53 protein-coding genes and 2 pseudogenes (2 of these 55 running past the window's edge) are annotated in these 56190 nt (G+C 63.2%); 26 read left to right on the top strand and 29 right to left on the bottom strand.

The window, feature by feature from the left end; genetic code table 11:
• Together AB5Y59_RS20560 and metB are read right to left on the bottom strand one after the other, a co-directional pair.
• On the bottom strand, positions 1-1747 hold the 5' portion of the coding sequence (locus tag AB5Y59_RS20560) for a bifunctional aspartate kinase/homoserine dehydrogenase II (protein ID WP_279987593.1). The gene continues 707 nt to the left of window position 1, outside the view; 1747 of the gene's 2454 nt are visible here — the first part of the coding sequence; it begins with the start codon at positions 1745-1747; its stop codon lies off the left edge, out of view.
• Positions 1747-2925 (bottom strand): cystathionine gamma-synthase, encoded by a 1179-nt coding sequence (metB, locus tag AB5Y59_RS20555; protein ID WP_010675705.1) that lies wholly within the window; start codon positions 2923-2925, stop codon positions 1747-1749. Before metB ends, AB5Y59_RS20560 begins: the two co-directional genes overlap by 1 nt.
• A gap of 223 nt (positions 2926-3148) precedes the next feature.
• On the opposite strand from metB, the gene metJ reads away from it, so the two are divergent.
• The 3 genes from metJ to AB5Y59_RS20540 all read left to right on the top strand — a co-directional run bounded on the left by metJ (position 3149) and on the right by AB5Y59_RS20540 (position 4689).
• Positions 3149-3472, top strand: coding sequence for a met regulon transcriptional regulator MetJ (gene metJ, locus AB5Y59_RS20550; RefSeq protein WP_005327165.1), 324 nt, complete (start codon positions 3149-3151; stop codon positions 3470-3472).
• Positions 3473-3507: 35 nt separating this feature from the next.
• The gene (locus AB5Y59_RS20545) at positions 3508-4266 is read left to right on the top strand and encodes a helix-turn-helix domain-containing protein (protein WP_368212572.1); all 759 of its coding nucleotides are present in this window, start codon (positions 3508-3510) and stop codon (positions 4264-4266) included.
• Between the two features lie 84 nt (positions 4267-4350).
• A complete protein-coding gene (locus AB5Y59_RS20540; RefSeq protein ID WP_010675707.1) occupies positions 4351-4689 on the top strand; it encodes a tRNA-binding protein in 339 nt (112 codons plus the stop codon).
• 83 nt (positions 4690-4772) lie between these two features.
• On the opposite strand, the gene AB5Y59_RS20535 is transcribed toward AB5Y59_RS20540, so the two are convergent.
• The 3 genes from AB5Y59_RS20535 to nudE all read right to left on the bottom strand — a co-directional run bounded on the left by AB5Y59_RS20535 (position 4773) and on the right by nudE (position 7918).
• Complete coding sequence (locus tag AB5Y59_RS20535; protein ID WP_368212571.1) at positions 4773-6041, bottom strand: aromatic amino acid transport family protein; 1269 nt, start codon at positions 6039-6041, stop codon at positions 4773-4775.
• Between the two features lie 411 nt (positions 6042-6452).
• Positions 6453-7265, bottom strand: a complete 813-nt coding sequence (gene cysQ, locus AB5Y59_RS20530; protein ID WP_010675709.1) for a 3'(2'),5'-bisphosphate nucleotidase CysQ — start codon at positions 7263-7265, stop codon at positions 6453-6455.
• Between the two features lie 44 nt (positions 7266-7309).
• Positions 7310-7918, bottom strand: coding sequence for an ADP compounds hydrolase NudE (gene nudE, locus AB5Y59_RS20525; protein WP_368212570.1), 609 nt, complete (start codon positions 7916-7918; stop codon positions 7310-7312).
• Between the two features lie 147 nt (positions 7919-8065).
• On the opposite strand from nudE, the gene yrfG reads away from it, so the two are divergent.
• The gene (gene yrfG / locus AB5Y59_RS20520; RefSeq protein ID WP_043152800.1) at positions 8066-8734 is read left to right on the top strand and encodes a GMP/IMP nucleotidase; all 669 of its coding nucleotides are present in this window, start codon (positions 8066-8068) and stop codon (positions 8732-8734) included.
• 79 nt (positions 8735-8813) lie between these two features.
• Here the strand turns inward: yrfG and AB5Y59_RS20515 are convergent, their stop codons facing one another.
• Complete coding sequence (locus AB5Y59_RS20515; protein ID WP_368212569.1) at positions 8814-9920, bottom strand: NADH:flavin oxidoreductase; 1107 nt, start codon at positions 9918-9920, stop codon at positions 8814-8816.
• 116 nt (positions 9921-10036) lie between these two features.
• Here AB5Y59_RS20515 and AB5Y59_RS20510 point away from each other — a divergent pair, with 116 nt between their 5' ends.
• On the top strand, positions 10037-10942 hold the full coding sequence (locus tag AB5Y59_RS20510; protein WP_042864913.1) for a LysR family transcriptional regulator: 906 nt from the start codon (positions 10037-10039) through the stop codon (positions 10940-10942).
• Here the strand turns inward: AB5Y59_RS20510 and tyrS are convergent.
• Complete coding sequence (tyrS, locus tag AB5Y59_RS20505; RefSeq protein ID WP_045522249.1) at positions 10937-12202, bottom strand: tyrosine--tRNA ligase; 1266 nt, start codon at positions 12200-12202, stop codon at positions 10937-10939. The genes AB5Y59_RS20510 and tyrS overlap by 6 nt on opposite strands.
• Before the next feature lie 145 nt (positions 12203-12347).
• On the opposite strand from tyrS, the gene AB5Y59_RS20500 reads away from it, so the two are divergent.
• On the top strand, positions 12348-13157 hold the full coding sequence (locus AB5Y59_RS20500; protein ID WP_183148951.1) for a helix-turn-helix transcriptional regulator: 810 nt from the start codon (positions 12348-12350) through the stop codon (positions 13155-13157).
• A 48-nt stretch (positions 13158-13205) separates the two neighbouring features.
• Here the strand turns inward: AB5Y59_RS20500 and exeN are convergent, their stop codons facing one another.
• The 13 genes and pseudogenes from exeN to exeC form a co-directional block, all read right to left on the bottom strand.
• Complete coding sequence (gene exeN, locus AB5Y59_RS20495) at positions 13206-13964, bottom strand: GspN family type II secretion system protein ExeN (protein WP_039040581.1); 759 nt, start codon at positions 13962-13964, stop codon at positions 13206-13208.
• Positions 13961-14452 carry a GspM family type II secretion system protein ExeM gene (exeM, locus tag AB5Y59_RS20490; RefSeq protein WP_010675717.1) on the bottom strand — a complete coding sequence of 164 codons (492 nt, stop codon included), beginning with the start codon at positions 14450-14452 and terminating at the stop codon, positions 13961-13963. Before exeM ends, exeN begins: the two co-directional genes overlap by 4 nt.
• Complete coding sequence (exeL, locus tag AB5Y59_RS20485; protein ID WP_183148953.1) at positions 14449-15633, bottom strand: GspL family type II secretion system protein ExeL; 1185 nt, start codon at positions 15631-15633, stop codon at positions 14449-14451. Before exeL ends, exeM begins: the two co-directional genes overlap by 4 nt.
• A gap of 113 nt (positions 15634-15746) precedes the next feature.
• The gene (gene exeK / locus AB5Y59_RS20480) at positions 15747-16772 is read right to left on the bottom strand and encodes a GspK family T2SS minor pseudopilin variant ExeK (protein ID WP_041213947.1); all 1026 of its coding nucleotides are present in this window, start codon (positions 16770-16772) and stop codon (positions 15747-15749) included.
• Positions 16762-16836 (bottom strand): annotated as a pseudogene (locus tag AB5Y59_RS20475) (type II secretion system protein GspJ); the annotation flags it as partial. The pseudogene AB5Y59_RS20475 and the gene exeK, both read right to left, overlap by 11 nt.
• Before the next feature lie 125 nt (positions 16837-16961).
• Entirely contained in the window at positions 16962-17603 is a 642-nt protein-coding gene (gene exeJ / locus AB5Y59_RS20470) for a GspJ family T2SS minor pseudopilin variant ExeJ (RefSeq protein WP_041211717.1), read from the bottom strand.
• Positions 17604-17647: 44 nt separating this feature from the next.
• Positions 17648-18001 (bottom strand): GspI family T2SS minor pseudopilin variant ExeI, encoded by a 354-nt coding sequence (exeI, locus tag AB5Y59_RS20465; RefSeq protein ID WP_342041121.1) that lies wholly within the window; start codon positions 17999-18001, stop codon positions 17648-17650.
• A gap of 65 nt (positions 18002-18066) precedes the next feature.
• Positions 18067-18630 (bottom strand): GspH family T2SS minor pseudopilin variant ExeH, encoded by a 564-nt coding sequence (gene exeH, locus AB5Y59_RS20460; protein WP_368212568.1) that lies wholly within the window; start codon positions 18628-18630, stop codon positions 18067-18069.
• Between the two features lie 47 nt (positions 18631-18677).
• Complete coding sequence (gene exeG, locus AB5Y59_RS20455; protein WP_010675723.1) at positions 18678-19109, bottom strand: GspG family T2SS major pseudopilin variant ExeG; 432 nt, start codon at positions 19107-19109, stop codon at positions 18678-18680.
• A 189-nt stretch (positions 19110-19298) separates the two neighbouring features.
• Entirely contained in the window at positions 19299-20519 is a 1221-nt protein-coding gene (exeF, locus tag AB5Y59_RS20450) for a GspF family T2SS innner membrane protein variant ExeF (RefSeq protein ID WP_045522076.1), read from the bottom strand.
• A 1-nt stretch (position 20520) separates the two neighbouring features.
• On the bottom strand, positions 20521-22026 hold the full coding sequence (exeE, locus tag AB5Y59_RS20445) for a GspE family T2SS ATPase variant ExeE (protein ID WP_041211720.1): 1506 nt from the start codon (positions 22024-22026) through the stop codon (positions 20521-20523).
• Complete coding sequence (exeD, locus tag AB5Y59_RS20440) at positions 22026-24080, bottom strand: GspD family T2SS secretin variant ExeD (RefSeq protein ID WP_010675726.1); 2055 nt, start codon at positions 24078-24080, stop codon at positions 22026-22028. Before exeD ends, exeE begins: the two co-directional genes overlap by 1 nt.
• Positions 24081-24101: 21 nt before the next feature.
• Complete coding sequence (exeC, locus tag AB5Y59_RS20435) at positions 24102-24953, bottom strand: GspC family type II secretion system variant ExeC (RefSeq protein ID WP_272865916.1); 852 nt, start codon at positions 24951-24953, stop codon at positions 24102-24104.
• A gap of 213 nt (positions 24954-25166) precedes the next feature.
• Between exeC and hslR the strand changes: the two genes are divergently transcribed.
• From hslR to AB5Y59_RS20400, 7 genes are all read left to right on the top strand, one after another.
• Positions 25167-25565: a ribosome-associated heat shock protein Hsp15 gene (gene hslR, locus AB5Y59_RS20430; protein WP_010675728.1), complete on the top strand. Its 399-nt coding sequence runs from the start codon at positions 25167-25169 to the stop codon at positions 25563-25565.
• Positions 25566-25669: 104 nt separating this feature from the next.
• Positions 25670-26554: an Hsp33 family molecular chaperone HslO gene (gene hslO / locus AB5Y59_RS20425; protein ID WP_010675729.1), complete on the top strand. Its 885-nt coding sequence runs from the start codon at positions 25670-25672 to the stop codon at positions 26552-26554.
• A 149-nt stretch (positions 26555-26703) separates the two neighbouring features.
• On the top strand, positions 26704-28329 hold the full coding sequence (pckA, locus tag AB5Y59_RS20420; protein WP_069784268.1) for a phosphoenolpyruvate carboxykinase (ATP): 1626 nt from the start codon (positions 26704-26706) through the stop codon (positions 28327-28329).
• A 173-nt stretch (positions 28330-28502) separates the two neighbouring features.
• On the top strand, positions 28503-29168 hold the full coding sequence (locus tag AB5Y59_RS20415; RefSeq protein WP_029314822.1) for a GntR family transcriptional regulator: 666 nt from the start codon (positions 28503-28505) through the stop codon (positions 29166-29168).
• A 33-nt stretch (positions 29169-29201) separates the two neighbouring features.
• Complete coding sequence (locus tag AB5Y59_RS20410; protein WP_322131131.1) at positions 29202-31004, top strand: aminopeptidase P family protein; 1803 nt, start codon at positions 29202-29204, stop codon at positions 31002-31004.
• A 137-nt stretch (positions 31005-31141) separates the two neighbouring features.
• Positions 31142-31594, top strand: a complete 453-nt coding sequence (locus AB5Y59_RS20405; protein ID WP_010675733.1) for an N-acetyltransferase — start codon at positions 31142-31144, stop codon at positions 31592-31594.
• A gap of 131 nt (positions 31595-31725) precedes the next feature.
• Entirely contained in the window at positions 31726-32196 is a 471-nt protein-coding gene (locus tag AB5Y59_RS20400) for a glycine zipper 2TM domain-containing protein (protein WP_010675734.1), read from the top strand.
• Positions 32197-32273: 77 nt separating this feature from the next.
• Here AB5Y59_RS20400 and AB5Y59_RS20395 read toward each other — a convergent pair whose 3' ends face one another.
• Positions 32274-33227 (bottom strand): inorganic triphosphatase, encoded by a 954-nt coding sequence (locus tag AB5Y59_RS20395; protein ID WP_368212567.1) that lies wholly within the window; start codon positions 33225-33227, stop codon positions 32274-32276.
• A gap of 169 nt (positions 33228-33396) precedes the next feature.
• On the opposite strand from AB5Y59_RS20395, the gene AB5Y59_RS20390 reads away from it, so the two are divergent.
• The gene (locus AB5Y59_RS20390) at positions 33397-34077 is read left to right on the top strand and encodes a TIGR00153 family protein (protein WP_010675736.1); all 681 of its coding nucleotides are present in this window, start codon (positions 33397-33399) and stop codon (positions 34075-34077) included.
• Positions 34078-34102: 25 nt separating this feature from the next.
• Complete coding sequence (locus tag AB5Y59_RS20385) at positions 34103-35368, top strand: inorganic phosphate transporter (protein WP_039040595.1); 1266 nt, start codon at positions 34103-34105, stop codon at positions 35366-35368.
• 101 nt (positions 35369-35469) lie between these two features.
• Here the strand turns inward: AB5Y59_RS20385 and AB5Y59_RS20380 are convergent, their stop codons facing one another.
• Positions 35470-36708, bottom strand: coding sequence for a multifunctional CCA addition/repair protein (locus AB5Y59_RS20380; protein ID WP_042014847.1), 1239 nt, complete (start codon positions 36706-36708; stop codon positions 35470-35472).
• Between the two features lie 229 nt (positions 36709-36937).
• Here AB5Y59_RS20380 and AB5Y59_RS20375 point away from each other — a divergent pair, with 229 nt between their 5' ends.
• The 5 genes from AB5Y59_RS20375 to mltC all read left to right on the top strand — a co-directional run bounded on the left by AB5Y59_RS20375 (position 36938) and on the right by mltC (position 42009).
• The gene (locus tag AB5Y59_RS20375) at positions 36938-38581 is read left to right on the top strand and encodes an ExeA family protein (protein WP_010675739.1); all 1644 of its coding nucleotides are present in this window, start codon (positions 36938-36940) and stop codon (positions 38579-38581) included.
• Complete coding sequence (gene exeB, locus AB5Y59_RS20370) at positions 38581-39264, top strand: GspB family T2SS assembly factor variant ExeB (RefSeq protein ID WP_201890339.1); 684 nt, start codon at positions 38581-38583, stop codon at positions 39262-39264. Before AB5Y59_RS20375 ends, exeB begins: the two co-directional genes overlap by 1 nt.
• A gap of 167 nt (positions 39265-39431) precedes the next feature.
• Positions 39432-40517, top strand: a complete 1086-nt coding sequence (mutY, locus tag AB5Y59_RS20365) for an A/G-specific adenine glycosylase (RefSeq protein ID WP_202007043.1) — start codon at positions 39432-39434, stop codon at positions 40515-40517.
• Positions 40514-40786 (top strand): oxidative damage protection protein, encoded by a 273-nt coding sequence (locus AB5Y59_RS20360; RefSeq protein WP_010675742.1) that lies wholly within the window; start codon positions 40514-40516, stop codon positions 40784-40786. Before mutY ends, AB5Y59_RS20360 begins: the two co-directional genes overlap by 4 nt.
• Before the next feature lie 119 nt (positions 40787-40905).
• Positions 40906-42009 (top strand): membrane-bound lytic murein transglycosylase MltC, encoded by a 1104-nt coding sequence (gene mltC / locus AB5Y59_RS20355; protein WP_010675743.1) that lies wholly within the window; start codon positions 40906-40908, stop codon positions 42007-42009.
• Positions 42010-42066: 57 nt separating this feature from the next.
• On the opposite strand, the gene AB5Y59_RS20350 is transcribed toward mltC, so the two are convergent.
• The gene (locus tag AB5Y59_RS20350) at positions 42067-42447 is read right to left on the bottom strand and encodes a YgiW/YdeI family stress tolerance OB fold protein (RefSeq protein ID WP_103243754.1); all 381 of its coding nucleotides are present in this window, start codon (positions 42445-42447) and stop codon (positions 42067-42069) included.
• Between the two features lie 234 nt (positions 42448-42681).
• Between AB5Y59_RS20350 and AB5Y59_RS20345 the strand changes: the two genes are divergently transcribed.
• A complete protein-coding gene (locus AB5Y59_RS20345) occupies positions 42682-43689 on the top strand; it encodes an SGNH/GDSL hydrolase family protein (RefSeq protein ID WP_368212566.1) in 1008 nt (335 codons plus the stop codon).
• A 279-nt stretch (positions 43690-43968) separates the two neighbouring features.
• Positions 43969-45000, top strand: a complete 1032-nt coding sequence (ompA, locus tag AB5Y59_RS20340) for a porin OmpA (protein WP_109111770.1) — start codon at positions 43969-43971, stop codon at positions 44998-45000.
• 54 nt (positions 45001-45054) lie between these two features.
• On the opposite strand, the gene AB5Y59_RS20335 is transcribed toward ompA, so the two are convergent.
• Genes AB5Y59_RS20335 through AB5Y59_RS20325 form a run of 3 tightly spaced genes read right to left on the bottom strand, consistent with a single transcriptional unit; the run spans position 45055 to position 48534 of the window.
• Positions 45055-45624, bottom strand: a complete 570-nt coding sequence (locus AB5Y59_RS20335) for a membrane integrity-associated transporter subunit PqiC (protein WP_102948910.1) — start codon at positions 45622-45624, stop codon at positions 45055-45057.
• A complete protein-coding gene (gene pqiB, locus AB5Y59_RS20330; RefSeq protein ID WP_069651939.1) occupies positions 45624-47270 on the bottom strand; it encodes an intermembrane transport protein PqiB in 1647 nt (548 codons plus the stop codon). The genes AB5Y59_RS20335 and pqiB overlap by 1 nt, the downstream gene beginning before the upstream one ends.
• Positions 47263-48534 (bottom strand): paraquat-inducible protein A, encoded by a 1272-nt coding sequence (locus AB5Y59_RS20325; protein ID WP_043152840.1) that lies wholly within the window; start codon positions 48532-48534, stop codon positions 47263-47265. The genes pqiB and AB5Y59_RS20325 overlap by 8 nt, the downstream gene beginning before the upstream one ends.
• 176 nt (positions 48535-48710) lie before the next feature.
• Here AB5Y59_RS20325 and hfq point away from each other — a divergent pair, with 176 nt between their 5' ends.
• The gene (gene hfq, locus AB5Y59_RS20320; RefSeq protein ID WP_039040603.1) at positions 48711-49070 is read left to right on the top strand and encodes an RNA chaperone Hfq; all 360 of its coding nucleotides are present in this window, start codon (positions 48711-48713) and stop codon (positions 49068-49070) included.
• A 136-nt stretch (positions 49071-49206) separates the two neighbouring features.
• Here the strand turns inward: hfq and AB5Y59_RS20315 are convergent, their stop codons facing one another.
• The 3 genes from AB5Y59_RS20315 to dapA form a co-directional block, all read right to left on the bottom strand.
• A complete protein-coding gene (locus AB5Y59_RS20315; RefSeq protein ID WP_043152842.1) occupies positions 49207-49797 on the bottom strand; it encodes an HAD family phosphatase in 591 nt (196 codons plus the stop codon).
• Between the two features lie 182 nt (positions 49798-49979).
• Complete coding sequence (locus AB5Y59_RS20310; protein ID WP_041211732.1) at positions 49980-51626, bottom strand: diguanylate cyclase; 1647 nt, start codon at positions 51624-51626, stop codon at positions 49980-49982.
• A 95-nt stretch (positions 51627-51721) separates the two neighbouring features.
• Entirely contained in the window at positions 51722-52594 is an 873-nt protein-coding gene (dapA, locus tag AB5Y59_RS20305; RefSeq protein WP_039040606.1) for a 4-hydroxy-tetrahydrodipicolinate synthase, read from the bottom strand.
• Between the two features lie 278 nt (positions 52595-52872).
• Here dapA and rsmC point away from each other — a divergent pair, with 278 nt between their 5' ends.
• The 3 genes and pseudogenes from rsmC to glgA all read left to right on the top strand — a co-directional run.
• The gene (gene rsmC, locus AB5Y59_RS20300; RefSeq protein WP_042014854.1) at positions 52873-53901 is read left to right on the top strand and encodes a 16S rRNA (guanine(1207)-N(2))-methyltransferase RsmC; all 1029 of its coding nucleotides are present in this window, start codon (positions 52873-52875) and stop codon (positions 53899-53901) included.
• Between the two features lie 147 nt (positions 53902-54048).
• Positions 54049-55269 (top strand): annotated as a pseudogene (glgC, locus tag AB5Y59_RS20295) (glucose-1-phosphate adenylyltransferase); the annotation flags it as partial.
• A protein-coding gene (gene glgA, locus AB5Y59_RS20290; protein WP_119197279.1) for a glycogen synthase GlgA crosses the window boundary here: on the top strand, positions 55259-56190 show its 5' portion. It continues 529 nt past the right edge of the window; the window shows 932 of its 1461 coding nt (coding positions 1-932); its start codon is at positions 55259-55261; the stop codon falls past the right edge of the window. The pseudogene glgC and the gene glgA, both read left to right, overlap by 11 nt.

Here is a 56190-nt window from a genome sequence, read left to right as displayed (position 1 = left end):
CGGCAAACTTGTTGGCGGCGATGATGTGGATGCCGAGCTGGGCAAAGTCCGGGTAGTAGCGGCTCACCGTCTCGCTGGCGGTCATGTCGAGCGCGATCAGAGAATCAAAACTGTGCTGCTCCAGCTGGGAGAGCAGCTCCGGCCAGATGAGCGGCTTGGGATGGAAGTTGTCCTGTACCTTGAGGGGATCCAGCCCCTCTTCGTCCAGCAGCCCGCCCTTGGAGTCGAAGACCCCGTAGAGGGTGAGCGCCAGATTGAGCTCATGCTCGAGGCGCGCCTTCTCGCGGGCGTAGAGCCCCAGCCAGTGACCACCGATATTGCCTTTGCCGAACACCACCAGCCCGACCCGGGTCGGGCGGCTGAACAGGGCACTGTGCAGAGCGATGAGCAGCGGCTCCAGCACGATCTGGCGCAGCACGGCCACCAGGCTCAGGCCGTCTTTGGCCACCTGCACGAACTCCAGAGGCTGATCCGCCAACAGCTGGTAGAAACGGTGGCACTGCTCGGCATTGTCGGTGACGCCGGCTCCCACCAGGGCGACCAAACTGAACCCCTCCTTCTGGATGAGGCCGGTAAAGTTGCCCTGCAACTGGAAGTCACGGAGCACCTCGAAGGCCCCTTGTGCCACCTCCAGGGTGTAGGCCAGACGCAGGACCCGCCGATCCGGCTGGCGCTGCAGGGTGAGCGGATGGAGGCGATGGCGGGCCAGATGGGCCTCGATGGCCGCCACTGTCTGCTCAAAGTCAGTCTGCGGCAGCACCTTGAGCTCGATGAGGGCTATCTGATCCACCGAGGAGACGATGCGGGCACCGCCGGAGCGGGGTGCACGGCGCAGGATGTGGGTGCAGCCTTCGTCCGGATTGTAGCTGCAGCGCAGGGTGAGGCGCTGACGGCTGTCGGCCACCGGCTGCAGGGTACGCGAATGCAGCACCGAGGAGCCCAGGCGCGCCAGCTCGTTGGCCTCGGCCAGGCTCAGGCGCTCCAGCAGACGCGCCTCTTTCACCCGGCGCGGGTCGGCACTGTAGACCCCGGCCACGTCGCTCCAGATGGTGGTCGACTCCCCGTCCGCCAGCGCCGCCAGGAGGCTGGCACTGTAGTCGGAGCCGTTGCGCCCCAGCAGCAGGGAACGCCCCTCCATGTCGGCGGCGATGAAGCCGGTCACCACGATGCGACCGGCGTGCTCGGCCAGGCGGGCCTTGAGCAGCTCGCTGGAGAGGGCGGTATCCACCTTGATGAGGGCGCCGTCTTCTGCGCGCAGGAAACTGCGAGCATCGAGCCAGGCGGCCACCTCACCCCGGCTGGTGAGCAGGGCAGCCAGCAGGCGGGCGGACCACACCTCGCCAAAGGCGAGCAGGCCGTTGCGCTCGAAGCGGTCAAACTGCCCCTCCAGGGTCTTGGCGATCAGCTGCATGTCGTCCGTCAGTTGCTGGCTCAGATCGAGGTGAAGCTCCCCTTCCAGCAGGCCGTCGATCAGGCTCTGCTGATAGGCGTGCAGGGCGGTGATGGCTTCGCCTGCGGCCTCATCCCCCGCTTCCGCCAATTCCACCAGCTGGATCAGCCGGTTGGTGGTCTTGCCCGCGGCGGAGACCACCACCAGCTCGTTGCCCCCCACCTGTTGCTCGACGATGCTGGCGACCCGGCGATAACAGACCGGATCCGCCAGGCTGCTGCCGCCGAACTTGTGTACATGGCGCCGCTTGAAGACTGCCTCTGTTGCCACCACACACTCTCCTTGTTGTTGTTCCATTACTTCACCTGCTCTGCCTGTTGTGCCAACTGCGCCTGTTCAAACCCCTGGGCCAGATCGGCCACCAGATCCTCACCGTGTTCGATCCCCACCGACAGGCGCAGCAACTGGGCACTGATACCCGCCGCCTGCTGGGCCGCCGGGGTCATGGCCCTGTGGGTCATGCTGGCCGGATGGGCCACCAGACTCTCCACACCGCCGAGGGACTCCGCCACCGAGAAGAGGCGCAGCCCCGCGAGGAAGGCGCGCAGCCCCGTCTCGTTGCAATCGAGCTCAAAACTTAGCATGGCGCCAAAGCCGGACTGTTGACGGCGCGCAATGTCGTGGCCCGGATGGCTCGGCAGGCTGGGGTGATAGATCCGCTTGACCAGCGGCTGCTGCTGCAAGAAGGCGAGGATACGATCCGTGTTCTCCTGATGGGTGCGCAGGCGCGGGGCCAGGGTGCGCAGACCCCGCAGGGTGAGGTAGGAGTCAAAGGCACCGGAAGTGAGCCCCAGGCAGTTGGCCCACCACACCAGGGAGTCGGCCAGAGCCTGATCCTTGGCGATCGCCACACCCCCTACCACGTCGGAGTGGCCGTTGATGTACTTGGTGGTGGAGTGGACCACCACGTCGGCACCAAGGGCCAGGGGCTGTTGCAGCAAGGGGGAGAGGAAAGTGTTGTCCACCACCACCTGGGCCCCCACCCCGTGGGAGGCCTCGGCGATGGCGGCGATGTCCACCACCCGCAGCAGCGGGTTGGAGGGGGTCTCCACCCACACCAGTGCGGGTTTCTGGGCCAGCGCGGCGGCCAGCGCCACCTCGTCTCCCTGATCCACGAACTGCACCTGGTAGTGGCCCTTGGCCGCCAGATACTCGAACAGGCGCCAGGTACCGCCGTAGCAGTCGTGGGGGGCGATCAGCAGATCCCCCGCCTTGAGCAGAGCCGTGGTCACCAGGTGAACGGCCCCCATGCCGGTGCCGGTCACCACGGCGCCGGCCCCCCCTTCCAGAGCCGCCAGGGCATCCGCCAGATTGGTGCGGGTCGGGTTGCCGGAGCGGGCATAGTCGTATTGACGGGGCTCGCCAAAGTCGGCAAAGGTGTAGTTGCTGGAGAGGTAGATGGGGGGCACCACGGCACCGTGCTGCGTGTCTGTCTCAATCCCGGTGCGTACCGCCAGGGTGGCCTTGTGGGTCATGTCACTCTCCTTGATGGGTTGCCGGAGCCGGTCCGCCTCGTGGGTCGTCCAGCCCCGCTCTCATTTTCGCTGGCCGGACTGCCGGCCCATGGTGCACCACACTACGCCACCTTAAAAAAGCCGTCAACACTTCTAGACGTCTAAATGGCTTTGCTGTTGGATTGCCATTGAATTCCTTAAGGGTTAAAATCCGCGCTCACGGCCAAACGACTACAGGTGGAACATGGGTACAGAGTGGAACGGCGACTACGTCAGCCCCTATGCAGAGCACGGCAAGAAGAGCGAACAGGTCAAGAAGATAACCGTCTCGATCCCGCTCAAGGTGCTGAAGGTGTTGACCGATGAGCGCACCCGTCGCCAGGTGAACAACCTGCGTCATGCGACCAACAGCGAGCTGCTCTGCGAAGCCTTCCTGCACGCCTTCACCGGCCAGCCGCTGCCCTGTGACGACGACCTGCGCAAGGATCACCCGGACAGCGTCCCCGCCGAGGCCCGCGCCATCATGGAAGCCCTTGGCAAAGAGATCGAAGACTTCGACGCCGAGTAATGCGGCTGCCCATGGCAAACGATGCATCCCTTTCAATGACGCGGCCCGGTGCCGCGTCATGCTTATCTGCCGCCTCCCCCTTCAGCCTGCGTCACTACCAGAGCGACATGCAGAGCCACAGTCATGACCACGCCCAGCTGGTGATCCCCCTCGTCGGTCCCCTCGAGATCGAGGTGCAGGGTCGGGGATGTCGTCTCGCCCCCGGTTTTGCCTGCATCATCGCCCCTGGCCTTCGCCACGACTACGCCGCCGACCCGGCGCACGTGTTTCTGGTGCAGGAGAGCCACTGGCTGCCGGCAGCCCTGGGGGACCGCCCCTTCGTCGAGCTGGATGAGGCCCAGCGCCACTACCTCGCCTTCCTGCACCGCATGGTGGCCGAGGGGCGCCACGTGGCCGGCATGGATCAGGTGTGGCTCGGGCTGCTGACCGAGGGACGCGGCATGGGCCCCGCCGTCGCTCCCCGCATAGCCCCTCGTATCGCCAAGGTGCAGCGTCATATGGAAGCCCACCTCGCAGACCCCCTCACCAACGAGGAACTCGCCGCCATCGCCTGCCTCGGCCTGAGCCAGTTCAAACACGCCTTTCGCCAGCAGGTGGGCACGAGCGTCTCCCACTACCTCAGGATGCGGCGCATGGCGCTGGCCCGCAGCCTGCTCGCCCGCACCCGGCTGCCCGTCGGCGAAGTGGCCAGCCGCTGCGGCTACCAGAACCAGGGGGCCTTTGCCGAGCGTTTCCTGGCCGAGACCGGACTGACCCCTTCCCTCTGGCGCCGGCAAAACGGCTGCCTGCCGTAATCGGTCGGCTCTTTGCCGAAGACAATCCCCGGGCATTCGAGGCATGCTGAGGCTCATGCACGGTATGGGCAACGAGGAGCCAAGATGCAGACCATAAGCTGGCAGGATTTCGAGATGGTGGAGCTCAGGGTGGGCACCCTGGTGCGGGTCGAGCCCTTCCCCGAGGCGCGCCGCCCCGCCTACAAGGTGTGGGCGGATTTCGGCCCCGAGCTCGGGGTGCGCAAGAGCAGCGCCCAGATCACCGACCTCTATCGACCGGAGGATCTGGTGGGCCGCCAGATCGTCGCCGTGGTGAACTTTCCCCCCAAGCAGATAGGCCCCATCCAGTCGGAGTTTCTGCTGACCGGCTTCTATCGCCCGGATGGCGCCGTGGTGATCGCCATCCCCGAGCAGGCGGTGGAGAACGGCGCCAAGCTGGGGTGAGACGACGGCAAGGCAACCAGAGAGCAGAAACAAGAGAGGCGACCCCCGGGGTCGCCTCTCTTGTTTGATGCTGACGGCCTGGCTTATTTCAGCAGGCTGAACAGCAGGGCCGAGACCGCCAGGGCACCGGTCAGCAGGATGAAGCCGTTGACCCAACGGTGACGGAAGCGGGCCAGCGCCTCCACCTTGTAGATGGCCACCACCGGCATGATGAAGAGGATCATGGCGATGACGGGGCCGGAGAGGGTCTCCATCAACCCCAGAATGCCCGGGTTGATGATGGCGGCGCCCCAGATGGCGAAGAACATCAGGGCGATGCCGAGCTTGTCCGCCTTCGCCAGCGGCAGGCCGGTGGGCTTGGCGATCAGGCTTTTCAGGCTCTCGCGGGCACCGAGGAAGTGGCCGAGGAAGGAGGAGCTGATGGCGATGAAGGCGATGAGCGGCCCCAGGGTCACGATCACCGGGTTGTCGGTGATGTTGGCGAGATAGGAGAGCACGGAGACGTTCTGGGCCTTGGCCTCGGCCAACTGGGCCGGGGAGAGGCTCAGCACGCAGGAGAAGACGAAGAAGAGCACGAAGCCCACCAGCATGACGGTGGTGTTGCGCAGGATCAGGCCGCTCTTGGTTTCGGCCTGCTCCCCGTATTCCCGGCGCTGCACGTTGGCAAAGCCCGAGATGGCGGCGGCGTGGCTGAAGGCGAACACGGTGACCGGCAGCGCCAGCCAGACGGTGTTGAGGAAGCTGGCGCCTTCAAAGGCGGTCACTTCCGGCCACTGCCACTGGGGAATGAGGTAGCAGGAGAGGGCCAGCAGGATCGCCGCCAGCGGGTAGACCATGACGGCGAAGGCCCGCAGCATCGCCTTCTCGCCGGCCAACATCACGGCGATCATGGCGAACACCAGCACGCCGGAGAGCATCACCCGATCCGGGGAGGCCTGGCCGAGCTGATTGACCATGAAGCTCTCCACCGTGTTGGTCAGCCCGACGCCGTAGATGAGCAGGATCGGGAAGATGGAGAGGAAATAGAGCGCCGAGATGAGGCGCCCGGCCATCTTGCCGAAGTGCTCCTCGGCCACCTCGGTGAAGTCGGCCTGGGGGCGCGACGACGAGAGCACGAAACGCGCCAGCCCGCGGTGGGCCAGGAAGGTCATGGGACCGGCCAGCACGGCGACGATGATGAGGGGCCAGATCCCCCCCAGACCCAGGTTGATGGGCAGGAACAGAATGCCGGCGCCGACGGCGGTGCCGAACAGGCTGATGACCCAGTGGGTGTCGTGACGGCGCCAGCCGGTGCTGGCCATGGTGGAGGGGGAACCGGACAGCTCCCGTGAGACGTCTGCAGATAAACTCATCGATAAATCACTTTTACGTAGTATTAAAATCTAAAAAGATTGTGCTCCTTTAGCATTTAATTCTCAAAAAGGGAGACTGGCAGATCTCACTGGCAAAGCCCTGTTCCACCAGTGAGATTGGGAGGAAATTCCACCTCGGATTATTCAATTAATCCTGACATCAACCAAAAATTAGGAATATAAAACCAAAATTAAAACAGACGTCGATTTTTTGTTTCGATGAAATGCATGTTTTCAGAATTAACTGAAATTTATGCCAGTGCAGCCAGATTGGATGTGATGATCCACTGCCGTTATCGCCATCACTAGCAAATCTCCCTAAAATCCCCGCAACCAGCCAGTGGATCACACCAATGCAATCAGGCGACCCTGTGGTCGCCTGATTGCATTCTCTGCGAGCTGGTCGACCCGTCAGTGGGCCAGAATGCGACCCCAGGCGAGATCCGGGTCCCCCATCACGATGAAGTCCGGGTTCTCCAGCGACTCCGTCTCGTTGTAGCTCAGCGGTTGCAGCGCCAGGCTGAGGATGCGGCCCCCTGCCGCCTCCACGATGCACTGGGCGGCAGCGGTATCCCACTCCCCGGTGGGGCCCAGGCGCACGTAGCAATCTGCCACACCTTCCGCCACCAGGCAGGACTTGAGGGAGCTGGAGCCGAGCGGGATCAGCTCGTAGTGGATGGCCGGGTTTAGGCGGCGGGTCAGGTTCTCCAGTTTCTGGCGGCGGCTGATGGCCACCACCAGGGAGTCAGGCTGATCGTGTTCATGATGGATGGCGCTGATGGGACGGCTCTCGCCGTTCGCCTCCTTGAAGGCGCCGTGACCGCGCACCGCCCAGTAGAGCAGATCGGATTCGGGGGCATAGATGACCCCGAGCACCGGGACATTGTCCCGCACCAGGGCGATCAGGGTGGCGAAATCGCCGCTGCCTGCGATGAACTCGCCAGTGCCGTCCAGCGGGTCCACCAGCCAGTACTGGCGCCAGTTCGCACGCTGGCTGAAGGGGATGTCGGCCGCCTCTTCGGTCAGCACGGGGACATGGGGAGTGAGCGCTGCCAGCGCCTGTTTGAGGTAGGCATCGGCTGCAAGATCGGCACTGGTGACCGGGGTCGCATCCTCCTTCAACTGGCGTTCGAACTGACCGCCGCGATAGATCTCGTGAAGGATCCTGCCCGCCTCACGGGCGATCTCCTTGACCTCGGGTATCCAGGCCAACAACTCCTGCATGGTGCTTACCTCTGCCTCTGATTGCCAAACAGACCCTCTGCGGGCTAATTTCCCTGCTCCGCCAGCCATTTGCTGGCCAGCAGCAGGGCACTGATGCTGCGCGACTCGGTGAAGTCCGGTCGTGCCAGCAACTCGTCGATCCGGTTGAGGGGCCAGGGGATCACCTCGAGAGGCTCGGGCTCGTCACCGACCCGCTGCTCGGGGTAGAGATCCCGCGCCAGCAAGATGTCCATCCGGCTGGAGAAATACCCCGGCGCCAGCGACACCTGCTTGAGCAGGGTCAGGCTGCTCGCCCCGAAGCCCGCCTCCTCCATCAGCTCCCGGTTGCCCGCCTCGAAGGCATTTTCACCGGGGTCTATCAATCCCTTGGGGAAACCCAGCTCGTAGGAGTGGGTGCCCGCCGCGTACTCGCGCACCAGCAGCAGGGTGTAGGCATCGAACAGGGGCACCACCATGACGGCACCCCGGTTGCCGCCGCGCATCCGCTCGTAGACCCGCTCCTCGCCGTTGGAGAATTTCAGGTGAAGGGACTCCACCTTGAACAGCCGGCTCTCGGCCACGATCTCGGCCTTGAGGATCTCCGGCTTGCTCTTGTCATGGGCCATGGTCTCGACACTGAGGTGGACGGGATTGCGCTTGTGGGGATCGCTCATCGGGGGCTGACTGCTCGTTAAAAAATCGTGTTTCAAGAGTAAACGACTCCCCTGCCGAACACCACGGGGCAAAGAGGGGAAAGATGTCTGAAAAATCCGTTATAATGCGCCCCGTTTTTCCCATCACCACAGACATCGCGAGGCCCCATGTCGACTCCCCTGCCCTGGCACCAGATTGATACCGTGTTGCTCGACATGGATGGCACCCTGATCGATCTCCATTTTGACAGCCATCTGTGGCAAACCCTGGTGCCGGTGCGCTACGCCGAGCGACTCGGCCTGCCGCTGGCCGAGGCGAAGGCGCAGATAGACACCCACTATCATGCGGTCAACGGCACGCTCGACTGGTACTGCGTGGATTACTGGACCCGGACGCTCGGGCTCGACATCCGCGCCCTCAAACAGGAGATCCTGGAAAAGATCCAGTGGCGCCCCAACGTCATTCCCTTCCTGGCCGCACTCAAGGCCGCCGGCAAGCAGGTGGTGCTCTTCACCAATGCCCATCCCGCCAGTCTGTCGGTGAAGGATGCACGCCTCGGCCTCGCCCAGCACCTCGATCTGATGGTGAGCACCCATGAGCTCGGGTGGTCGAAGGAGAGCCAGCACTGCTGGCAGGCGCTGGCCGAGCGGCTGGCCTTCGACCCGGCCCGCACCCTCTTCGTGGATGACAGCGAGCGGATCCTGGCCGCCTCGGCCGAGTTCGGCATCGCCCACCAGCTCGGCATCCGTCACCCCGACAGCCAGATGCCGCCGCTCACCTTCCAGCACTTCCCGGCGCTCGACGACTACGCCGACCTGCTCCCTCTCGGCGCCTGACACGCACAAGGCCCTCTTCACGAGGGCCTTGTCACATCAGCTCAGCAGCCTGCCGAGCGCATACCGTTCATGAAAGCCCTCAGGCCGCATCGCGCGGGGCCAGCACCCCCATGCTGGCCAGGTAGTCGAGGGCGCTTGGGGTGAAGCCGACCTCCGTGAGGTGCGCCGCCGTGAAAGGGGCTGCATGCAGAGGCAGGCCGCGGCTCACCCGTTCCATCCAGTCCGGATTGCCAAGGGCCGCCGTGCCCACCGCCACCAGCTCGGCGCCGCCGGCCAGAGCCCGAACCGCCGAATCTGCGTCGCTAATCTTGCCCGCCACCATGAGCGGCACCCGCCCGGCCAACCCGACCCTTACCGCCTCCAGCAGGGCGCCGCCGTCGGGATCCCCTGCCACCGCCTTGAAGCTGTCCCCCATGGAGAAGTGCAGGTAGTCGATCCCCTCGTCCGCCAGCAGGCGCGCCACCGCCAGCTGATGGGCCAGTTCGATGCCCTGGATATGGGCATAGCTCTCGGGGGAGAGACGCACCCCGACCAGGAAGCCCCGGGGTAGACGGGCGCGAATGCCGCGCACTATCTCCACCAGGATCCGCGCCCGGTTCGCGAGGCTGCCCCCCCAGCGGTCGGTGCGCCGGTTGTGCAGGGGGTTGAGGAAGTTGCAGAGCAGGAAGTGGTGGGCTGCGTGCAGCTCGACCCCGTGCAGGCCGGCACCATGGGCCCGCTCCGCAGCGCTCACAAAGGCGTCAATCAGCGTCAGAATCTCCTCCTCGCTCAGCCCCTTGACCCCGAGGGGGTAACGCCCGCCCGGCGCCAGCGCGCACGGGCCGACCGGCGCCCCGTCGTTCAGCTCGGGCAGAGCCCGCATCCCGCCGTGATGCAGTTGCACCACCGCCAGCGCCCCGGCCTGCCGCGCACTGTCGGCCAGGGCCGTGAAGGCCTGCTGCTGGGCGTCCGTCATCAGGGCAGGCTGCCCCGCCCAGCAGCGTCCGCCGGGCCGCACCTGGGTGGCGGCGGCGATGAGCAGGCCGAAGCCGCCACGGGCGCAGCGCGCCAGCCAGTCGAGCTCGGCCTGGCCGGGATCACCGCCTGCGCCGCTCATGTTGTGGGTCAAAGGGGCCAGCACGGCCCGGTTCTTGAGCCGCAATCCGGCTCGCTCGAAGTGGAAGCTGTCGCCCAGTGTCTTGTTCATCGTCCTCTCCCGGGATCGCAATGGTATGGCGGCCACTATAAACCCGGGCTATGAGGATATAATCAGGCACTCAAGCAAAACATTCATTCCCAGCAAGACACAATAGGCCACCCCTCATGAGTCACCACAAGCTCGACACCCTCTACCTGATGCGCCTGCTGGTCGCCATCGTCCGCTGCGGATCCTTCGCGGCGGCGGCGGCCCAGCTCGGCATCACCCCGAGCAAGGCGTCAAAAGATCTGCGCCACCTGGAGCAGAGCCTCGGCAGCGTGCTCCTGAGCCGCACCACCCGCCGGGTGCAACTGACCGACGCAGGAGAGCTCGCTTACCGCCAGGCCGACCAGATGATCGCCCTGCACGAGCAGTTGCTGGACGGCCTGCAGCGCCGCCGCTCGGCACTGTGCGGGGAGCTGCGCATCACGGCGCCGGATCTCTGGGGAGAAGTGGTGCTGACTCCGGTGCTGCTGCGCTTTCGCGCCGACCACCCGGAGGTGCGGATCATCGCCGACTTCAGCAATACCCCGGCCGACCTGCTGCGCGACAACCTGCACGTGGCGTTTCGCAGCACCGAGCTGGGCACCCAGCCCTACCTGGCGCGCCCCATCGCGGTGGACGATCTGGTGCTCTGCGCCAGCGCCGACTACCTGGACCGCCACCCGCCCCTCAGCACACCCCAAGATCTGCACCAGCACAGCCTCATCACCCGCAGCCAGGAGTACGGCCGCCACGAGCGCTGGCCCCTGCTTGCCCAGGGGCGCGAGATCCCTCTCGAGGTAGCGGGCGAGCTGGCCTTCAGCAGCAAGAAGGCGATTCACCAGGGGATGCGCCAGGGACTGGGGATAGCCCGCCTGCCGCGCTACCTGGTGGCGGCCGAGCTGGCCGAGGGGGTGGTGCGCGAAGTGCTGCCGGACTATCGCCCCAAGGGGGCCCATTTCTACGCCCTCTATACCCAGCGCCGGGCCGAGTCGGCCCTGGTCGGCCACTTCCTCGACTACGTCATCGAGGCGCTCACCCCTTCATGAGCAGATCACCAGGTGGTACTGCTTCTTGCCCCGGCGCAGCAGCAGGTAGCGGCCGAACAGCCGATCGTCGGCGGTGAGCGGCTCATCCCGGCGGATCGCACCGTTGACGCTGACGGCCCCCGCCGCCAGCAGCTCGCGGGCGATCCGCTTCGAGTTGGCCAGGCCGCACTCCACCAGCAGGGTCACCAGATCCGTTTCCCCCTCGATGCAGCTGCTTGGCATGCCATCTTGCGCCAGCTGGGCCAGATCGCTCTCCCCAAGGCGCGCTACCTCGCCACTGAACAACGATTCGCTGATGCGCTGCGCCGCCGCCAGCGCCCCCTTGCCGTGTACCAGTTCGGTCAGCTCGTCCGCTAGCACCTGCTGGGCCAGCTTGCGCCCCTGCCGCTTCGCATCCTCCGCCTCCAGCGTCTCAATCTCGGCCAGCGGCATAAAGCTGTAGTAGCGCAGGAAGCGGTAGACATCCTCGTCCGCGGTGCCGAGCCAGAACTGGTAGAAGGCGTAAGGGGAGGTGAGCGCCGGGTCGAGCCAGATAGCGCCCCCCTCGGTCTTGCCGAACTTGGTGCCATCGGCCTTGGTGATGAGCGGCAGCGTCATGCCATAGACCTGGGCCTGATGGAGGCGGCGGGTGAGGTCCATGCCGCTGGTGATGTTGCCCCACTGGTCGTTGCCACCGATCTGCAGGGTGCAGCCGAGGCGCTGGTTGAGCACGGCGAAGTCCTGGGATTGCAGCAGGGCGTAGGAGAACTCGGTGAACGAGATCCCCTGATCCGGACGGGCCAGGCGCTGGCGCACCGATTCGCGGGCCAGCATGGCGTTGACCGAGAAGTGCTTGCCGATGTCCCGCAGAAAATCGAGGGCGGACATCTGCCCCATCCAGTCGGCGTTGTTGACCAGCAGCGGCGCCGCCAGCCCATCGCTCGCCGTCAGCAGGGCGCTTATCTGGGCCGACAGGCTGGCGACCCAGCCCTGCACCGTCTCGGCGCTGTTGAGGGTGCGCTCGCTTGCCTTGAAGCTGGGATCGCCGATAAGGCCGGTGGCCCCGCCCACCAGGGCCACCGGGGTGTGGCCCGCCAGCTGGAAGCGGCGCAGCATCAGCAGTGGCACCAGGTGGCCGATGTGCAGGCTGCCAGCGGTGGGATCGAACCCGCAATAGACGGTGCGCGGGGTGGCAAGATGGTCGGCCAGCGCCACCGGGTCGGAATTCTGGGCCACCAGGCCGCGCTGGGTCAGCTCATCGAGCAGGTGAGGATTTGTCATGGGGGGCTCCAACAGCAAGAGAAAGAGGGCCATCCTCGCCGTTTGCGGTGCTGGCAGATATGTCCCCCAGGGGACAGTTTTGCCACTCCCGTGCTAGCATCCTGCCATCGTGGGGAAGCCATTCCCTGACCCGGAGCCCATCGCCATGCCCCCGTCCCCTGCCACGGATACCCTGAGCCTGACCGCCACCGTCGATGCCCTGCACGGCAGCGGCTTCCCGGCAGCCCTGGTGCGCCTCATCCAGCAACAGGTGGCATTCGACTGTGCCCTGCTGCTCGGGGTGGGGCTGCGCCCCGTCTACCTCTACGACAACCTGCATCATCAGCGGGCCCTATTGTTCGACCGCTACCTCACCCGCCACTTTAGCCAGGATCCCTTCATGCAGGCGCTGGAGCAGGGGCTGGGTGCCGGGGTCTGGACCCTGGCGCAGGTGTCGCGGGGGCGACTCGACCCCGAGTATCGCCACCACTTCTATCAGGCCACCGGCTGGCAGGAGGAGGTGGGGCTGATCCTGCCGGTGCGCGGCGGCCTCACCCTGATGCTGTTTCTGGGCCGCCTCGACAAGCGCCGCTCCCTCAGCCGTGACGAGCTGGCCAGGCTGGAGGCACTGTTTCCGCTGGTCCACTCCCTGTGTCGCCAGCACTGGCGGGAAGATACACCCCGCCTGGCCCGCAGCCCGGCCAGGTCAGATGGCACTGACCTCAAGGGGGCGGTGGAGCAGGCTATCGCCAGTGTGGGGGGAGATCAGCTAACCCGGCGGGAGCGCCAGGTGGCGGGTTTGCTGTTGCAGGGGCTGGATACCGAGGCCATTGCCGGTGCGCTCGGCATCGGCAGCGGCACGGTGAAGAATCACCGCAAGCACCTCTACGCCAAGTTGAACCTGCACTCCCGGGCCGAGCTGTTCAGCTTTTTCCTCAATCACCTCATCACGGCGCCAGCCGGCGCGCCCCCATAACGACACCACCCCGCCGGGGCGGGGTGGTTCAAACCATGGGCAACGCCGTCAGATGCGGCCCTGATAACGCAGCGGGAAGCGCCCCTGCCCATCGGGCTGGCCGAGGAAGGGGAGCCCCTGTTTCATCTGGTCCGGCAGCTCGGGACCCGGTTTCAGGGTGCCCTGGAACAGGTACTGGCGATTGGCCTGCAACTCCAGCTTGCCCAGCACCTGCACCGCCTCCGAGCCCTGCTTGATCTCGGCCACCAGCCGGGAGTCGAGACAGGTGAGCGTGATCTCGGGATCCCCCAGGGCCAGCTTGCCCGCCGGGGTGTCCGCCTGTGCGTCATACCAGTGAAGATCCCCGTAAAGGTTGTCGCACCAGGGAGTGCCCTGGGCAAACTGATCGATCTTGAGCTGCAACTGACCCGTCGCCGTCAACGGGAAGGGGGGTCTCATCGGCACCCGCTCCAGCACCCAGGGGGCCGGCGCATTCAGGGTGATGTCGCGCCCGAAAGCGGCACCGTTCCAACCCAGGATCCCCTGCCCGTTGAGTCCGCTGCGCTCGCCAAAGCGCACCGACACCTCGGGCGCCAGCCGCAGCAGAGACCAGCCATCGAGATCCCAGCGCAACTGGGTGAGGGACTCGCTGGCATATTGCACCCGGGCGGCCTGACCGCTCCAGAGGGTGCCGCTCACCCCCTCCAACCGTACCAGATTGGGGGGCAGCGGCAGATGGCGCACCACCAGGGATGCAGGCAACTGGGCCAGCAGGAAACCGAGATAGGCCAGCAGGAAGAGACTGGCGATCACTATTTTTCGCTTCATTGGGAACGACTCAACTGCAAACGTCTGACCTTGACCAGCCCGGGGGCCAGCCCCTCGCGGGCCAGCTCGATGATCTGCACCTGGACGCCGTATTGATCCGAGAGGGTCGCAAGCCAGATCAGCAGATCATCGAACGGCACTGTGTCTATCCATACCTGCAGCTCCTGACCCTGGGGCTGCAAGCGGGCGATCTTGATCTTCTGGTTGAAGGCGGTACGGTTCACCACGCCATCCAGGGTACCACCGGTATCGATCTGGCGCCCCTGTCCCCCCTGCATCGCCAGCACCTCCTGCCCCTTCTCCTTGAGCCAGGCCAGGGTCTGCTGCTGGTTCACCACCTGCCGCTCGCGCTCGGCAATGCGATTTGCCACCGGCTGCCAGATCGCCCAGTAGAAGAGCCCGATGAGCAGCACGCTGCCCCCCACCGCCACCAGCCGCTGCTCGCGGGCACTGATGCCGCGCCACCAGCTCTGCAGTTTGTCCATCATGACGACCTCCCCTTGAGCACCAGCGCCCCTTCGACCTTGCCTTCGGTGCTTCGCACCTCACCCTGCTGCACCTCGAAACGCTTGCCCGCCAGCTCGCGGAAACGTTCGATCTCGGTGAAGCCGGGGGCCGTCACCTGCAACCTCAGCTCGCCCCGGGCTGCATCGAAGCGCAGCACCTCGGGCTTGAGGCCGGGCACCTCGGCAAACACCGGGGCCAGCTCGGTCAGGAGCAACAGAACGCCATCCTGGGGAGCCTGCCCCAACTGCTGGAGGTGCTGGGTCATCTGGCTGCGCACGTTGACGATACGCGTCTCCCCCGGGAAGATCCGGGTGTAGACCTGCCGGATCTCCGCCTTGAGGGCCTTGTCCTGTTCCGTCAGCTGGTGCAGATGCACACCGCGCTGCACCAGGGCCACCAGCAACAATACGCCTGCCAGCACCGCCACCTTGCGCCACTGCAACCAGTAGCGGGCGTATTCGGTCTGGGGACGATAGGGCCCCTGCAGCAGGTTGGCCTGGCAGGTCAGCGCCCCTTTCGCCAGCAACAGCATGGGCAGTTCCGGGTCAGCCCCCTGCCAGTTGCCCGCCGCCATGGCAGGGATGGGAGTATGGCAGTGAAGGGTGACGGGTTCGGTCTGCGCTGCCAGCAGCATGGCCAGCAGGGACTCCTCCGCCACTATGCCCTGACGGGGGCCCTGGCGGACCAGCCACTCCTCCCCCAGCTGCAGGGCTGACCAGCCATCGGCGGCGAGCGGCAGTGCCAGCACGTCGGGCAGCAGGTGCAGGGTCTTGAGCCCTGCCTGCTCCAGCCAGCCGAGCCAGGACTGCATCTTCCCCTTGTCCACCGCCATCAGATCCACCTCGCGGCCCTGATGGCCGAGCACCACCAGGTGCAGATCGTCCACGTCTGAGGCGATCTGCTCCTCCAGCAGATAGGGCAGGGCCGCCGCACTCTGGCGGCTGTATTTGCCCGGCAGATTGACCCGCCGGAAGATAAGATCGCTGCCGGGCACCAGGGTCACCACGGGGCGACCACCGGCACGCTCCTGCAGCTCGCCGAGGGCGTGCGCCGAGGCCAGGATGCCGGAGGCGATGATCTCCTGCTCCTGCGCCGACCAGACCAGCCAGTGCACTGGCTGCTGCGCATTGGTCCCTAGACGGATGACCAGACTCTCGCTCACTAATGTCTCTCCTGCCATGCCCGCTCCTCCCTCAGGGGGGCGGGCGCACAGCCATGGGTTGCAGTCCAATCGGGGGATGCGCAGGTCGGCTGAACCGCCCCACGCCCCCCTTGTTATTCGGCGCCGCCGCTCAGGCGACGCAGCATCACCAGCTTGTTGTCCTTGCCACGCTGGAAGACGGTCTCAAGCCTGGCGCGGGTCTCCCCCACCTCCGCCAGCAGGCGGGCCTCGAAGAAGCTGCTCTTGATGTCCAGGGCGCCATCCAGCCCGGTGATGGCACCCGGCTGAACCTGCAACTGCTCCGTCATCTCCTGCTTGTTCTTCCACCCCTTCTTGGGGCGGCTGGTCAGCACCCGCTTGGCATCGTCCAGCCCGATCTTCCCCTGGTAGAGCCCCACCAGCAGGGCCGCCTGCTCCGGCCGGATGGTATTGATGTTCACCACCAGCTTGTCATTGGGCAGGGAGCACACATAGGGGGCCAACCGGGCGTACAGGCTGGCGCTCACCCCGCGCACTGCCCGCAATTCGTCGGTGCCCAGCATCCGCTGGTTAGCCACCAGGTAGGGGGGATTGAGTCCCTCGTAGTAGGCATCCTCGGCCCCGTTGCTCGAGACCAGCTGGGTATCCTTGTCGGTCCAGTCGCGGATGGCGTCCGTCAGCTGTACCGCTTCGTAATCATCCACCTCGAGCTGGGCGAGCAGGGCCCGGAACACCTTGAACTGGTAAGGCTGGGCATCGAGATCGTCGCCGTTCTCCCCCTCCTTGAGGGGCACGCTCAGGCTGTTGAGGTTGAAGCAGGATTGCAGATCCCGCACCCGGCCCGAGAGAGTGCCATCCTCCACCGGGAAGACCCCGTCCTCCCGCGCCCAGTTCTGTCCCAGACTCACCCGATCCGGGTCATCCTTGAAGTCCTGGTTCAGCACCTTGATCACCAGGGCCTCCGCCGACATGGCATACCACCAGGCCTGCTTGCCCAGGGTGAGGTTGGCGGTGCGGCGCAGCTCCAGTTGCAGGCGGCCGCTCATGTTGCTGGCGACGATCACCATCACCGCGAGGATAAGCAGCACCACCAGCAGGGCCATGCCCCCCTGGCGGCCCAGTGTAGTGCGGGATCGGCCCCGGCCGCGCTTAATTGCCATTGTCCGCTCGCTGGCCACCAGCACCGATCAGGAACTGGCGACGTCGAATAGTGCCGTCATCCTCCGTGACGGACAGGGGAAAACGACGATCAGTTACCATTCTCTGCCCTCTGGCCACCAGCACCGATCAGGAACTGGCGGCGTCGAATAGTGCCGTCATCCTCCGTGATAGACAGGGGAAAACGACGATCAGTTACCATTCTCTGCCCTCTGACCACCGGCTCCGATCAGGAACTGGCGGCGGATGGTGCCGTAGTCTTCAAGCTCCAGCTCCACCGCCAGCCCGTAGGGCAATAGGTCACGCTGGGTCCACTCCTCCTTCCACTGTCCCTTGTCGTAGAAATAGAGGCGCAGTGCCGTCACGCCGGTCAGCACGGGCTGAATGCGCGGCTCGGTGCCAATGGCCGGATCCGGATAGAGGTAGCTCAACCGCTCCAGGGTCTGCCCCTTGAGACGCCAACCCACCCGTTGCAGGCCGGAGCGCGGCAGTATGCCGTCCGGATTGAGCCAGCCGCCGCGAATGAAGGCCATGCCCCAATCGTCGCTCTGCTGGCCGAAGCGGGACGCCGCCAGCAGCACCTTGTTGTTCTCGCCGTCGATGCGACCGCTGCGCGGCACCATCTGGGTGACGTCCCGCTCCAGCAGGCTGAAGGCGAGCTGCAGTTCCGAGAGGCGGGCCTCCTTGCGCTTGGCCACCTCGTCGCTGGTCAGCACCCCTTGCAGCACCTGATAGGCCCCCAGGCTCAGGGTGGCGAAGATGGCGATGGCCACCAGCATCTCAAGCAGGGTAAAGCCGCGGTGGTGCGATGGGTGGGTGTTGCTCTGGATCATCGGCTGACACCGGCTCCGGATCATGGACGCACGTTGATGAATGTTCATCGGCTGAGATAGGTCCGGATCATGGCCACCGGGCTGTCGGCCTTGGGCGCGGTGCGCACTTCCACGTCCAGCGCCCTGAAGTTGCTGTCCGCCGTGGCGACGCCGCGATAGCGCCAGTACCAGGTCTGCCCGGCCATCTCCTCGTCCCCTTCCACCCAGCTGTCTCCCGGCCACTTGCCTTCGAGCTTCTGCTGCACCAGCTGATTCTCCACCACCCAGGTCGCCAGGGTCTTCTGCTCCAGATAATTGAGGCCGGCCAGGTGTTCGCTCGCGGTCTTCATCACCGCCAGCCCGGCGATGGCAAACACAGCCAGGGCCACCATCACCTCCAGCAGCGTCATGCCGCGCACCCGGGCGGGTCCGCCCGACAGAGCGGTGCGACGCGCTAGAACGCCCCCTGCGGGCCTGGCGCTCCTCACTCTTCTTCCTCTTCATCCTGCAACAGGGAGAGACGACCGAACTCGTCCCCCCTGACGGTGCGCAGGTAATGCAGATCCTCGTCCTGCTGGCTCAGGGTCAGCACGAAGGGAGAGAGCTCTCCCCCCGGAAAGACCAGGATCTGGGGTGTCCGCTCACGCTCGTCCCGACCCTGCTCCTGGCGTTCGTCCGACGCAGTGCGCCATTTGAAACCTTCCAGCTCCACCGCCAGGGTCATCCCCTCCGGCAACGTCACCGGCCCCAGCAGCTTGTCACCGGTCAGGGCGCGCCACTTGCGATCCTTGGGATCCCGGGACATAAACTGCCAGCCGTTCTCCTCGACCCGCAGCCCCAGCAGCCTGCCATCCATGACCGAATACTCCTGGGCCTGCTGCAGGGTCGCCATGAAGCGGCGCGCCTGCTTGTCGAGCTCCCGATCCCCCCTGGCGCCCCCCATGCTGAGGGTGACGGCGGTCGCCACCAGTCCCATCAACATGGCCACCAGCAACACTTCCAGCAGGGTAAAACCGGCCTGGTGACGGGCCGAAGAGGCCACCTTCATTCAGGCAGCCCCGGGGTAACGCAGTGAGCACGACGCGGCGGAATCACTTATTGGAAGTCCTTCAGGTTCCAGTTGCCGATGTCGTCATCGGTCCCGGCTTCGCCGTCCATCCCCATGGAGAAGATGTCGATCTTGCCGAACTGGCCCGGGCTCAGCAGCTGATACTGGTTGCCCCAGGGATCCTGCGGCAGGCGCTTGATGTAGCCCCCTTCACGGTAGCTGCGCGGCTCAGGGGATGCGGTCGGCTTGTTGACCAGGGCATCCAGCCCCTGCTCGGTGGTGGGGTAGCGGTTGTTGTCCAGCTTGTACATGTCGAGGGCGTTTTCCAGCGCCACTATGTCGGAGACCGCTTTTTGCTGATCCGCCTTCTCCTTGTTGCCCATCAGGTTGGGCACCACCAGACTGGCCAGGATCCCCAGGATCACGATGACCACCATCACTTCCAGCAGGGTAAAACCCGATTGACGACGCTTTTGCATGACTGACTCCCTAACGAAATGAGATGGCATGAGCCATCAACGATTAACTGTTAAACCACGATCGTTCGATTGAATGTGCAGGTTCGAATGGCGAAGCCTATTCGGGCACCCGACCCTTACAGATTCACCATGTTGTTGAGCTCGAGCGAGTTGACCGCGGGATCGACCGATGTCACACGCACGCCAGCCTCACAAATTCACCATGTTGTTGAGCTCCAGGATCGGCTGCAGGATCGACATCACGATAAACAGCACCACCCCGGCCATGGAGACCACCAGCATGGGCTCGAACACCCCGAGGGCGATGTTCACCTGGGTTTCGAACTCCCTGTCCTGGTTGTCCGCCGCCCGCTCCAGCATGCTGTCGAGCTCGCCGCTCTGCTCGCCCGAGGCGATCATGTGCAGCATCATGGGCGGAAAAATTCTGGTTTCATCCAGCGACTTGCGCAGGCTGGTCCCCTCCCGCACCCGCTCGGTGGCCTCACCGATGCGCATTCGGGCATAGTCGTTGGAGAGCACTTCGCCGGCGATCTTCATTCCCTCCAGCAGGGGCACGGCGCTGGCGTTGAGGATGCTCAGGGTGCGGGCAAAGCGGGCGGTGTTGAGACCGCGGCTGACCCGACCGATCACCGGCAGGCGCAGTATCACCTGGTGCCAGCGACGGCGGCGCTTGTCGTCGGTCAGCCACCAGCGCCAGATCAGGCCGCCAATGCCAAGGAGCAGCAGGAACCAGAGGCCGTAGTGCTGCAACAGCTCGCTGGTGCCGATGAGGAAACGGGTGGTGCCCGGCAGTTGCTGGCCCATGTGTTCGAACTGGGCCACCACCTTGGGCACCACGGCGGTGAGCAGTATGGAGATGACCCCCACCGCCACCAGGGTGAGGACGATGGGATAGATCATCGCCTGCAGCAGCTTGGTGCGCATGTGCTGGCGCTGCTCGGTGTAATCGGCGAGACGGTTGAGCACCTTCTCCAGGTGACCGGACTTCTCGCCGGCCGCCACCATGGAGCGGAACAGCTGGTCGAACACATGGGGGAAGGCCCCCAGCGAATCGGCCAGGGAATACCCCTCCACCACCTTGCTGCGCACCGTCGCCACCAGGCTGCGCAGGTGGGCCTTCTCGCACTGCTCGGCGACCGCCTTGAGGGCCTCTTCGATGGTGAGACCGGCCCCCACCAGGGTCGCCAGCTGGCGGGTGATGAGGGCAAGCTCCGAGGTGGAGGCGCCACGGCGAAACAGCACGAAGCGGTTCGCCTCCCGTTTGGCCTTCTCGGTGGTCTCGTTCACCTCGAGGGGGGTCAGCCCCTGCTCGCGCAGCAGCTGGCGCACCTGGCGGGCGGAATCCCCTTCCAGCACGCCGCTCTTGTTGCGCCCCTTGCCGTCGAGGGCCTTGTATTCAAATGCCGCCATCTCAGTCTTCCCGGGTCACGCGCAGCACCTCTTCGAGGCTGGTCTGCCCCTTGAGCACCTTGTCGATGCCGTCGCGGCGGATGCTGGGGGTGTGACCCCGGATCAGCCGCTCGATGGCGAGCTCGCCGCTGGCGCTGTGGATTGCCTCGCGCACCGCTTCGTCCACCACCACCAGCTCGTGGATGCCGGTCCGGCCGCGATAGCCGGTGTGGTTGCACTGCTCGCAGCCCACCGGACGCCAGATCTGCTGATCCGGCGCAAGCTCGATGCCCATGGCCAGACGCTCCTGCTCGGTGACAGGGTGCGGTGCGCGGCAATCCGGGCAGAGGGTGCGCACCAGCCGCTGGGCCAGTACCGCCAGGAGCGACGAGGAGAGCAGGAAGGGCTCGATCCCCATGTCCCGCATCCGGGTGATGGCGCCGATGGCGGTGTTGGTGTGCAGGGTCGACATCACCAGGTGACCGGTGAGGGATGCCTGCACCGCGATCTGGGCGGTCTCGAGGTCACGGATTTCCCCCACCATCACCACGTCCGGGTCTTGGCGCAGAATGGCGCGCAGGCCCCGGGCGAAGGTCATGTCCACCTTGCTGTTGACCTGGGTCTGGCCCACCCCTTCGAGGTCATATTCGATGGGGTCTTCGACGGTCAGGATGTTGCGATCCCGGGAGTTGATCTCCGAGAGGGCCGCATAAAGGGTGGTGGACTTGCCCGAACCGGTCGGGCCCGTCACCAGGATGATGCCGTGGGGCTTGCGAATGAGTTCGCTGATGATGTTGCGGTTGGCCAGCGTCATGCCGAGCTGCTTGAGCTCGAGGCGCACGTTGTTCTTGTCGAGCAGTCGCAATACCACCCGCTCGCCGTAGCTGGAGGGCATGGTGGAGACCCGCACGTCCACCGCCCGGCCGCCGATGCGCAGTGAGATGCGGCCATCCTGCGGTACCCGCTTCTCGGCGATGTCCATGCGCGACATGACCTTGATACGCGACACCAGCAAGGAGGCGAGTTTGCGATGGGGGCGCAGGATCTCCCGCAGCACCCCATCGATGCGAAAACGGATCACCAGGGCCCGCTCGAAGGTCTCGATGTGGATGTCGGACGCCTCTTCTTTTATCGCCTCGCTCAACATGGCATTGATGAGGCGAATGATGGGGGCGTCGTCGTCGGCATCCAGCAGATCCTCGCTCTGGGGCAGCTCTTCGGCCAGGGCAAAGAAGTCCATCTCGTTGCCGAGATCCTCCATCAGCTGACGCGCCTCGGAGGAGTCACGCTGATAGTGGGCCATCAGGAGCGTCTCGAACTCGTCGTTGCCAAGCTGCTCCACCGCGAAGGCACAGCCCGCCACCCGGCGCACCTCCAGCAGGGTCTGGGGGGAGATCCCCTGACGACAGAGCAGCACCGGGGCACCCTGGCGCTCGGTCAGGATGGCCCCGAAGTTGCGGGCAAACGCGAACGGCAGTTCCGGCAGGGGAGCCGGCAGCTCGCTGCCATCGAGCTGATAGGCGGCCATCAGGGCTTGCTCTGCACGAAGGGCTGCTCCTGCACCTGGGCGCGCACGCCGGTGGCGGTCGCCTGCTGCTGGGCCTGCATTCTCTGGATCTGCTGCTGCACCTCGGGGGACATCATCACGTCCTGGCCATAGGCGGGCAGCACCTGGCGAGCCGGCGAGGTGGCATAGCCCTCTTCCGCAGCCCGGCTCAGCTGTTCGGCCCTGAACAGGGTGTACTTGTTGCTGGAGACCCCGGAGTAGACATTGGCGTCACGCAATATGGTCGGGCGGATGAAGACCATCAGGTTGCGCTTGGCGGTGGAGGTCTTGGAGGAACGGAACAGGTAGCCCAGCACCGGAATGTCCCCGAGCAGGGGCACCTTGGAGATCTGCTCCTGGGTCTGTTCGTCCATCAGGCCGCCCAGCACCACTGTCTCGCCGCTCTTGACCAGCACGGCGTTCTTCACGGTGCGGGTATCGAAGGTGGGGCCCAGGTTGGCGGTCCCGGTCGCCTGCTTCTGTGCCACGCTGGAGACCTCCTGCTCGATGTTGAGCAGCACGGAATCTCCTTCGTTGATCTGGGGCGTCACCACCAGCTTGGTCCCCACCGTCTTGCGCTCTATGGTGTTGAACACCTGATCGCTGGTGGTGGAGCTCTGGGAGCCGCTCTGCACCGGCACTTCCTGACCGACGTTGAAGGAGGCCTCCTTGTTGTCCATGGTGACGATGCTCGGGGTGGAGAGGATGTCGTTCTTGCTGTTGGTGGAGAGCGCCGTCACCAGCGCCGCCCAGTCTCCGTGATAGAAGCCTGCCGCCATGCCGCTGAAGCTGCCCGCCAGGGATGACAGGCCGTCGGTGTTACCGTTGTCTTTGTAATCCTTGGCGGCGATGGCCAGGGAGCCGATGGGCAGACCGGTGTCGGTGAACTGGGTGCCGCCGCCATTGGTGTTGGCCCACTGCACCCCGAGGTTCATGCCGTCACCATCCGATATCTCGACGATGATGGCCTCCACCAGCACCTGGGCACGACGAATGTCGAGCTTGGCGATGACCTGCTCCAGCTCGGCCATCACGTCCGGCTGGGCGGTGATCACCAGGGCATTGGTGGTCTCGTCGGCGGAGATGGCGAGCTGGCCGCCGCCGATGCTGGCGCCGCCCGTGGCCGTGGCAGCCGCCCCGCCCTTCTTGTCGGCGGCGATGCTGGAGCTGACCCCCTTGAGGACGTCCACCAGATCCTTGGCCTTGCCATATTTCAGGTAGAAGACCCGGGTGTTGCCCTGGCTCTGCAGATCCCGGTCGAGCTGGCGCACCATCTGGATGATGCGGGCACGGGCCTTGGGCTCGCCGCTGATGACCACGGAGTTGGTGCGCTCGTCGGCCACCACCTTGGGGGAGAGCAGCAGCGAGGCGTTGGCCCCCTGATTGCTGCCATCCTTGTTGAGGTTGGTCACCAGCCGCACCATCTCGCCGGCGGAGGCGAATTTGAGCTTGATGACGTCCATGTCCTGATCCCCCGCCTTGTCCACCCGGCGAACCACCTCCACCAGGCGGTTGACCACGGCGGCGCGGCCGGTGATGAGCAGCACGTTGGAGGGCTCGTAGTGGACCACGTTGCCGCCGCCGGCGTTGTCGTTGAGCTGACGCAGCAGGGGGGCCAGTTCACGGACCGAGACATTGCGCACCGGCACGACCCGGGTCACCATCTCGTCACCCACGCCGGGGTTGGTGTCATCCACCACGGGGATGGCCGAGGTCTTGGCATCCTTGGAGCGCACTACCTTGAGCACGCCGTTGTTCATGGGCACCACGGCAAAGCCGTAAACGTCGAGCACGCTCAGGAAGAACTGGTAGTACTGATCCTCGTTGAGCAGGTCATAGCTGCGCACGTTGATCTTGCCGCGTACCGATGGCTCTATGATGATGGTTTTGTTCAGGTTCTTGCCGACCGTGTTGATGAACTCCTCGATGTCGGCGTTCTTGAAACTGGCGGAATACTCGGTGGCCCAGGCAGAACCGGCCATCATCAAGGCTGCCGCCATGGTGGCCAGACGCCAGCCCTTCCCTTTATTTGTCATTCTTGGTGCTACTCCAATTCATTATTCTGACAAGCCGACATAGACGTCGTAGAGCTGTCCTTGCCGCTCGACGGTGACGGTCATTTCCGTGGCGCCCGCCACCTGCTGCATCGCCTGCATGGCCTGGGCGTTGTCACGCAGATCCAGGCCGTTGATGCTGACCGCCAGATCGTTGGCGACCAGTCCGAGTTGATTGAACAGTTCCGGATTGCGACCCGGGTTGAGGCGATAGCCGGTCATGCGACCGTCCACCCGGACCGGAGAAATATTGAGGTAATCGGTGATCTTGCCCGGGTTGCCCAGCAGTTCGCTGCGCACGGAGGAGAGCCCCTCCTGGCGGGCCGGTTTGGGCAGGGGCTTGCCATACTCTTCCCCGTCCAGCATCAGGGTCTCGTCACGGCCGTCCCGGGCGATGATGACCCGATCGGCAAACACCTGGCGTATCCTGGCCTGGGTACCGTCGATGTAGTCCCCGATGCCGTAAGAGTTCTGTGTCCCGTTGTGGGCGATGATGGCGATGGACTTGGCGGGATCCGAGCTTGCCAGCACCCCGTTGAGCTGGGCATTGAGCTGGGTTTTCGGGGCATCCGCCGCCACCGTCTCTGCCGCCTTGTCCGCCTGGGGTTGCAGCGCCTTGCCAAAGAGAGAGAGGCGGCTGAGGTTGCCAAGATCGAGGCGATCGCCGCCACTCCCCTGCACCGAGGTGACCGAGGGTTGCCAGGGGGTCAGGGGAGCGGGCTGGGCCAGTTCGTACAGGCGCCAGGTGAGCACGGCACACTGCTGGGCCAGCAACAGCAGCAGAAGCCAGAACAGGGGCTGGCTGAAACGGGAAAGTGGCATGGCCTTGCAGCGAGCCAGAAGGGAAGTCAACAAATCATCCCTGAACGGTAGCGTCATCTTTCTCAAAATTGTCTGGCATCCAAGTCGGTTGGCTATTGTGTACGGCAATGGACCCAGAGACAACCGACCGGATGGGACCAAGGGGTGAAAATTCAGTTTCCGTCACACCCGGATGCCCCCTGTTTCTATCCCGGGGCCCGCCTCTGGTATAATCAGGCACCTTTTCAGCCATCCCGGAGCCGATCCATGTCGAATCCAGCACAAAGCAGCACTCAGGTCCGTCTCGACAAGTGGCTGTGGGCCGCCCGCTTTTACAAGACCCGCAGTCTGGCGCGGGATCAGATCGACGGCGGCAAGGTGCACTACAACGGCCAGCGCACCAAGCCGGGCAAGGCGGTCGAGGTCGGCGCCCTGGTGCGATTCTGGCAAGGCCAGGACGAGCGGGAGGTGCGGGTGCTCGAGGTGAGCGAGCAGCGCAAATCCGCCCCGCTGGCCCAGCAACTCTATGAAGAGACCGAGGCCAGCCTGAAGAAACGGGCCGAAAACAGCGAAGCCCGCCGCTTCAACAGCCAGTTTGCCCCAAGCCCGGAGCGCCGACCCGACAAGCAGGAGCGACGCCAGCTTATCCGGGTCAAGCAATCCTAATCCGCGTCTGTGGCCCCTTTATGACGACAGGTGGAGGAATTAGTTCCTAACCACCTGTTTAACAATGTGTTTATTTTTCCCCAAGAACATCCTAGGAAACCATGATGAGTAACCAAGACCTCCTGTATCGCTATCTGTTCGAAGAGTACGAAGTGCGTGGGGAGCTGGTCCAGCTGGATCGTACCTACCGCCACATCATCGACGCCCAGAACTACCCGGTACAGGTGCAGCACCTGCTGGGCGAGCTGCTGGTTGCCACCAGCCTGCTGACCGCCACCCTCAAGTTCGAAGGCTCCATCACGGTGCAGCTGCAGGGGGACGGTCCGGTGCGTCTGGCCGTCATCAACGGCGACAACAACCAGCAATTGCGCGGCGTGGCACGCTATGAAGGGGAACTGCCGACGGACGGCAAGCTGCAAAGCCTGATCGGCAACGGCCATCTGGTCATCACCATCACCCCGGATCAGGGAGAGCGCTATCAGGGCATCATCGCCCTGGAGGCCGACACCCTGGCGGCCTGCCTGGAGCACTACTTCGCCCAGTCCGAACAACTCGCCACCCGCCTCTGGATCCGCACCGGCCACCACGAGGGCGAGCCCCGTGCGGCGGGCATCCTGCTGCAGGAGCTGCCGGCCCAGAGCGAGGATCACAGCGAAGATTTCGACCACCTGGTTCAGCTCACCACCACCATCAAGGACGAAGAGCTGTTCGGTCTGGACGCGGAAGAGATCCTCTACCGCCTCTACCACCAGGACAAGGTACGGGTGTTCGATCCCCAGGCCATCGAGTTCCGCTGCACCTGCTCCCGCGCGCGTTGCGAAGGGGCCTTGCTGCAGATAGACAAGGAGGAAGCGGTATCCATGGTGCAGGAGCTCGGCAAGATCGACATGCACTGCGATTACTGCGGCGCCCACTACGAATTCGACGGGATAGACATCGAAACCCTGTTCAGCAGGGCTCCCGGTAATGATGCAAACCAGTTACACTAATCAAAGGCGGGCAAAACCCGCCTTTAACTTAAATAACAAAAAAATACCCTATTTTATAAAGTTTGATGGCGATCGCTAAAAACTACCACCTAGGTGGTAGCATGAACGTCAGATAGAACCCTACACACCTCTGAACCCAGGAGAATACAATGACAATCGTGGTAGAACCCACCCTGGCCCAACAACTGAAGCTGGACCAATACGGTATCAAAAACAGCCAGGAAATCGTTCGCAACCCCTCCTATGAGCAGCTTTTCGCTGAAGAGACCCGCTCAGACCTTGAGGGCTTCGAACGTGGCGTCGTCACCGAGCTTGGCGCCGTCAACGTCAACACCGGCATCTTCACCGGCCGCTCCCCTAAAGATAAATATATCGTCAAAGATGCCACTACCCAGGATACTGTGTGGTGGTCTGACCAGGGTAAAAACGATAACAAGGCGATTACCCCGGAAGTGTGGTCACATCTGAAAGGGCTGGTCACCAAACAGCTCTCCGGCAAGCGTCTGTTCGTGGTGGACGGCTTCTGCGGCGCCAACCCGGACACCCGCCTGGCGGTGCGCATCATCACCGAGGTGGCCTGGCAGGCGCACTTCGTGAAGAACATGTTCATCCGCCCGAGCGAAGAGGAGCTGAAGGCCTTCAAACCGGACTTCGTGGTGATGAACGGTGCCAAGTGCACCAACCCGAACTGGAAGGAGCAAGGTCTCAACTCCGAGAACTTCGTCGCCTTCAACATGACCGAGAAGATGCAACTCATCGGCGGCACCTGGTACGGTGGCGAGATGAAGAAGGGCATGTTCTCCATGATGAACTACTTCCTGCCCCTGCGCGGCATCGCCTCCATGCACTGCTCCGCCAACGTGGGCAAGGATGGGGACGTGGCCATCTTCTTCGGCCTCTCCGGCACCGGCAAGACCACTCTCTCCACCGATCCCAAGCGTCAGCTGATCGGTGATGACGAGCACGGCTGGGATGATCACGGCGTGTTCAACTTCGAAGGGGGCTGCTACGCCAAGACCATCAAGCTCTCCGAAGAGGCCGAGCCGGACATCTACCACGCCATCCGCCGCGATGCGCTGCTGGAGAACGTGACCGTGGCCGCCGATGGCACCATCGACTTCGACGACGGTTCCCGCACCGAGAATACCCGGGTCTCCTACCCCATCTATCACATCGACAACATCGTCAAGCCGGTCTCCAAGGCGGGTCACGCCACCAAGGTGATCTTCCTGACCGCAGACGCCTTCGGTGTGCTGCCCCCGGTCGCCAAGCTGACCAAGGAGCAGACCAAGTACCACTTCCTGTCCGGCTTTACCGCCAAGCTGGCCGGTACCGAGCGCGGCATCACTGAGCCGACCCCGACCTTCTCCTCCTGCTTCGGCGCGGCTTTCCTCAGCCTGCACCCGACCAAGTACGGCCAGGAGCTGGTGAAACGGATGGAAGCGGCAGGGGCTGAAGCCTATCTGGTCAACACCGGCTGGAACGGTACCGGCAAGCGGATCTCCATCAAGGATACCCGTGGCATCATCGACGCCATCCTGGATGGTTCCATCGAGAAGGCGCCGACCAAGGTACTGCCGGTGTTCAACCTGGAAGTGCCGACCGAGCTGCCGGGCGTCAACCCCGCCATCCTGGATCCGCGAGACACTTACGCCGACCAGGCCGAGTGGGATGCCAAGGCGGCCGATCTGGCCGGGCGCTTTATCAAGAACTTCGAGCGCTTCACCGACAACGACGAAGGCAAACGCCTGGTCGCGGCGGGCCCGCAGTTGTAAGAAACGCGCCTCGCGTCTCACAATCCCGTACCGGTCAGCCCTGCTGGCCGGTATTTTTTTGGCCGATGCGCGGCATATGGCTCCCGCCAAGCCTTGCCTTGACGGCCCTTGCGCGTTAGATTCAGCCAAACTTTATACAATATACAATTTTGCAACCTGCCCGTGACCCCAGCATGACCCCACCTTACAAGACCCGAACCCAGATGGTGATGGAGAACCTCCGCGGCCGGATATTGCGTGGCGAGTTTGCAGCGGGCGCCCCCCTGCGCCAGGACGCCATCGCCAAGGAGCTGGCGGTGAGCCGCATCCCGGTGCGGGAGGCCCTGATGCAACTGGAAGCCCAGGGGCTGGTGAAGTTCGAGGCCCATCGCGGCGCCGTGGTGACCATGCTGGATGCCTCGGCCATCGAGGAGCTCTTTTATTTGCGGGCACTGCTCGAAGCCGATACCCTGTTCCACGCCGTCGACCTGATGACGGAGGAGACCTTCGCCCAGGCGCAAGCCATCCTCGCCCAGTTTGATCTGGCGCTGGAGTCTGGCACCCAGATCGAACACTGGGCCGAGTTGAATCACCGCTTTCACGCCACCCTCTACCAGGCAGCCAATCGCCCCCAGGCACTGGAACTGATCGCCCAGATCAATCTGAGCTGCGACCGCTATGTGCGTTTCGAACTGCTGTTCGCCCAGGGCGGCGTGGACAAGGCCGAGCGGGAGCACGCCCGACTCCTTGAACTGTGCCGCGCCCGGCGCAAGCACGAAGCAGTGGTACTGCTCAAGCAACACATCGAGGCGGCAGGCCAGTCGATCAGACAGATCCTGGCAAGCGGCCACCATCAATGAACACTCACATCACCACAAGCTGGCAATAACGACATGAACCATTTCGAGATTATTGAAACCCGCGTCGCCCAGGTCAGGGCCACACTGGCCACGCTGGAGCTGGACGCCTTCATCGTTCCCCACGACGACGAGCATCTGGGGGAGTACATTCCCGCCTATGCCGAGCGGCTGGACTGGATCACGGGTTTCAACGGCTCCGCCGGGCTCGCCATCATCATGGCGCATCGGGCGGCCCTGTTCATCGACGGTCGTTATACCGTGCAGGCGCGCATGCAGGCGCCGGCCGAGCTGTTCGAGTTTCTCCACCTCAATGAAGACCCCCACGTGCAGTGGCTGGCGGAGCAGTTGCCCTCAGGCTCCCGGGTCGGTTTCGATGCCCGCCTGCACAGCCTGGCCTGGTATCAGAACGCCAACGCCGTGCTGACCGAGCGCGGCATCGAGCTGGTGCGCATCGACGAGAACCCCATCGATCTGCACTGGAGCGATCGTCCCGCTCCGACCAAGAGCCCTGTCATCCTCTACAGCGAGGAGCTGGCGGGCCAGTCCAGCCAGGCCAAGCGCGAAATGCTGGCCAGCGATCTGCGCAAGCGCGGGCTGGATGCGGTGCTGCTGACCCAGGCCGAGCCCATCAACTGGCTGCTCAACCTGCGTGGTCGCGACGTGGAACGCCTGCCGGTGGTGCTGGGCTTTGCGGTGCTCTACGCCAACACCACCATGGATTTCTTCGTCGATACCGACAAGATCGACTGCTTCGCCTTCAGTCAGCACGTGGGGCAGGATGTCTCCGTCTACCCCATCGACAAGCTGGGTGACGTGTTGCAGCGCATCGGCGAGGATCAGCAGAAGGTGCTGGCCGACCCCAACACCGCCAACGCCTGGACCCAGCTCGTGATGGAAGAGGCGGGCGCCATTCTGGTGGCCGGCCAGGATCCCACCATGCTGCCCAAGGCGTGCAAGAACCCCGTGGAGCTGGCCGGCATGCGTGCCGCCCACCTGCGCGATGGCGTTGCCGTCACCCGCTTCCTGGCCTGGCTGGATCGGCTGATCGCCAGCGGCGAGTTCGACGGGGTGGACGAAGGTACCCTGGCCGACCAGCTGGAAGCCTTCCGCCACGAGCAGGAGCACTATGTGGAGCCGAGCTTCGACACCATCTCGGCACTCGGCCCCAACGCCGCCATGTGCCACTACCGCCACACCAACGGTACCCCGCGGGCCTTCGGCCAGGACAGCATCTATCTGGTGGACTCCGGCGCCCAGTATCTGGACGGCACCACCGACATCACCCGCACCGTCAAGGTGGGTGAGGTGACCGACGAGCACAGGGCCATGTTTACCCGGGTACTGCAGGGTCATATTGCCCTGGATCAGGCCCGCTTCCCCCGCGGCACTGCCGGCATCCAGCTCGACGTGCTGGCCCGCATGCCCCTGTGGCAAGCCGGTTACAACTACGACCACGGTACCGGACACGGGGTCGGCCACTTCCTCAGCGTGCACGAAGGCCCGCAGCGCATCGCCCCCAAGGGCAGCCTGGTGGCCCTGCAGCCGGGCATGGTGCTCTCCAACGAGCCGGGCTACTACCGGGAAGATGCCTTCGGCATCCGCTGTGAAAACCTGGTGGTGGTGACCGAACAGGAGGCACGTGGCGAGCTGACGATGCTGGGCTTCGAGCGACTGACCTATGTGCCGTTCGACATCCGCCTCATCGATCGCAGCCTGCTGAGTCCGGCGGAGTTCCGCTGGATCAACGAATACCATGCGGAGGTCTACCGTCGTCTGAGCCCGCTGCTGGAGGGCGAGGATCTCGCCTGGCTGGAGCAGGCGACCAGCCTCCTCTGATGACACAGGGCCTGCGGGCCCTGTTTCTTTATCTGCGGCATGCCACAAATGCCCCCCTTGCATCGACTCCCCGCCCCTTCTACCCTGTGCCTCCTTTTTGGCTGCCCCGCAGCAGAGACCCGATGAGAGGAGCCCCGATGCACTCGTCCCCCGTATTGCGCCTTGCCACCCACACCGACATGCACGCCATCTGGCAGATAGATGCCGATGTCTTCGGCGAGGATGTCTACCCCGGTTTCTTCTTTCGCCAGGCCATGGATCTGTGGCCCGAACTGCTGGTCGTCGCGGAGCGGGAAGGCCGGCTGCTGGGCTATGCCCTGGGGGGGCTTGGTCAGGATCGGTCGCAGGGCTGGCTGCTCTCCCTCGCGGTGCGCCCCGAAGCGCGCGGCTTCGGCCTGGCCGAGCAAATGATGTTGCAGGTGGAGCAGGGACTGCTGAAACTGGAAGTTGAGCGGGTCAGACTGACCGTTGATCCCGCCAATCCGGCCCAGCGCCTCTACTTCAGGCTGGGTTATCAGCAGTTGGCAGAAGAGAGAGGCTACTTCGGGCCGGGCGAGGATCGCCTGCTGCTGGAAAAAGCCCTGACCTGACCATCCACCACCGGCACGGGAGCCTTCCGGCCACATAATTGGTTACACTTTGCGGGTTTAATGCGCAATCTGGTTGGCGTAAAGTGCAATTCATCACCAGATTAATCCGATGCCCGCCCAGGAGGCCCATCATGTTCAAACGTATTGCTCTCGTCACCCTGCTGGCGGCCACCACCGCCATCACCGGCTGTGCCAACAGCGACGTCTACTCCGGCGATGTCTACACCAAGGATCGCGCCAAGCAGGTACAGACCGTCAGCTATGGCACCATCCTCTCCACCCGCCCCGTCAAGATCCAGGCCGATGAGAACTCCCTGATCGGCACCATTGGCGGCGCCGTGGTCGGCGGCCTGCTCGGCAGCACCATAGGCGGCGGTCGTGGCAGTGACATCGCGGCGGCCGGTGGCGCCATCGCGGGTGCGGCGGCCGGCAAGGCGGCAGGGGACAAACTCAACCAGGTTGACGGGGTCGAGCTCGAGATCAAGAAAGAGAACGGCGAATCCATCGTGGTGGTACAAAAGGCCAGCCCCACCTTTGTGCCTGGCGCCCGGGTCCGCATGACCCAGGGCAACGGCACCATCAACGTGGCCGTGGTGAACTGATAGCGCCGCTCAAGGTGCAACTGCCATAAAAAAGGTGAGCCCGAGCTCACCTTTTTGCGCTCTGCACCACTTAAGATTCACTCCCCCAGATGCAGCCAGGCCGCGATGGACAGCTGCAGGCCCACCAGGTCGGCATGGTGGAACAGGGCATGCAGTGATGCACGATCCCCGGCCACCTGCATCATCAGACGCTGTTGCGCCTGCAGGTCGGCCAGCCAGGAGGGGGGCACCGTCAGCGTGCCTGCCGCCTCGGCAACCAGGGATACCCCCTCAAGCAGGGCATGCAGCGCCCGTTGTTGTTCGCCAGCATCGCCACTCTCGAGCCAGAGTTGCTCATGATACTGCCAGTGCTGCATACCCAGGGTAATGCTGGCCTTCTGATCTTTGCCCTCAATCCTTTGCAGGGGCTGCACGGCCAGTGGCTTGCCAAGCCCAGCCAGCCTGTATCCGCGCTGCGCCTTGGACTGGGCACCCAGCCGCAATCCTCCCAGCGCCGCCAGCTTGCTCGCCAGGGTGAACAGGGCGCGGGCATCGCCGGATTTCAGCTCCAGCTCCAGCTCGTCGATCCCGGTACGCCCCAGGGCACCGGCAATCTCCCCCTGATCCCAGGCCAGCTCGATCTCGGCATCTCCGAATGCGATCAGCCAGTGGCGGCGCAGGAAATCGGTGCTGAACTGGGCCACCAGACGGCTCTGGAGTTCATCGCGCACCGCCAGACTCGGCCAGATATCGGCAGGAAAGGCAGACAGGGTCGGAATGGTTCCCTCTACCGGGGTGTTGTACTCGGGTCTGGCGTGCAATCCGCCCACGACCTGCCCCCGGCACTTGATGGTCTGCTCGGAAAAATCATCGCTGCGACGAATGCGCAACCCCATGTCGAGCCCACGCAAACCCAGGTCGGGCGTGTCGAAATAGACGTTGCCAAGAGCGGCTTGATTGGAAGAAATAATCTCTAGTGAATTCAGAAGGTTGGAGAGGGATTCTTGAATATTGCTGGTGACGAAAAACTTTATCTCGATCTCAGTTTGCATAGTCATTCCGGGCTGGCGGGCAACTTTGGGGGGCATGTTCAGGGTCGCGAGGATATAATGCCAGCGACAGTTCACGATTAATTCACGGTTTTATTGATGGCACAGTTCGGTTACCATGCGCCCCTCATAAAATCGTATCGAGTGTTTTTTCACCGACACAGGTTTGGCCATGCCAGTAAATACTATTTTGGGTCTTTTTGCCAAGTCCCCCATCAAGCCGCTGCAGAAGCATATCGTCAAGGTTCACGTGTGCTGCGAACAGCTCATTCCCTTCTTTGATGCCGTCGCCGAAGACCGCTGGGAAGATGCCGAGAAGATCCGGCAACAGATCGCCCAGCTGGAAAAAGAAGCGGACATCCTCAAGCGCGAAATCCGCTTGAAACTCCCCCGCGGCCTGTTCCTGCCGGTCGCCCGTACCGATCTGCTGGAGCTCTTGACCCAGCAGGACAAGATTGCCAACCGTGCCAAGGATATTTCCGGCCGCATGCTTGGCCGCAAGATGGAATTCCCCACCGAGATGCGCGCCGATTTCATGGCCTATCTCAAACGCTGTATCGATGCGACCGCCCAAGCCGAAAAAGCCATCGGAGAACTCGATGAGCTGCTCGAAACCGGCTTTAAAGGACGTGAAGTTGAAATGGTTGCCGAGATGATCCACCAGCTGGATCTCATCGAGGACGATACTGACACCATGCAGATCGGACTGCGCCAACAGCTGCAAGCCGTTGAGCACAAATACAATCCGATCGACGTTATGTTCCTCTACAAGATCCTCGAATGGGTAGGTGACCTGGCTGATCAGGCAGAGCGCGTTGGCGCCCGTCTGGAATTGATGCTGGCTCGTTCGTAATCGACTGACTGGGTAAACACTACTAATGGACATTATCGCAAATTACGGCACCACCCTGGTGCTCGTGGCGGCCTTGTTCGGCTTTTTGATGGCCTGGGGCATTGGTGCGAACGACGTCGCCAACGCCATGGGCACATCGGTCGGCACCAAGTCCCTGACCATCCGTCAGGCGATCATCATCGCCATGATCTTCGAGTTCGCCGGTGCCTATCTGGCCGGTGGCGAAGTGACGGCCACCATCCGCAGCGGCATCATCGACAGCAACGCCTTTGCCGACACGCCGGATCTGCTGGTGCTCGGCATGATCGCTTCCCTGCTGGCTGCGGGTCTGTGGCTGATCCTGGCCTCCTATTTCGGCTGGCCCGTCTCCACCACCCACTCCATCATCGGCGCCATCGTGGGCTTCGCCGTGGTGAGCATCGGTCCGGAAGCGGTACAGTGGAACAAGTTTGGCGGCATCGTCGGCTCCTGGGTAGTCACGCCGGCCATCTCGGGCATCATCGCCTACTTCATGTTCATCAGCGTGCAGAAGCTCATCTTCAACACGGACAACCCCCTGGACAACGCCAAGCGCTATGTCCCCTTCTACATGTTCCTGACGTCCCTGGTCATCTGCCTGGTCACCATCAAGAAGGGGCTGACCCACGTCGGTCTGCACCTGAGCAATGGCGAGGGTGCCCTGCTCTCCGTCGCCATCTCCATCGCGGTGGCGTTTGCCGGCTGGATCTATATCCGCGGCCAGCAGTACAACCCGAAAGATGACAGCAAGATGCACTTCGCCAACGTGGAGAAGGTGTTCGGCATCCTGATGATCATCACCGCCTGCGCCATGGCCTTCGCCCACGGCTCCAACGATGTGGCCAACGCCATCGGTCCGCTCTCTGCAGTCGCCTCCATCGTGGCGGCCGGCGGCGAGATCGGCGGCAGCTCCCACATCGCCTGGTGGATCCTCCCCCTTGGCGGCATCGGCATCGTCATCGGTCTGGCCACCATGGGCGAGAAGGTGATGGCGACCGTCGGCACCGGCATCACCCACCTGACCCCGAGCCGTGGCTTCGCCGCCCAGCTGGCCACTGCCGCCACCGTGGTGATCGCCTCCGGCACCGGTCTGCCCATCTCCACCACCCAGACCCTGGTGGGTGCCGTCATGGGCGTCGGTCTGGCACGGGGCATCGCGGCCCTGAACCTGGGCGTGCTGCGCAACATCGTGGTCTCCTGGGTCATCACCCTGCCTGCGGGCGCCATCCTAGCCATCGCCATCTTCTACGTGCTGCAGGCCTGCTTCTCCTGAGCAGCCCACGCCGCACGACAAAAAGCCCGGGTCATTGACCCGGGCTTTTTTATGCTTCGCCCATATCACGCCGTCGATTGAGCGTCGATCGGCTGCGGCGTTTACTCCTCGATAAAGGTCCACTCGTCGCGCACCCGGCTGATGGCATCGAGCCGCCGCTTGGCAAGCTGCTCGCGGATTGCCTCCCCTTTGAAGCCGGCCGCCACTATCTCCTTGACCGGCACAGCCTGCGCCGCCTCCAGGGCCTGAGCGACATAGTCCGGCTGGCTGTAGACCTTCTCTTCGAAGCCGGTACGACCGTGGAAGTCGGCGCGACAGGCATCGAGCAGCTGGGCAAAGCGCTCCGGTCTGCGCCAGGCATCGGCCTTGTCGAATACCTTGAGCAGGGTCGCGGGCTTGAGCTCGAAGGCAATGTGGATATGGGTGTGCAGGTCGCTCACCAGCAGAGCCAGATCGCGACACTCGTTCGGCACCCGGAAGCGCTCGCAAAAATCCCGAATGAGCGGCAACCCCTTCTGGCCATGGCCGTGATGGCTCGGCCAGAAGGCGGGCGGGGTCAGCCCCTTGCCAAAGTCGTGGCAGAGGGACGCGAAGCGCACGGTCAGTTCGGGGGAGAGGCGACATGCCTGCGCCAGCACCATCATGGTGTGGATGCCGGTGTCGATCTCCGGGTGCCATCTGGCAGGGGCCGGCACCCCGAACAGGGCATCGAGCTCGGGGAAGAGCGCCTTGAGGGCGCCGCATTCGCGCAGCACCTCGAAGAAGATCTGGGGTGTCGGCCCCAGCAGCACTTTTTCCAGCTCCTTCCAGACCCGCTCCGGGGTCAGGTGGGCCAGCTCTCCAGCCTCCGTCATCTCGCGCATCAGCCCCTGCGTCTCGGGTGCCACCACGAACCCCTGGGCATGGAAACGGGCGGCGAAGCGCGCCACCCGCAGGATGCGCAGGGGATCCTCGGCAAAGGCCGGCGAGACATGGCGCAGCAACCGCGCCTCCAGATCCTGCACGCCGCCGTAGGGATCGTGCAGTTGCCCGTCCTCATCTTCGGCGATGGCGTTGATGGTGAGATCCCGGCGCAGCAGATCCTGCTCCAGCGTCACCTCGGGGGCGGCATGGCAGACGAAGCCGGTGTAACCCTGCCCCTGCTTGCGCTCGGTGCGCGCCAGGGCGTACTCCTGCTGGGTTTTGGGGTGAAGAAAGACTGGAAAGTCTCGGCCCACCTGGGTGAATCCGAGACCCAGCATCTGCTCCACCGTGGCGCCGACCACCAGGTGATCCCTGTCCCCCTGGGGCAATCCCAACAGGCGATCCCGCACCGCCCCTCCGACCAGATAAATCTGCACGCGCACTCTCCCTCGATAAACTTGCCCCGATGATACCGCTTTTGGCCAAGAGAGACGATGTGCACCCGTCGCACCGGGCTCTCCATCACTCGGCCGGGCGGCTGCTTCCCGCCATCGTCCCGGGCGACTCAGCCCGTGGTTCGAGCCAGCTCCCCTTATGGTATCCGGGTCTTTGACATCCCTTTTGGGAGGCTTTAACCTGCCGCCCATAACAATGGAATGGATCCTTATGTACACACAGTTCTTCGGTCTGTCGGAGCCCCCGTTCTCCATCTCGCCCAACCCCAAATACCTCTATATGAGCGAGCGTCACGGGGAGGCCCTCGCCCACCTCAACTACGGGTTGCAGGACGGTGGCGGCTTCGTGCTGCTGACCGGGGAAGTGGGTACGGGAAAGACCACCGTCTCCCGCTGCCTGCTGCAGCAATTGCCCGCCGACACCGAGATCGCCTACATCCTCAATCCCTCTCTGACCGAGCGGGATCTGCTGGCCGCCATCTGCGACGAATTCCAGTTGCCCTACGGCGAAGAGGCCAGCCTCAAGCAATTGTTCGACCTTATCCGGGATCATCTGCTGGCGAATCTGGCGGCAGGCAAGCGCAGCGTGGTGCTGGTGGATGAAGCCCAGCACCTGCTGCCCGGCGTGCTGGAGCAGTTGCGACTGCTCACCAATCTGGAGACAGACGAGAAGAAACTGCTGCAGGTGGTGCTCATCGGCCAGCCCGAGCTGCAACAGATGCTGCGCCAGCCCCTGCTGCGCCAGCTGGCCCAACGGATCACCGCCCGCTATCACCTGCTGCCGCTGTCGCGCCAGGATGTGGATGCCTATGTCCGCTTCCGGTTGCAGGTGGCAGGCTGCGTCCAGCCCATCTTCACCCCCAGGGCCATCCAGACCCTGCATCGCCTCTCGGGAGGCATTCCCCGTCTCATCAACCTCATCTGCGACCGCGCCCTCATCGCCGCCTTCGCCCGTGGCAGCCACAAGATAGTGCACGGGGACATCAGCCAGTCCGCGTATGAGGTGAGCGGCATTCGCGACGAGGGAAGCTGGCAATCCGGCCTCACGGTCGCCCTGGTGGGCGCCCTGCTGGTCGCCACCGGCTGGTGGGGCTGGCAATTCTTCGGATTCTTCCCAGCCCGCCCCCTGGTCAAGGTCGAGGTACCGGTCAAGGTGGATGACACGCCGGAGCAGCAGGCCCAGCTGACCCGCGCCATCAATCAGGCGCTAGAGCCGGACGTCGCCATGCAGAATCTCTACAAGGTATGGGGCTACCAGGCCGAGCTGGAGGAGGCAACCTGCGACAATGCCCCCCGTGCGGGCCTGCGCTGCCAGGAGGGAGAAGCCTCCCTGGCGCAATTGCAGGCGCTGCAATACCCGGCCCTCATCAGTCTCACCGACGAGACCGGCGGCCTCTATTACGCCACCCTGGTCAGCCTGGGGGCGGACAAGGCTTCCCTGCTCATCGGCAACCAGAGCTGGCAGGTGGACAGGCAGTGGCTCTCCGACGCCTGGGGCGGCAGCTACACCCTGCTCTGGCGCATGCCCAGGGGCAACGTGCCCCTGATAGCGAGCAATGCCGGGGCTGCCCAGGTGCAGTGGCTGGACAACGCCCTTAGCCGCGCCATGCAGCAACCCGATCGCAAGGTGAGTCGATTCGATGCCACCCTCAAGAACAAGCTGCAACAGTTCCAGCGCGAGCAGGGACTGACCCCGGACGGCATCGCCGGCAGCAACACCCTGCTGCGGCTGAATGTGGCCTCCGGCGAACCCATGCCCAGGCTGGAGGATGAATCCCTGCGAGCCAGTACGCCGGTCGATCTCGACAGCGTGGCGGATGATGAGACGGATCCCATGGTCGAGGAGGCCTCCTGATGTCCACCCTGCTCAAGGCCCTGCGCCGGGCCGACCAGCCCCAGTTCACCCCCCATATGCCGCTCATGGGTCTGCCCGTGAGCCAGGAAGAGGAGCCCAACCGCCGCTGGATCTGGTGGGCCCTGGTGCCCCTGGCCCTGGTGATGGGCGCCGCAGCCAACTATGGCTGGCACCTCTATCACCTCAAACCCGTGGAACAGCAGGTCGAAGTGAAGGAAGTGGTGACTCCCCCCTTCGTGCGGGTCGAACCCAGGCCCATGATCACCCGGCCGCTGCCGCCCCCCTTGCCGGAGCCCGTGGTCGCTCCAAGACCTGCCGCAACCCCGGCTGCAACTACCGCAAACCAGGGGGGACAGAGTCTGGCAGAACGGCTGATGGCCGCCCTCAACAACACGCCGCTGGTGGAAGAGAGTGCGCCACAGGCTCAGGTCCAGACCAGTGCCATCCCCCTCGGCGCCCTGGCCCCGCCCCTGAAACAGCAGGTACCGTCCCTGACCTATGGTGCCCACAACTACTCCTCCGACCCGGCCAAGCGGGCCGTCGTGCTCAATGGACGGGAGTGGCGCGAGGGCAATGAGATCGCCCCCGGCGTCATCCTGGCAGCCATCGCCCAGGACTACATCGTCCTGCAGGTCGGCGGCCAGTATGCCAGCCTCAAGGCGCTGCAAGACTGGCGCGGCTGATCTGCCGGCATCCGATGACCCTCCCCCGGGAGGGTCAGCGCCCATTCTGAGGGAGCCCGAGAGCTCCCCTTTTTAATCAATAACCTACACTCGACCTTTGCCATGCGCCGGGTCGGGGATCGCCCTCCTGATGGCGGGCGGACTTATCATCAGAACATGAGCACACTGTGAGCCACTCAGACAACACCACCTTCGCCACCCGCATTCTGGACTGGTACCAGATCCACGGCCGCAAGACCCTGCCCTGGCAGCAGAATAAAACCCCCTACCGGGTCTGGGTCTCCGAGATCATGCTGCAACAGACCCAGGTTGCCACTGTCATCCCCTATTACGAGCGGTTCATGACCCGCTTCCCCGACGTGCTGGCCCTGGCCAACGCCCCCATCGACGAGGTGCTGCATCACTGGACCGGGCTTGGCTACTACGCGCGCGCCCGCAACCTGCACAAGGCTGCCCAGCAGATCCGCGATCTGCACGGCGGCTTCTTTCCGGAACAACTGGAAGAGGTGATGGCCCTGCCCGGCATCGGTCGCTCCACCGCCGGGGCCGTGCTCTCCCTCTCTCTGGGCCAACCCCACGCCATCCTGGATGGCAACGTGAAGCGGGTACTCACCCGCTGGCTGGCGCTGGCGGGCTGGCCGGGCCAGAAGCAGGTCGAGCACGATCTCTGGGAGCTGGCGACCCGCCTCACCCCGCGCGTCGGGGTGGCCCAGTACAACCAGGCCATGATGGACATGGGGGCCACCGTCTGCACCCGCAGCAAGCCCGCCTGCGAGCGCTGCCCGGTGCAGGCCGATTGCCAGGGGCTGTCGCAGGGCAACCCCACCGCCTACCCTCACAGCAAGCCGAAGAAGAGCATTCCGGCACGCAACGGCATTATGCTGATCATCCGCCACGGCGATCAGCTGCTGCTGGAGAAGCGTCCGCCGCAAGGGATCTGGGGCGGGCTTTACTGCTTCCCGCAGGTGGAATCCCTCACCGAGGTGACCGGACGACTGCGGGAGTTGGGGCTGGAGGATGCCGCCTATCAGGAGCTCGCTGGATTTCGTCACACTTTCAGCCACTTCCACCTCGATATCCGCCCTTTGCTGATCGAAATGGCTGTTCCGCCCGCCCCCCTGCTCATGGAAGCGGATACCCGACTCTGGTATAACTTACGCCATCCTGCCGAGGTGGGATTGGCGGCGGCCACGGCCCGTCTGCTCGCCTACCCGGACTTACAACCAGACTTGCAACCACAGAGGTCAACATGAGCCGTACCGTATTTTGCCTGCGCCTGAAGAAAGAAGCGCCGGGTCTCGATTTCCAACTCTACCCCGGTGAACTCGGCAAGCGGATCTTCGACAACATCAGCAAGGAAGCCTGGACCGAGTGGCAGAAGAAGCAGGTCATGCTGATCAACGAGAAGAAGCTGAACATGATGAATCTCGAGCACCGCCAGTTGCTGGAAAAAGAGATGGTCAGCTATCTGTTCGACGCGGGTGAAGTCCAGATCGACGGCTACACCCCTCCCAGCCAGTGAGCGGGAATCGAGTCAAAGGGCCAGCGTCCCCCTGAGTCGTCGACATGCCTCAGGGTGACACCAATCCTGGCTCAGGCCAGTCAGTGACGGGCGGCCCCACCGCCCGGTTTGAGGATCTTATGGGTCGTTTTTTTGGGCTGCTGTGCGCCCTGCTGTTTCTCTCTGCCTGTTCATCCACACCCCAGACCAGCGGGAGTGGCGATGATGATCTGGTCAACGGCAAGGACGTGCGCGGTTTTGAACACATGATCAGTGCGCTCTCCCATAACGTGAACGAGATATGGGGGCGCGAGGCGCTGTTCGCGGGCAAGTTTGACTACGTCAAATACACGGATCAGTACAAGAGCCGCGCCCACATCGATTTCTCCAGCGGTCACATCATGGTGGAGACCGTCTCGGGTCTGGATCCCCGTGCCCACCTGCGTCGCGCCATCATCGAAACCCTGCTGACCCCGGACGATCCGGCAGAGGTCGACCTCTATTCCGACCGTGAGATCATGCCAGGTGGCGAGCCCTTCCTCTATGGCCAGGTGCTGGACAACCAGGGACAAGCGATCCGCTCCAGCTGGCGTGCAGAGCGTTATGCCGACTATCTGATCGCCAACGCGATGAAGAAGCGCACCCTCGGGATCCGCAACATCTTCTTCATCGACATTCCCATGGTGGCCAACCACGAAGACAGGCGCGGCTACAAATACGCCAGCATCATCCGCGACGCCTCCCGCAAGTACGGGGTCGCCGAGAGTCTCATCTACGCGGTGATCAAGACCGAGAGCAGCTTCAACCCCTATGCGGTCAGCCACGCCAACGCCTATGGCCTGATGCAGGTGATCCCGGCTACCGCTGGGCGGGATGTCTATGTGAGGGTCAAGGGCAAGGATGGCCAGCCGACCAGGGAAGATCTGTTCAATCCGGCCTACAACATCGATGTGGGGACCGCCTACCTGCACCTGCTGCAGACCGTCTATCTGGCGGATATCCAGGATCCCCAGTCCCGCCGCTATGCGGTGATCTCCGCCTACAACGGTGGTGCGGGAGGGGTGCTCAACACCTTCTCCAACGATCGCAAGGCGGCCCCCGGCATGATCAACCGCCTCTCCCCCGAGGCCGTCTATCAGGTGCTGACCGAACAGCATCCCAAGGCAGAGGCTCGCCGCTATCTCTACAAGGTCAATCAGGCCGAGAAGGGGTTCAAGCGAACCGTCGCAAGCCGGGCTGGCTGATGGCATGCAAGAAGGGCGCTCCCGGAGCGCCCTTCCCATTTACTGTGGCCTGAAAGCTTACTTGGCGATGAAGCCGCCCTTGCTCAGGGGCGCTACTCCCACCTTCTCCAGGTGTTCCACCTCGACTTCGGTCTTGTTCCAGCTGTGGTCCACCTCGCCGCGCACGCGGATCAGATCGTCAGGGCCCACCTCGGTACCGCGCCACACGTCACCGTCCACCTCCACTTCCACCTCGCCGCTGTCGTCACGGAACAGGTAGTTTTCGCCACCCAGGTGTTTGACCAGTTTGCCTTCCAGGGTCACCCACTGATCATCGGCCACGTCTTTCAACTGGGCGACCGATACCTTGTTCTGCTCCTTGGGGCCGGTGTAGGCCGCCATGGCGAAGGAAGAGACGGACATCAGGGCCACCAGGGCGATTGCTTTTGCGTTGTTCATTTCATGCTCCTGTCTTTGCGGTATGAGGGCATCTTGCCCGGGGGCGCGTGAAACAAACGTGAAGCCTCCCCATTCAGGGAGGAGTGATGTGATCGCAAGCGATTAAATGGCCACGGCATGCTGCAATAATGTATTCGAGTGGATACCTTTTCACCTGGCCATGCGGGTTCCCAGCCCGCCGCCATCGAGGAACAGCCCGCAGGCCCGCCCTGCCCCATCCATGAGAACAGCTACATGAACAAATGGCTTTTGTGTTTATTGGGTCTCTTCGCCCTCACGGTCCATGCCGCCGAGACGCGTCCCCCCTTCTCCCGCATCGTGATGTTCGGCGACAGCCTCTCCGATACCGGCAAGATGTACGACAAGATGCGTGGTTACCTCCCCTCCAGCCCGCCCTACCATCAGGGCCGCTTCTCCAACGGCCCGGTCTGGCTGGAGCAGCTCAACCAGCACTTCCCGGGCCTCGCCATCGCCAACGAGGCGGAAGGGGGCGCCACTGCCGTGGCCTACAACAAGATCTCCTGGAATCCCAAGTATCAGGTCATCAACAACCTGGATTACGAGGTGACCCAGTTCCTGCAAAAGGACAGCTTCAAGCCCGACGATCTGGTGATCCTCTGGGTCGGTGCCAACGATTACCTGGCCTATGGCTGGAACACCGAGCAGGATGCCAAGCGGGTGCGCGATGCCATCAGCGATGCAGCCAACCGCATGGTATTGAACGGCGCCAAGCAGATCTTGCTGTTCAACCTGCCGGATCTGGGCCAGAACCCCTCGGCCCGCAGCCAAAAGGTGGTCGAGGCGGCCAGCCATGTCTCCGCTTACCACAACCAGCTGCTGCTGAACCTGGCACGCCAGCTGGCCCCCACCGGCATGGTGAAGTTGTTCGAGATCGACAAGCAGTTCGCCGAGATGCTGCGCGAGCCGCAGAACTTCGGCCTGAGCGACACCGAGCACGCCTGCTATGGCGGCGGCTATGTGTGGAAGCCGTTCGCCTCCCGCAGCGCCGCCACCGACAGTCGGCTGGCCCCCTTCAATCCCGAGGAGCGCCTTGCCATCGCCGGCAACCCCCTGCTGGCTCAGGCCGTCGCAACGCCCATGGCGCGCCGCAGTGCGGGCGAGCTGAACAGTGAAGGCAAGATGTTCTGGGACCAGGTCCACCCCACCACAGTGGTACACGCCGCCCTGAGCGAGCGGGCTGCCGCCTTCATCGAACAGGAGTACGAATTCCTCCCTCGATAACGGAGGCCATCCTGCCAGGGCCGGCGCTTCGCCGGCCCTCTTGCCGACAAGGGCAAGCAACCCCATATGACACCCATCACAGATTCGAGTCACGGTTCCCCGGCGGTCTTCTGTCTCCACTATGATGCAGATGGATATCACAATATGTTTTATATCAGTTGCTTGTAGATCGAGAAAAGCAAGCTACGTTTAAACGTGTTGTGGTCGAACACAGGCCCAACCCACGAGGCGAGGCGACATGAATTCGCGCTCCCCACACACAAGATTGCAGAGGCATCTATGAACAAAACACTGATTACCTTGCTGGTTTCAGGCTTGCTTGCGGCCAACGCCCAGGCAGCCGGACAAGACAACACCTGGTATGGCGGTGCCAAACTGGGTTGGTCCAACTTCTACGGTGTCGATGAGAGCAACGCCATCGCCATCACCGACAAAGACGACGATGAAGTCGGCGCCGGTGCCTTCGCCGGTTACCAGATCAACCAGAATCTGGGTGTCGAACTCGGTTATGACTACCTTGGCAAGCTCAAGTACAGCGGCACACGCAATGGCGCGGCCTTCAATGACTCCGTGCAAGCCCAGCTGGCCCAGCTCACGCTGAAACTGGGCTTCCCGGTTGCGGACAATCTGGACCTTTACGGCCGTGTCGGGGGCGGCTATGGCTGGACCGACAGCGATCAGCTGGAAAACGACAGCCGCTTCACCTTCGTCGGCGCGCTCGGTGCGGAGTATGCCCTGAGCCTGGATTGGGCAGCCCGCCTCGAATACCAGTACAGCACCCCGTATGGCAGCCGTGACGATACCGGCCTGCGCATGGACAACGGCCTGCTCTCCCTGGCCGCCGTCTACCGCTTCGGTCAGGTTGCACCGGCTCTGCCGGTCGCAGCTCCCGCCCCGGCGCCCGAGCCGGTGGTGGTCGACAAACAGTTCACCCTGAGCTCGGACGTGCTGTTTGACTTCAACAAGGCCACCCTCAAGCCCCAGGCCGGGCAGGCGCTGGATACCCTCTACAGCCAGATTGAAGAGGCCAGGCCCAAAGACGGGTCAGCCACCGTCATCGGCTATACCGACCGCATCGGTTCCGAGGCCTACAACCAGAAGTTGTCCGAGCAGCGTGCCCGGACCGTGGCCGATTACCTGATTGGCAAGGGCCTGCCTGCCGGCAAGGTCAATGTGGAAGGGCGTGGCAAGCAGTCTCCCGTCACCGGCGACAGCTGCACCAGCAAATCCAAGCGCGAGCTGATCGTCTGTCTGGCCCCGGATCGCCGGGTAGAGGTCAAGGTACAGGGCGTCTCGGAAGTACAGCAATAACGACGACCCCAAACAAAACGGGAGGCCATGGCCTCCCGTCTTTTTTATGCTCCCTCAGCTGCGCGTGCGCACATCCGCCGCAATCTGATCGAGCAACAGTTGCCAGCCCTGTCCCAGCTCGTTCACCAGGGCGCCATACCCATCGGCAGGCAGCACCCGCTCCTGCTGGAAGGGAACATCTCTCAACACGACCCCCTCCTCCGTCAGCAGGCGCCAGCGACCGCTAAGCAGGGCGCGGCCGTCGTGCCGCCCCTGGAAACGCTCGACCGAGATGCTCAGCACAGGCCCCTTGCGGGCCCCGTCCTGACGCACCACCCAGCCAGGCAAGCGGCTGGAGAGGCCATTGAGGGTCAACTGGTTCAACTGGGCATCGAGGGAACCTGCCCAGCGATGGTACTCGGCAAAGTGCAGCTCCTTGCCCTCCAGCTGATAGACCAGGCTCATCCGGTCAAGCTGACCGGACAGGGCGACGGGGCGCAGCACCAACTGGTGCTGCGGCTGCGCCGTGGTGACACTCGACGGCGCCGTGTCGGCATCCAGCGAATAGTAATGCAGCGTCGTCGGCGCACTGCCACATCCCGCCAGCAGGCCCAACAAGGCCAGCGTCAACATCCGTTTTTTCATCATTTTCCTCGCTTGGGCTCGGGATCCCGCGGACGAGCGCGGTCAAAGATCAGCGAACTCGGCTGCTCGTTCAGTGAATGGACCAGAGGTTGCAACTCGCTCATCAGCTGGTTGAGGGATTGCACCGACTGACGCAGCTCCTGATTGGTCTGGGAACCGGCATCATAGGTCTGCAACGTCTCCTGCAACTGCTTGAGGCTCTGGTTGAGGGAGGCCGGCAACTGCTGGGTCGACTGCTGACCGGTAAACTGCTCCAGATTTGCACTCACGGCACTGACATGCTTGAGCGTCTTGTCCAGCGTCATCAGGGTGCTGTTGACCTGAGTGAGGGTGGTGGCCATGTCCATGTCGACGAACTTGTCGAGGATGAGGTTCACCTTGCGCTCGATCTGATCCAGCCCGGCCTGGGCGGTCGGGAAGACCTGATAGCCCGCCATCTTGAGCGGCTGATAGACTGGCGCATCCGGATAGAAGTTCAGATCGATCACCTTGCCCCCCGTCAGCAGGCTGGCGGTCTTGAGGCTGGCCCTCAGCCCTTCCTTGAACTGCTTGTTGAACAGGGCCCGCCACTGCTCCTTCTCCGCATTGGCATAACGGTGGGAGAGACGCTGCACCTCGATGCGCGCCAACACCGGGATCTGCCGGCTCTTGAACAGCTGGACGCCCTTGTCGTCGATGAGATAGGGAGCCGAGATGACGGTACCGACCCGGATGCCGCGATATTGTACCGCCGCGCCGGGATGCAGCCCGCCCACATCATTGTCGAACAGGAAGACATAGTCGATGAACTGATCCAGGCTACCGGCCAGCACGCTCTCCTCGTCCTTGAACAGCACGAACTCGTCGTTCTGTTTCACCGGTTCCCCCGGCAACCAGCCGGGAGGCAGCCCCATGGTGATGCCGCCGTTGATCAGGCTCTCCAGCGAGTCCATCTTCACCTTCATCCCCTCGCTGCTCATGGAGACCTCGAAGCCGGGCGTCAACCAGAACCGGGAGTTGCTGCTCACCAGGACGTCATAAGGCGCGTTGATGAAGAGCTGGTACTGCATCTCGCTCTTCTCGGGCAGGAACTTGGCCTCTTCGACCTGGCCGATGGTGAATCCCTGATAGCTGATGGGGGAGCCCGCACCCAGCGCGTTGGCATCCCGACTGGACAGGGAGAGCCGCAATCCCTTGGCATCCAGGGATGCCAGGGGTGGCCTGTCCAGCATGGCGTATTCGCTTCGCGCCCTGCCCTTCTTGCCGGGAGAAAGCTCGATATAGGCACCGGAGAGCAAGGTGCCAAGACCGGAAACGCCCTCACGCCCGACCCTGGGCTTGACCACCCAGAACTGGCTGTCTTTCTTGAGCATGCCGGCGGCGGCATTGGTCAGGCGAGCCTTGAGCACGGCATGGCTGTAATCCTCGCTGAGCTCCACGGTCTCGATACGGCCCACCTCCACTTCACGAGAACGGATCACCGTCTTGCCCGCCACTATGCCCTCGGCGGTCGCCACCGTCAGGGTGAAGCTCGGCCCTTGTGAATACCAGTGCTGGAACAGCATCCAGGCGCCGATGAAGAGCGCCAGCAAAGGCACCATCCAGATAGCGGCAGCCGAACTCATGAAATCAGAGCCCGGTTTCCACCTTGTCTTACGCTCACTCACGTTCGCGTTCTCCTTGTTGTAAATCCCAGATCAGGCGGGAATCGAAACTCATGGCAGCCACCATGGTGACCAGTACGACCCCGGCAAAGGCGACGGCCGCAGGGCCAGGGTAGATGGTCATCAGATTGTCGAGCCGGATGAGACCGGCCAGGATGGCCACCACGAAGACGTCGATCATCGACCAGCGCCCCACAAATTCGGTCATGCGATAGAGTTTTAGCTTGCCGAGGGGAGATGTCCCCTGGCCGCGCTGCACCACGTAGCAGAGCCACAGCAGCGCCAGGATCTTCACCAGCGGTACCACCACGCTCGCGAAGAATATGACGGCGGCAATGGGGTAGGAGCCCATGGCCCACAGCAGCACCACCCCGCCCATGATGGTCGAGGGGCTGTCATCCCCCAGGAACACGGTGTCCATGATGGGATACAGGTTGGCTGGGACATAGAGGATCACCGAGGTGATCAGCAGGGCCCAGGTGCGGTTCAGACCACCCGGCTTGCGGCTATGCAGGTGATCCCCGCAGCGAACGCAACTATGGGCATCTTGCTCGTTCAGGGCGCCGCAGATGTGACAGCCCACCAGACCGCACGACAGGGCGCTCTCCTCGGGATCCAGCTCCCTCGCCGCCGTCGGGCCGAACAGCCGCTGCCACAGCCACATCCGATCCAGAGAGGAGATCATCTTGATGAGCAGCAGGGTGTAGCCAACGAAGGCCCAGAACGACAGCCCCATCTTGATGTCGGCCATCCCCATCAGCTTGACCAGAGAGATGAGCACCCCGATGAGGAAGACGTCCACCATCAGCCAGGGCTTGATCCGGCACAGCAGGCGGCCAAGGGAGCGCAGGGCCTTGCTGTGCAGATCCTTGTCCAGGCGCCACAGCACCAGCATGATGGAGCCGATATAGACCAGCGGCAACCCGATCAGGGTAATGCTCAGCACGGCCCCGAGGAACAGGTAGCCTTGATCCACCAGGGTGGTGATGCACTGCAGGAAGGTCATCTCCTGCCCCACCCCCTTGGCCGAGAACGACATGAAGGTAAAGGCGTTGGAGAGCACGAACATGATGATGGCCGCAAAGCCATAGGCGATGGGCCTGCGCTCCTGCTCCGGCAGATGACGAGTCAGGGTATGGCCGCAGCGCGGACAACTGCTCGTCTCCCCCACGGCCAGCTCGGTGGCCGGCACCAGCAGGTCACATTCTTCGCAGGCGGTCGCGTCATGGGTATAGGTGGGTGGATGTTGGTGTGAAACCGGATGCAAGATAAGACCCCAGCATGAGGCCCGCCACGGGGCCAGAGCCGCCAATTATTGCAGCAGCGGCCCCTGCCGACCAGCCCTGTCGTTGTCCATCCTGCCCGGGAGTGAGAATGACTTTGACAAGGCAGTGACCATTTAGCACAATCAAACGCCACTTTTTTTCCGCGGGACAATAATTTATGACAACTGAATCCCCAAGCTACTCCACTATCGAGCAGGCCTTCTCCCTCGGGAACGGGCAAGATTCTGCCCTCAACTGGTTGCGCAAAAACCGTAGCCAGGTCGCCATCTTCCTGGTGAGCGGCATCAAGCTGGAGGGGACCATCAGCGGTTTTGACCAGTACAGCGTGCTGTTGACCGATGCCCATGGCAATCAGCAACTGGTCTACAAGGCCAAGATTTCCACCATTGCCATGCACTCCGGCCGTCCTGCCGTCAGCATCCAGCGAGCCCGCAAGCCACGGGTTTCCATGGCGCCTCGCCCCCATGGCGCCCCCAGCCGTTATGACGACAACCAGGGTGGTGGCAGCGAGCAGTAAATCTCGCCCCCGCCCATCCTGATGGTGTCGCTGCGTCAGCCAGTGACATTTGCTCCCCACTCTCATGTTTTGCCTGTCCCGTATGAGAGTGGGGCTTCTCTCCCGAGCCGGTTGTTGACCCGCTCGTCTTCGTCACTCAGCAGGTCAACCCGACCGGTTTTCCCTCTCTGACCATGCAGACCTGCATGCCGGCCGCTTCACCGGCCTGTGCGCCTATGCCCGTGTCCTCGAACACCAGACATTGACCGGGCTCGACCCCCAGGCGTCGCGCCACCAGCAGGAAGGTGTCTGGATGGGGTTTGTGCAGCTCCACGTCGTCGGCGGTAACCACCACGGGGAAATACCGATCCAACCCTGTGTTGCGCAGCACCGCTTCGGCATTTATGCGGGGGGAGCCTGTCCCTATGCCCATGGGGATCCGGCCGTGATAGCGTTCCACCAGATCCAGCATGGCCGGGAAGGGGGTGGCCTTGTGCAGGTTGGCGACATAGTGTTCGGTCTTGCAGCGTGTCACCACCAGGGGATCCAGCGCGATCTGCTGCACTTCGGCCACCAGCAGGGCTATCTTGCGGCTGGGCATGCCTCCCAGCTCATAAAACCAGTCGGCGTCGAACCGAAAGCCAAACTCGCGGGCGGTGTGCTCCCAGGCGGCCAGGTGCAAGGGCATGGAGTCCACCAGAGTGCCGTCGAGGTCGAAAACCAGGCCTTGAAATCCGGATAGGGTCATGGTGCAGGATCTGTCTGTGAAAAATGGGCACCCATTCTAGCCAGAGCGCGGGCGCATCGCCATGCGCCAGATGGCGAGAAACGCTTGCCACCTCATTTATACAGGGCGGCGTGGATCTGAAAGCCCGCACGTATACAGATCAGCATGGATCTGATGCCGGGCAGGCAGCCCCCACGCAGGTGTCAGCGATAGGCCAGGGTACAGGCCCGCCCTTGGGATTTGGCGTGATAGAGTGCTTGATCCGCCTGCTCGGTCAGGGTTTGCCACTCCTTGTCCGATGACGGGACCAGATAGCTGAACCCGATGCTGACGGTGAGTGTCGCCGCCACCCGGGAGGCCGGATGGGGAATCTGCAAGGCGTCAAGGCCGTGGTGGATCTGCTCCGCCAGCCGCTCCGCCTCTCCCGGCTGCGGTGAACACAGCAGGATGACAAACTCCTCCCCCCCATAGCGGGCCACCAGGTTGGTGCGCCGCCGCTCGGTGTCCTGCAGCAGTGCCGCCACCCGCTGCAGGCACTGATCCCCCTTGCCGTGGCCGAAGTGATCGTTGTAGGACTTGAACTCGTCCACATCGATCATCAGCACCGCCAACACGCCCTGATGGCGGCGAGCCCGCTCCCACTCCCGTTCCATGGTGATGTCCCATTGGCGGCGGTTGGCGATGCCAGTCAGGGGATCTTCCAGAGACAGCAGAGAGAGGCGCCGGTTGGCCTCCTCCAGCGCCCGGTTGGTATCGGCCAGTTGCCGGGTCCGCTCCTGCACCCTCAGCTCCAGCTCCCGATTGAAGCGCTCAAGCTTCTCCTGGGTGCGCTGGCGGATCAGCAACTGGGAGAGCACGGCGGCATACTGCTTGAAGATCTCGCTCTGATACGCCTTGAGGGGGCGCCGCCAGAGCAGGTTGTCGGCGGCGATCCAGCCGATGGGGGTACTCCCGTCCCAGAGCGACACCATGGCGTTCCAGCCGCGACCCACCTCCTGCTTCTCGTAATAGAGAGGCGTGTCCTCCAGCACCAGGACATAGTCCTTGCGACGCAGCGCCTCCTGCACCGTGGGGTGATCCGGAATGGGGCTGATGAAATGGCGCTCGTCGATGAGCTCACCCGCCTCGTTGGTACCCCAGGTACCGTGCATGGTCTTGAATTCACTGTCAGTCAGGAAGATGGCGATGCGATCGAACTGCAACTCCTGGCGGGCCAGTGCCACCGCGTCGTGCAGCAAACGATCCTCGCTCTCGCAGCGGGAGAGCTTGACCCCCACCTGATGCAGCGCCTGCAGCATGCTGAGGAAAGAGTCCTGCAGGGCCTGGCTGCGCACGAGGTCTGCCTGGGTGTGGAGCCGCTGATCCCGCTCCAGATCCACCTGTCCCGCGAGTCGCCGACTCTCGAGCTCGGCGGCGAGATAATGCATGAGCAGCTGGATGCTCTGTTGCTGGCGTCTTGGCAGGCGATCGAGACGACGGCGGGTTTCCAGATAGACCACGGCCTCCAGCCCCTTGTGACGCTTGAGGGGGAAGCTCGCGCGCAGGCGCGGGATCTCGGGTTCGACGCTCTCCCGCTCCCAGATGGCACGGGTCGGCGCGATGGGCTCCACCAGCAACTGGCCGAGCGCAAGGGAACGTTCGATGAAGAGGATGGGCAACTCGAGGGATGAGAGGATGTCGGCGCTCAGGCAGAGCAGACCCTGTTCCGGGCGATAGTGATAGAGCTGGGGCGTCGGAGCACGCAGCCACAGATAGATCTGTTCAGCCTCTGTTTTTTCCCTGACCGCAGACAAGGTCACTTCACAGAGATGTTCAAAACTGGTGAAGTGCTCCGGATCCCATTCTTCCATGCCAAATCATCCTTGGTTGTATCCAAGCGAGTATATCGGCAAAGCCCGGCCATTAATTGACCTGGCAATCAAAAGCGAGATCCAGAGCCCAGTTTTTACAACAGATTCAATGCCTGCATGGCACTGCGGATGCGCTCGCGGGTGGCCTCGGAGAGCGGCATCACCGGCAGACGGCACTCTTCGCTGCACAGACCCAGCAGGGAGACCGCATACTTGGCCCCTGCGGGGCTCGGCTCGGCGAACATGGCCTGGTGCAGCGGAATGAGCTTGTCCTGCAATTCGCGGGCAGCTTGCCACTCACCGGCCAGCGCCAAGTTCTGCACCTCGGCCACCAGCTTGGGGGCCACGTTGGCCGTCACCGAGATGCAACCCTGGCCACCACCGATGTTGTAGGCCACGGCGGTGGCATCTTCACCGGAGAGCCAGGCAAACGGCTTCTTGATGAGCTGGCGTTCAACCCAGGGGCGGGCCAGATCACCGGTGGCATCCTTCACGCCGGCAATGCGCGGCAACTCGGCCAGACGGGCCAGGGTCGCCGGCTGCACGTCAACGATGGCGCGGGGCGGAATGTTGTAGACGATGATGGGTTTGGTGGTGGCGTCGTGCACCGCCTTGAAGTGGTGGTAGAGCCCTTCCTGATTGGGGCGGTTGTAGTAACCGGCCACATGCAGGGTGGCATCCGCCCCCATCTGCTCGGCATAGCGGGTGTATTCAATGGCTTCAACCGGGTTGTTGGAGCCTGCACCTGCGATCACGGGAATGCGCCCGGCCACCAGCTTGACCACCAGCTCCACCACGCGGCAATGCTCATCGTGGGTCAGGGTCGGGCTCTCCCCGGTCGTGCCGACCGGCACTATGCCATGGGTTCCCTGCTCTATGTGCCACTCCACCAGGCGAGCCAGTGCGGCCTCGTCCAGCTGGCCCTGTCGAAATGGGGTGATCAGGGCAACTATCGAACCTTGAAACATGGGATTTCCTTCTCCTAAACAGATGGATTGGTCAATAAAAAGCCCCGGTACGGGAGTCGCTACCGGGGCTTGAATCGTCTCAGGGATGAGAGGTTACGCGCGCACGCCAGCAGGCCCGATTGTCAGGCTGTGTTTATGCTTTCGTTTCGATACGCATGACCGCATTGCATCATCTCTGGGTAAATAAGGCGTCTGGGCATATTTCGGGAACACGGCATAAATGTCAAGGCGAAAGCGGCCATGTATAATGGCCGCCCAAAAATGCGTGGAGAGACCCAATGAGCCGTCCTGTCAGTGCCGTCAGTCAGATGCTGGAACGTAACCAAGCCCTCTTTGTCGGCAAGCGGCTGTTGGTGTGCGGTGCCCTGGAGGATGATTATCCTCGTCAACTGGCCGAGCTGGCACAAAGCCTGACCGTCTTCACCACGGATTACTGCTATTACCGCAGCCAGCAGGCCGTTCTGGGAGACGCCATCCTGTTCGATCACCAGCTGGGGGGCGCCCCCCGATTCGATGCCCTGCTGCTGCTGATGCCCAAGGCCAAGGCCGAGGCGCAATACCTGCTGGCCATGATGACGCCGCTGCTCGAAAGCGGGGCCGACCTGTTCCTCGCCGGCGAGAACCGGGGCGGCATCAACGGGGCAGACAAGCTGCTGGCACCTTATGGCGAGAAACCGATCAAGCGCGACTCTGCGCGCCGCTGCTCTCTCTACCACGGCACGCTCGACAAACCGGTCGTCCCCTTCGAGCTGGACGCCTGGTTCAGTCGCTATGAGTGCCAGGCGGGCGACACCACCCTGACCGTCATGGCCCTGCCCGGGGTCTTCAGTGCAGACGGCCTGGATCTCGGCACCCAGATGCTGCTGGCGAGCCTCCCCCCCGTGACGGGCAAGCTGCTCGACTTTGGCTGCGGCGCTGGCGTCATCGGTTCCGTGCTGGCCAAGCGCAACCCGGCCCTGGCCGTCACCATGGTGGATATCAATGCCCTGGCACTGGAGTCCAGCCGCCGAACCCTGGCGGTCAACGGTCTGAGCGGACGTGTTCATGCCTCCGATGTCTATTCCGACATTGCCGAAACATTCCAACAGATTGTCTCGAATCCCCCCTTCCATGCCGGGCTCAAGACCTTCTACGCCGCCACCGAAACCTTCCTGGCAAAGGCACCTGAGTACCTGACCGCAAATGGCGCCCTGACCATAGTCGCCAATGCCTTCCTGCGATACCAGCCTATACTGGATGCGCACTTCAAACAGACCGAGGTGATCGCGGGCGATGCCAAATTCAAGGTGTATCTGAGCAAAGCTTAAAGAAGTGCAACGGTTGTAATAAAACAAGTAGAGAGTGCCAGACGGGATCTGTTAAGGTACCAAGAAAACGTTTACCACCCCTTTAGGGGTGTTTTTTTCGCAGCAACATGAAAACCTTTTCAACATCATGATCTCAGGGAGAGAACGACGATGGCAGGCATACTCACCATGATACTGGCAGGCGGTGAAGGTACCCGACTGCAACCGCTGACCACCACCCGCAGCAAACCCTCCGTACCCTTTGGCGGCAGTTACCGGTTGATCGACTTCGTGCTCAACAACTTCGTCAACGCCGATTTCCTGCGCATCTATGTACTCACCCAGTTCAAGTCCCAGTCCCTTTACCTGCACATGAAGAAGGGCTGGAACATCGTCGGCATCACGGATCGCTTCATCGACCCCATTCCGGCCCAGATGCGAATGGGCAAACGCTGGTATGACGGCACCGCAGACGCCATTTACCAGAACCTGCGCTTCATCGAGATCTCCGACCCCGAGCACGTCTGCATCTTCGGCTCCGATCACATCTACAAGATGGACGTAAGCCAGATGGTGAGCTTCCACAAGCAGAAAGCGGCCGCCCTGACCGTCGCGGCACTGCGCATGCCCATCGAGGAAGCAAGCGCCTTCGGGGTGATCGAGGTGGATCAGGAAGGGCGCATGATTGGCTTTGAAGAAAAGCCCCGTCACCCGAAACACATCCCCGGCGACCCCACCCAGGCCCTGGTCTCCATGGGTAACTACATCTTCGAGACCGAGGCCCTCTATCGGGAGCTCAAGCGGGATGCCGCCGAGGAGAACTCCAGTCACGATTTCGGCAAAGACATCATTCCCAGCCTGTTCCCCCGTGCCCCCGTCTACGTCTACGACTACAGCACCAACGTGATCCCGGGCGAGAAGCCCAACGTCTACTGGCGCGATGTGGGGACGCTCGACTCTTACTGGCAGGCACACATGGATCTGGTGGCCGACGATGCCCCCTTCTCTCTCTACAATCGCAAGTGGCCGCTGCACACCCATTACCCGCCCCTGCCCCCCGCTACCTTCATCGATACCGACGACTGCAAGGTCAAGATCGCCAACTCCCTGATCTCCGGAGGCTGCTTCATTCAGGGCAGCCAGATCCAGCGATCCATACTGGGATTTCGCTGCAACATAGGCCCCTGCAGCCACATCAGTGAATCCGTGCTGCTGGGGGATGTGAAAATCGGCGAAGGTTGCTCCATTCGCCGCGCCATCATCGACAAAAACGTTGAAATTGCACCCGGCACCGTGATCGGTGAGAATCTGGACCATGACAGAGAGCGGTTTACCGTATCCGAAGGCGGTATCGTCGTGGTACCTAAGGGAGCAAGAGTTGGCTATTAACCCACTGAAAATCCTGTTTGTAGCCTCGGAGGTTGAGGGGCTGGTGAAGACCGGGGGCCTGGCAGATGTGGCCAAGGCCCTGCCGCAGCATCTCGCCCGTCAGGGGCACGATGTGCGCATCATTATGCCCTTCTACAAGACCATCAAGCGCCGGGACGAGGCCACCCTCCTCGCCTCGCGCTGGCTCCCCACCCCCCAGGATCGCAGTGATATCAGCTATCGCATCCATCAGCTGGAACTGGACGGGATCTGCGTCTATCTGCTCGATTGCCCGCACTATTTCGACCGCCCCCAGCTCTATGCCGAGAACAACCAGGCCTATCCCGACAACGGTGAACGCTTTGCCTTTCTGGCCGCGGCGGCCCTGCATGCGTGCGAACAGCTGGGTTTCGCTCCCGACATCGCCCACTGCAACGACTGGCACACCGGTCTGCTGCCGCTGCTGCTGAAAACCCGTCATGCCCACAACCCCTTCTTCCAGCGCACCCGGTCGGTCATCAGCATTCACAACGCGGCCTTTCAGGGGGTATTCGATCGCCAGCAGTTCTGGGCCGTGCCGGAAATCCACGACTACGAGCAGCGCATCAACTACGACTATGGTCACATCAATCTGCTCAAGTGCGGTGTGCTCTACGCAGACAAGATCAATGCGGTCAGCCCCAACTACGCCAGCGAGCTGCTGACGCACCTGGGCGCTCACGGCATGGCCAGCGTATTCCAGCAGCGGGCTGCTGACCTGCGTGGCATCCTCAACGGCTGTGACTATCAGGACTGGGATCCCGCCTTCGATCCTCTGTTGCCCGCCACCTATGATGCCGACAACCTGGATGGCAAACACACCTGCAAGCGCATCCTGCAGCAGGAGACGGGGCTCCCCGTCGGCAACCTCCCCATCTATGGCATGGTGTGTCGACTGACCGA

It is taken from the genome of Aeromonas sp. s10 (assembly GCF_040907975.1).
Classification (GTDB): domain Bacteria; phylum Pseudomonadota; class Gammaproteobacteria; order Enterobacterales; family Aeromonadaceae; genus Aeromonas; species Aeromonas caviae.
The sequence above is the reverse complement of the archived record's forward strand: the minus strand, read 5'-3'. Positions and strand labels throughout refer to the sequence as shown.

Excerpts from the sequence above, each read along its gene's own strand:
- AB5Y59_RS20415 (WP_029314822.1), top strand. The coding sequence starts at position 28,503 with ATGACCCCACCTTACAAGACCCGAACCCAGATGGTGATGGAGAACCTC.
- AB5Y59_RS20315 (WP_043152842.1), bottom strand. The coding sequence starts at position 49,797 with ATGACCCTATCCGGATTTCAAGGCCTGGTTTTCGACCTCGACGGCACT.
- exeB (WP_201890339.1), top strand. The coding sequence starts at position 38,581 with ATGTCCACCCTGCTCAAGGCCCTGCGCCGGGCCGACCAGCCCCAGTTC.
- metJ (WP_005327165.1), top strand. The coding sequence starts at position 3,149 with ATGGGTACAGAGTGGAACGGCGACTACGTCAGCCCCTATGCAGAGCAC.
- AB5Y59_RS20400 (WP_010675734.1), top strand. The coding sequence starts at position 31,726 with ATGTTCAAACGTATTGCTCTCGTCACCCTGCTGGCGGCCACCACCGCC.
- hfq (WP_039040603.1), top strand. The coding sequence starts at position 48,711 with ATGACAACTGAATCCCCAAGCTACTCCACTATCGAGCAGGCCTTCTCC.
- hslR (WP_010675728.1), top strand. The coding sequence starts at position 25,167 with ATGTCGAATCCAGCACAAAGCAGCACTCAGGTCCGTCTCGACAAGTGG.
- cysQ (WP_010675709.1), bottom strand. The coding sequence starts at position 7,265 with ATGCAGGAGTTGTTGGCCTGGATACCCGAGGTCAAGGAGATCGCCCGT.
- exeM (WP_010675717.1), bottom strand. The coding sequence starts at position 14,452 with ATGATGGACAAACTGCAGAGCTGGTGGCGCGGCATCAGTGCCCGCGAG.
- AB5Y59_RS20350 (WP_103243754.1), bottom strand. The coding sequence starts at position 42,447 with ATGAACAACGCAAAAGCAATCGCCCTGGTGGCCCTGATGTCCGTCTCT.
- exeD (WP_010675726.1), bottom strand. The coding sequence starts at position 24,080 with ATGACAAATAAAGGGAAGGGCTGGCGTCTGGCCACCATGGCGGCAGCC.
- rsmC (WP_042014854.1), top strand. The coding sequence starts at position 52,873 with ATGAGCCGTCCTGTCAGTGCCGTCAGTCAGATGCTGGAACGTAACCAA.
- AB5Y59_RS20390 (WP_010675736.1), top strand. The coding sequence starts at position 33,397 with ATGCCAGTAAATACTATTTTGGGTCTTTTTGCCAAGTCCCCCATCAAG.
- exeK (WP_041213947.1), bottom strand. The coding sequence starts at position 16,772 with ATGGCAATTAAGCGCGGCCGGGGCCGATCCCGCACTACACTGGGCCGC.
- AB5Y59_RS20310 (WP_041211732.1), bottom strand. The coding sequence starts at position 51,626 with ATGGAAGAATGGGATCCGGAGCACTTCACCAGTTTTGAACATCTCTGT.
- AB5Y59_RS20395 (WP_368212567.1), bottom strand. The coding sequence starts at position 33,227 with ATGCAAACTGAGATCGAGATAAAGTTTTTCGTCACCAGCAATATTCAA.
- AB5Y59_RS20515 (WP_368212569.1), bottom strand. The coding sequence starts at position 9,920 with ATGAACAAGACACTGGGCGACAGCTTCCACTTCGAGCGAGCCGGATTG.
- AB5Y59_RS20535 (WP_368212571.1), bottom strand. The coding sequence starts at position 6,041 with ATGAGTTTATCTGCAGACGTCTCACGGGAGCTGTCCGGTTCCCCCTCC.
- AB5Y59_RS20540 (WP_010675707.1), top strand. The coding sequence starts at position 4,351 with ATGCAGACCATAAGCTGGCAGGATTTCGAGATGGTGGAGCTCAGGGTG.
- AB5Y59_RS20510 (WP_042864913.1), top strand. The coding sequence starts at position 10,037 with ATGAGTCACCACAAGCTCGACACCCTCTACCTGATGCGCCTGCTGGTC.
- AB5Y59_RS20500 (WP_183148951.1), top strand. The coding sequence starts at position 12,348 with ATGCCCCCGTCCCCTGCCACGGATACCCTGAGCCTGACCGCCACCGTC.
- hslO (WP_010675729.1), top strand. The coding sequence starts at position 25,670 with ATGAGTAACCAAGACCTCCTGTATCGCTATCTGTTCGAAGAGTACGAA.
- AB5Y59_RS20410 (WP_322131131.1), top strand. The coding sequence starts at position 29,202 with ATGAACCATTTCGAGATTATTGAAACCCGCGTCGCCCAGGTCAGGGCC.
- exeJ (WP_041211717.1), bottom strand. The coding sequence starts at position 17,603 with ATGATCCAGAGCAACACCCACCCATCGCACCACCGCGGCTTTACCCTG.
- AB5Y59_RS20545 (WP_368212572.1), top strand. The coding sequence starts at position 3,508 with ATGACGCGGCCCGGTGCCGCGTCATGCTTATCTGCCGCCTCCCCCTTC.
- AB5Y59_RS20335 (WP_102948910.1), bottom strand. The coding sequence starts at position 45,624 with ATGAAAAAACGGATGTTGACGCTGGCCTTGTTGGGCCTGCTGGCGGGA.
- ompA (WP_109111770.1), top strand. The coding sequence starts at position 43,969 with ATGAACAAAACACTGATTACCTTGCTGGTTTCAGGCTTGCTTGCGGCC.
- AB5Y59_RS20345 (WP_368212566.1), top strand. The coding sequence starts at position 42,682 with ATGAACAAATGGCTTTTGTGTTTATTGGGTCTCTTCGCCCTCACGGTC.
- exeH (WP_368212568.1), bottom strand. The coding sequence starts at position 18,630 with ATGAAGGTGGCCTCTTCGGCCCGTCACCAGGCCGGTTTTACCCTGCTG.
- nudE (WP_368212570.1), bottom strand. The coding sequence starts at position 7,918 with ATGAGCGATCCCCACAAGCGCAATCCCGTCCACCTCAGTGTCGAGACC.
- AB5Y59_RS20360 (WP_010675742.1), top strand. The coding sequence starts at position 40,514 with ATGAGCCGTACCGTATTTTGCCTGCGCCTGAAGAAAGAAGCGCCGGGT.
- exeG (WP_010675723.1), bottom strand. The coding sequence starts at position 19,109 with ATGCAAAAGCGTCGTCAATCGGGTTTTACCCTGCTGGAAGTGATGGTG.
- exeN (WP_039040581.1), bottom strand. The coding sequence starts at position 13,964 with ATGAAGCGAAAAATAGTGATCGCCAGTCTCTTCCTGCTGGCCTATCTC.
- yrfG (WP_043152800.1), top strand. The coding sequence starts at position 8,066 with ATGTCGACTCCCCTGCCCTGGCACCAGATTGATACCGTGTTGCTCGAC.
- tyrS (WP_045522249.1), bottom strand. The coding sequence starts at position 12,202 with ATGACAAATCCTCACCTGCTCGATGAGCTGACCCAGCGCGGCCTGGTG.
- mltC (WP_010675743.1), top strand. The coding sequence starts at position 40,906 with ATGGGTCGTTTTTTTGGGCTGCTGTGCGCCCTGCTGTTTCTCTCTGCC.
- metB (WP_010675705.1), bottom strand. The coding sequence starts at position 2,925 with ATGACCCACAAGGCCACCCTGGCGGTACGCACCGGGATTGAGACAGAC.
- exeE (WP_041211720.1), bottom strand. The coding sequence starts at position 22,026 with ATGGCCGCCTATCAGCTCGATGGCAGCGAGCTGCCGGCTCCCCTGCCG.
- pckA (WP_069784268.1), top strand. The coding sequence starts at position 26,704 with ATGACAATCGTGGTAGAACCCACCCTGGCCCAACAACTGAAGCTGGAC.
- AB5Y59_RS20405 (WP_010675733.1), top strand. The coding sequence starts at position 31,142 with ATGCACTCGTCCCCCGTATTGCGCCTTGCCACCCACACCGACATGCAC.
- exeF (WP_045522076.1), bottom strand. The coding sequence starts at position 20,519 with ATGGCGGCATTTGAATACAAGGCCCTCGACGGCAAGGGGCGCAACAAG.
- dapA (WP_039040606.1), bottom strand. The coding sequence starts at position 52,594 with ATGTTTCAAGGTTCGATAGTTGCCCTGATCACCCCATTTCGACAGGGC.
- AB5Y59_RS20385 (WP_039040595.1), top strand. The coding sequence starts at position 34,103 with ATGGACATTATCGCAAATTACGGCACCACCCTGGTGCTCGTGGCGGCC.
- AB5Y59_RS20375 (WP_010675739.1), top strand. The coding sequence starts at position 36,938 with ATGTACACACAGTTCTTCGGTCTGTCGGAGCCCCCGTTCTCCATCTCG.